We start from the raw sequence: 57671 nt of genomic DNA, 5'->3' as shown, positions 1-57671 counted from the left end.
CTGTTGATTTAGTGGTTTCAGAAGATACCCGTTTCGATGGTCAAATGCAGGCCACCTCAGTGACAACAGGTGAAGTGCAAACCTTTGACTGGCCGCTGACGTTAAAAACAGATGGCAGCATAGTGTCCCATCGCACGTTGGCATTAACGCCAGATACCTATGATTTCATTATCGCCATTGAACATGACGAGCAGCAATATGTGGCTAAAGCCTTAGGGGAAGTGATTGTTGAGGGCACAAGCCCTGAAGTAGAGCTGTTGTTTCAGCCGCACTTAGGCGAAACCTTAGTGATCTTAGAAGACATCGATGAGCTCGCGACCTTAAATTTTCAATTCTCACCCGATGAGTTAGCTTTATTGAGTCTGCCAAAACTGGGATTAATTATCGACGGTGGCGATGAGGTTATTTATGAGCTGGATCCCGAGTTTGGTTTGACCAATGTGACCTTGCCATTGGGGGATGGTAATTACGATATTTTAGTTAAACTCTATGATGATAACCGTCTTGTGGGCATGATGCGCACGGGGGAGATCAATATTGAGTTGACAGCAGGCGGTAATACTCCCATTGATATTATTCCGCTGAACGCCGATGTGGACTTTAGTTTTGCAAGCGATAACAGTTTAAGTGAAATTAACATTCAAGTACCAGAAGTGTTAGTCGAGCGTGTCTCCGGCGTTGATAACCTAGTCATGATCATGCGGCTCAGTGCTGGGAGTGGTGAAAATAGTATTAGCAGTGAAACCTTGCACGGTTTTGTGTTTGAAGATGATATTTACCAGCTAGGCGACGCACAATTGCCGCAGTTTGATACTCAAATCAATGAAGCAGGTGAACAAACCGCCATGGCTTATTTAAGCTTCTATGAAAAACGTGACGATAATACCTATGTTGATGCGCCGCTGGCGAGCTGCGCCTTTGAGGTGGAATTGGGTGAAAATCAAATTAAAGGCTGTGAGTTGAGTATTGATGTGTCTCATCAAATCAGCGGCAGCTTGCTATCCACCTTGATGCTGAGCGTTACCACAGATAACGATCCCGCCTTGGTCATTGGCACTGAGATCTATGTCGACAATACCCTTGTGGGCTTAACAGGCAGTGAATATCAAACCGCCTCCATCAAGTTGCACTTGCCCGCAGGTCAGCACAGTATTCGCGCGGAGAAGGGTGACTTAAGAGCCAGCTTTACGCAAGAGTACACGCCACTTTCTGTGGTAAATCACTTGTTGTATTTGCAAGAAGACATCCCCACTGAAATTGTGTTAGACGAAATTAATATTCTCGCCACTGGGGTCAAAACCTTTGCGCTGGACTGGAGTGACTCCAACAACTGGGCCAGCGAATATCAGGTCTGCCTCTATGATGCTAGCTTATCCCTCAGTGATTTTTGTCACCCATTGGGTGAGCCTGTCACTATCAGCGAGAACAGCGTCTATCTGGATGCGGCGCTACTTACCGATAACCCGCAATTTTTCATTCGTGCCACCAATGGTGAGCACCGAGTGGTCAGTAACATGGCTACGCCATCTCGTCTGCAATTGGACGCCGCTATTGGTTATTTTAAAGCCTCAAATACCGAAGCGCTTGACTGGTTTGGATCTTCAGTAGCCTTAAGTGGTGACGGTAAGTTGATGGCCGTGGGGGCGGGCGCTGAGGATTCTAATGCTACAGGCATCAATGGCGAACAGGCCAATAACAGCATGAGCAATGCTGGTACGGTGTACTTGTACCGCCGTGAAGGGGGAGTGTGGCAACAAACGGCTTATGTTAAGCCTTTGAGTATTGCTGCTTTTGACTTTTTCGGGGATGTAGTTGCGTTAAGCCAAGATGGTTTAACTTTAGCTGTAACAGCAGGCGGAGACGATTCTGTTGTGAGTGCTAGTGGTGCGGTATACGTGTTTCGCTATATAGATAATATTTGGATACAACAAGTGAAGCTAAAGGCCAGCAAACCAGATACGGGGGATTCCTTTGGGAGCTCTTTAGCTATTAGTGGAAACGGTAATACAATTGTTGTTGGTGCTCGTATGGAGGACTCGAGTGCCACCGGAGTCAATGGAGATGAGGCTAATAATAGCAGTGAGAGGAGTGGTGCAGTCTATGTCTTTATCTTTGCTGATGGCACCTGGTCGCAAACTGCTTACCTCAAGGCCTGCAATACGGATGAAAGGGATTATTTTGGTTCTTCAGTAGCGATGAGTGAGGATGCTAGCACTATCGTGGTCGGAGGCAGTTATGAGGATTCTTTGGCTACAGGCGTAGGTGGCGATCAAACCGATAATGCGGCTGAAAATAATGGTGCCGTGTATGTGTTTAGTCAAAGCGAAGGTACTTGGTCGCAACAAGCTTATATTAAAAGCACAGTAGTCGGTGAGCAGTTTGGGCGTCGACTTAGTCTGAGCGGTGATGGTGATCGCCTTGCGGTGAATAATACGACCAATACTTATATCTATAGCAGAGATGAGGACACTTGGGCGTTTGAGGGGGCATTAGATATCATGCACCCTAACAATCTTTGGGGTAGCGTTGCATTGACTGCCGATGGCCAATCACTCTTTAGAGTGGTTTCTACTAACGCGGCGGCCGAAGTTGGCGTGAGTGAAAACCTGCGTGGAGTGGAACACTATCAGTTCATCGATAACGTTTGGCAATTGTGTAAAATGGTTAAGCCTTCTAATAACACTGATAGTGGTTATTTTGGTCATGCGTTAGCCATTGATGCGTCGGGATCCATATTAGCTGTAGGTGATAGGGATGAAGATTCAGCAGCAAGAGGTATCCAAGGTGATCAAGCCGATAGTTCTGCAAGTAATTCGGGTGCCGTTTACATTTACTAATTGAGTTAATTAATGTTAGTTTTTTTGCGTATGGTCTCTAATGGCATTTCGCTGAAATAGAATCACATTAAACTGCTTGTCAAACCTCAGCGAGCTTTATTAAGCTCGCTTCTTCTGCTTTATCTTTTTATCTATCAAATTATTAAACAATATTGTTTGGCTCTTTTTACCCAAGCGTCCAACTTTCAAGAATAGGGTACTCGACGCCATTTTTGCCGAGAAAAGATTCAAATAGGTGCAATTGCTTCGGGCTGAGTGTGAGTGGCTGATGGCTAATATGGTGAATGAGTGCTTCCATTTCAGACTTTGCTTTACGGCATAAGGTGATATGGGGCGTATAAGTGTATTCACTTCGATGTAAGTTTAGGTTTTTTGCAATAAATTTAGTGTCTTTAGTTAATTGGAGTAAGCTTGCGTCATTCGCTATGCCTTTCAAACATATTATTTTGGGTTTTTCCCAATAGACGAGTTGATCCAATGTCACTTCGATTGTTCGTTTTTTAATAAGAGTGACTTGTTCATTGAGCTGGCTGAGTTGATCTGGGCCTATCTCCCCTAAAAAAGCTAAGGTCATGTGTAAATTATTTTTAGGGACTAATCTCACATTGTTTGGTAGCTGTCTTTGAACAAGTGATACTATTTGGGTTTGTTGTTCGGTTAACGAAAATCCAAGAAATACACGTTTATTTTGTGGGATCACTGATATTTCCTTAACTGTATTTAAAAGCTGAAGGTAGATTAAATCGTCGCCTCAAAGTGTTATGGCTTGGCTAGACGTTGTATTTGGCTTCCTCTAGGTAAAATAGACAGGGCTAAGGGAGCTTCTTTGAGTAAAGGCTGCCAGTTAGGCTCTTGAAAAATAGCTGTCGAAGAGCGAGGATCGAGCATAATAGCAGCAAGTGCGGCTTTCGGTTGATCCAGTGGGATCCAGATATCAGCTGTCGTAACGGGTATTTTTTGAATTTTACCCATGAGTGTTAAGCTGACAAAATCTCGAATACCGGGTTTATGTTTATTGGCGGTATTGATATTTTTTGCAAATAAGGACTCCAGTGTCAGTATTTGACTTTTTTCAATTAAATAATGTTTTATGTGGTGGTGGCTTAACCATTGTTTAAAGTGCAATTGATGTTTATTAATGACATACGCTTTGGGCAAAGGGATAGTCATTTCAGCGATAATAGCATCATTATTGGCAAATTCTTGTAGTATATTTTTTCCAGTGGCTATTTTAGTGAGCGGTATCTGAGTGACTGGCTGTTGTTTATTGGTATCAAAATGCACATTGAGTGCGATTTCTTTTTCATTTTCAGATCCTGATGACCAGTGCTCAGCTGCATTGTCTGTGACATTGAGAATAGTACTGGCATTGTTAGCCACTAAATTTAAAAAGGTTTCAGTGCTGAGTAATTGTTTGCGTACTCTTTCTTTAATATTTCTTGGGCTAGGATAGGTACCTTGTTTACTGTCTAGGCGATTTTCAAGTAATACAGATAAAATCCCTTGCATAGCAGCATAATTTCTTAGATTTGAAATCCCTAGACCTCCTCGACGTACGGCTTGTTTGAGTTGAGTAATTTCTCCTTGATAGCGTTTGGTTCTGAGGCCAGCTTGATTGACTGCTTTTATCAATGCTGGTAAGAAAATATTTTCGCTGTAGTCACGTAAAGCAAAATCAATATTAGGGTTATTGCCTATTTCAAATTGTGCTTCCACATCAGTCATATAGCCTTGTTCACCCGAAAGTATTCTTTTGTAAATACCTGATTCATGAATATCGAACAATACATTAGGCTGATATTCATTGAGCACATTGATGTACATTTGTGTTTCACTTGATTTTACGGCCGTATAGTCAATATTGAGGTTTTCATTTGCGGCATTAGAACGTGATTGTAAATCTCGTCCATCTGGATTTGCCATTACAATAATGAGTAAATCCATTGTATCTAAAAGCTTTTTATTTTGGCCAAATACAATGTCTTTAATCAGGATTTGCATGGCTTCTGCACCAGAAGGTTCATTACCATGCTGGGAGGCAACTAGCATGACGGTGAGTTTTTTAGGCGCAGAGAGCCCATCATTAAGAAATTTGGGATCTTTAGAAAGACGAATGGCATTGATGGGCCGTTTTCCTGCCGATAAGCCCAGTTGAACCATGGATGCTAAGTCACTTTTTTTAGTCACTTGCTTTAAATAAACATTAATTTCTGACGAGGTTGGCAGTGAAGATTGTGCACTGGCTTGAAAAGGAGTGGTGATTTCTGAAGTAGATTGAGCGGAAATATTGAAACTCACCATATAAAAAAAGCAACAAATAATACTATAGGCTTTCATAATATATCCATTAATTAAGGCTTAGGGCAAGTAGGTATATTATAGAAGGTATTAATGCTTTTTGATGACTTATCAAGATAGAGAGTTTCTTGATAAGTCATTTATCTCCTGGTGGGGGATCTCTTTATTTACATGTAAGGTTAAAAAGTATAATCAACTTTAACCCAAGTCGTACGACCTGGTTCATTTACTTGAAACATAGGTTCACTGCCTGGCGCATCATTACTGGCGCCTGAGCGACTAATATGCTCTGCATAAGTCGTATTAAATAGATTTTCAATACCGAGGCTGATGAGAATACCTAAGTCATGCTGCCAGCTAGCATTAAGTGCAAATGTATTAAAGGCACTGCTTTGACTTAAGTCTTGTCCGGCAATATTCCCTTCACCTAAGGTGATACGGTGTTGGGCTGCGACCACTCGCCAAAGTGTGCCAACCGTCCATGCTTGGTATTCATAATTAACTGAGAATCTAGCCTCTAATGGGGATATTTGCCCAAGGGGAGTATGCTCTGTTTCATTTTGCCCATGACTATAACTAATATTGCTTTGGCTTGACCAGTGCTCACTGATAGGGACATTCAGTTCAATTTCTCCTCCCCAAACCGTAGCATCAATATTATAGGCTGTTGTCTTTTCAGTATTTGTATTAATTAAAATATAGTCATCAATATGGCTATAGAAAAGGGATGTTGATAGGCCAATGTCACCTTGGTAAATCCAACCAATATCGAGCTGAGTATTTTTTTCAGGTCTCAAAGAGAAGGCTTCTTGAGTGAGATCATTGATTGATTTTTTTCTTAGCTCCCAATAATCGGGCATTCTCTGGGCATGACCTAGGCCGATATAATATTGACTTGCATTAACAGGCACTTCCAATCGAGTGAAACCACTCATGAGATCATCACGGCGTTGACCCGTTTGTGAGACAAATAGTTCAGTATTCCAATGATCAAATCTCATACCTGTGATGATCTGACCTATTGCAATAGCGTAGGTTAATTCACTGAAAAGTGCTTGATTTCGATATTTTAGGTTATCTCTAAAAGGTTTTGCCAGTAGATCATCAAGTCCATTGTCTTGGGTTTTATCGATGTAACGCCCTTTATGTTGACTTTGCATATAATCGACGCCCAAAATGAGAGAGGCATTGTGGCTAGGACTGAGTTCAAACCAGACATGCCCACCTGAGGTATTACGTCTGACATTCGCACCTGAATTCACACCCAGATCAAATTGATCCATGATGTGATTATTGTGATTACTGTATGCTTGAATTTCTATTTGATTTAAAAAGGTGAGATCAAAATCAAATTGGGCGAGTAAACTCACATTCTCATTTTTAATTTCACGGGCTTGATTGGAACGATCCGCATATTCTGCTTGGCCATTGGAGTAGCCATAAGCGAGTTCAATGACACTCTCATCTGTGGGAGTCCAACCTAGCGCAATATTGGCATTGTGGCGATCATAACGAGACTGTACTCTATTGCCGTTGCCATCTTTATAATTTCCACTGCTAGATTGATTGGCATCGATATCGATGTAACCTTCAGTTGAGCCTAGAGTTAACGCTCCCACATAATCTTGTCGGTCGAAATTGCCTTGAGTACTGCTGAGACGACCTTCAAAGTCTGTTTCGGTAAAACGGTGGCGATCTTTTTCAAATAGCACGGTCCCTGCTGATCCTACTGGACCATATTTTACCGTTTGCGGGCCTTTGATGACGGTAATGCTGGAATAGGTTTCTGGATAGATATAAGCAGTAGGGGGATCCATTCTGCCTCCGCAAGTCCCATACACATGTTGGCTATCATCAACAATACTGACACGAGAACCGCCCATTCCACGTAATGAAGGATCGCCACCTGCACCTCCTTTACGGCCAACGTTAAACCCTGTGATAGTTTTTAGGAAACCTGCGCCATCATATGCGGGAAGCGGTAGTCTTGGTTTCTTAGGATCGGTACTGATTTTGACGGGCTCAAGCATACGATCGCTGGTGATCACGATATGTTCATCACAATCCCCTTCAATATTGTTAAGGTTTTGAGTATGGGCCAAGGCCAAGTGTTGAGGCGTTAAATGAAGGATTAAAGTGATAGCGCCATAAAATGAAAAGTGTTGGAACGTCATGGTAACTCTATTTGATCATTGAGGCGGGCATTGTCAATAAACCTTTCGCGAGGTCAAATAGTAAATTATTGATTGCGACAATGGGTCACACATGATGTTGATTAGCGTCACATAATGACTTTAATCTTATAGTGTAATTAGTCTCATATCTTTCCTTTTTAGGGTGATAGTTAGGCCGAAGACAAATAGCAATAAATGACTTTCGTGAGTAAAAATTAATTAAGATAACACTAAATTAGTGTTATCGAATTGTTATCTGTATATAATAAAAATGTTCCTATGCTGATGCTATTCATCAGTCAATGGGTTGTAGCCTGATCTCAGTTTATGCATACCGCTGAATATCATTATTTTGCTTCTATCTGTGTTGAGACTTCGAGTTGTTGCCTGCTTCTGTGTACGAAATCCTACTTTGATATCGACAAAATTCGGCTGTGAGTATGAATGAATGTGACTGATATAAGTTAACTATTTATTTTAAAAGATTTATCAAATAACGCAGCAAGTTTAACTGGCACTGATTTTTTCGAGTTTAGGCAAAAGGATGTTTCATCAATAAAATTGAAAGGAAAATAACAATGAAGCGCGTTTTGACTACTTTATTATTGGGCTTTTCGGGAGCGTTATTAGCATCAAATAGTGATGCTGATGATTTATGGATAACAACGGATGCAGATACATTTAATGTGTTAAAGCAAGTGAATGCAAGTGTATCTGTGCCCAGTAGCCCAAATAATTTGCAACATAAAATGATAGCGAAAATTTCTGAAAAAGAAATCCTAACTTTAAGCACATTAATGCATGAGGAACATCATCGTTGTGGTGGCTTTACGGTGCATAAATCAGAGGCAGAAGCGTATGCGGTAAGTCAATTGCCAGTTCATTCCTTAGCGTTTAACCCACCGCCTATTAATCAGGCTGATAAAGTGAATGCAGCTTTACCATTACTGTCTACGGCCAGTTTGCTTGCCTCTATTAGTACACTTTCTGCGTTTGATAATCGTTATTATAATTCCACTCAAGGCGTTAGTGCAGCACAATGGATTGGTGATACTTGGAGCCAACTGAGTAGTACTGAGAGTTGGGCAAGCATGAGCTATTACCCTCATGCTTCATGGTCTCAAGACTCGGTGATATTAACTTTAACGGGGAGCGAACAGCCTGATGATATTATTGTTATTGGTGGGCATTTAGATTCTATCAGCAACTCGGGTTCAGGGAATAATATGCAGGCACCTGGTGCCGATGATAATGCCTCTGGTATTGCAACGATAACAGAAGTTATTCGAGTTTTTATGGCGCAAGGCATTCAGCCTAAAAGAACCATTAAGTTTATGGGGTATGCCGCTGAAGAGGTGGGATTGAGAGGCAGTGGAGAAATTGCCAGTCAAGCTTCTACGGATAATGACAATATTATTGCTGTGATGCAGCTTGATATGACTGGGTATATTGGTAGCACTGAAGATATTGTGTTTATGGATGATTACACTGATTCAGGACTTAATAGTTATTTAATGAGCTTAGTTGATACCTATTTACCTGGCGTCAACTATGGAACTGATAGTTGTGGGTATGGTTGTTCAGATCATGCTTCATGGCATAATTTAGGTTACCCAGCCAGCATGCCATTTGAAGCAAGAATGAGTCAGTATAATCGCTCTATTCATACCATCAATGATACTGAGGATAAACTCGATGCAACGGGTAACCATGAGCTTAACTTTGCAAAATTAGCCATGGCATTTGCTATTGAATTGGGCTTCAATACTGAGGTTGGTAATGATGATAGTATCCCTTTGGTCAATGATGTACCTGTGACCAATTTATCGGGGGCCAAAAGCAGCGAAGTGAATTATGTGTTATCTGTATCCGACCAAGCCAGCAGCGTCACTATCGCGACTTCAGGCGGAACTGGAGATGCAGATTTATATGTGAAGTTGGGTGCTAGGCCGACAACAGATGACTATGATTGTCGTCCCTATGTAGGAGGGAATATTGAGAGTTGTCAATTTACGCCGACAGCTGCGGGAGATTATTACGTGATGATCCGTGGTTATGCAAGTTATGCTGGGATGACATTATTGGGCTCTTTTTCTGAGGGGACTGGAGGAGGGGACAGTGGTAGCTGGCTTGACCAATCGGCAAATGCCGGGAATTGGCTTCAATATCAAATAACAGTGCCAGATGATGTGCAATCCTTGATTGTGTCAACAACTGGTGGCTCAGGTGATGCGGATCTTTATGTTAGACAAGCCGGAGAGCCGACGCAGTCTAGTTATGATTGTCGTCCATTTAAAAATGGTAATGAAGAAACCTGTACGATGGATACCCCAGTAGCTGGAACTTGGTATATTGGGGCCTATGCTTATAGCAGTTTTAGTAATTTAGAAGTGAGCTGGAAAGCCCAGTAAGCGAGTAGGTTAAAACCCACCATTTGGTGGGTTTTATGATCCAGGGGTGGAATTATTTATCTAGCCAATCATCACCATCACCTAAAGACAAGAGTGTTGCATTACCGCCAATAGCAGTAATATTGTTGGTGCGGGTTTTCTCTGTGATAAACTGAGTGAGATAGTGTGGCCCTCCTGCTTTTGGCCCTGTGCCTGATAGGCCTTGTCCGCCAAAGGGTTGCACCCCGACAACAGCACCAATTTGATTTCGATTAATATACACATTGCCGACATTGACACGAGCAGCAATGTTTAAGGCATGGCCTTCATTACGGCTGTGGACCCCAAGCGTTAGACCAAACCCCGTGCTGTTAATGTCATCAATGATGTCATTAAGTTTATTCGCAGAGTAGCGAATGACGTGTAATATAGGGCCAAAATGTTCTTTATTAAGGACTTTGATGGAATCTATTTCAACGGCTGTGGGTGAAACAAAGTATCCATTATCGCAAGCTTTTGGTAGAGAAACTGATCTTAATATCTGGCCTGTTTGCGTAATATGATCAATATGAGCCTTAAGGTTAGCCTGGGCGGTTGCATCAATCACAGGCCCGACATCGGTTTTTAGGAGACTCGGATCGCCAATACTGAGCTCATCCATGGCACCTTTCATGACATCGATAACGCGATCGGCGATATCTTCTTGTAAATATAATACTCTTAACGCTGAGCAGCGCTGTCCAGCACTGGTAAAGGCCGATGCAATGACATCATTAACCACTTGTTCTGGCTGTGAGGTTGAGTCGACGATCATGGCATTTTGACCGCCAGTTTCAGCAATGAGAGGAATGATAGCACCCTCACGGTGAGCCAGTGTGATGTTAATTTGTTTTGCTGTTTGGGTTGAGCCTGTAAAACAGACACCTGCAATGCGTTCATCGCTGGTAATTGCGGCGCCGACAGTAGAGCCAGTGCCGGGTAAAAACTGTAATACATCCGTTGGGATCCCTGCTTGATGTGCCAGCTCTACTGCACGATAGCCGATTAATGAGGTTTGCTCTGCAGGTTTGGCAATGACCGTATTGCCTGCTGCCAGTGCTGCTGTGATTTGGCCCAAGAAAATGGCTAAAGGAAAGTTCCAAGGACTAATGCAAACAAAGAGGCCACGACCATGGAGAAAAAGTTCATTTAGTTCCCCCGTGGGGCCATTTAGTTTTTGAGGGATTGCCATCATCTTGGTGGCTTGAATCGCATAATAGCGGCAAAAATCGACGGCTTCCCTGACTTCATCTATACCATCTTGAATGCTTTTCCCTGCTTCTCGCGTGCATAACGCAATGAGCTCGCATCGATTTTCTTCCAATAAATCGGCTAATTTATTGAGTGCATCAGCGCGCTGGGAAACGGGCGTTTTTGACCAGTGATGAAAAGATTTGCTGGCACTGTCGAGGGCATTCTCTATGGCCACGTCATTTGAAAAACAGACTTTTCCCACTGTTAACTGAGTATTAAAAGGGCTTGTGACTTCGATGCTGTCTCCTTTTATTACTTTGCCATTCACTAACGAGGCGCTTGACCACTTCGTGTGATTAAATTGATTGATAGCATTAAGGAAAGGAGTGGATTCAGACTCAATATTTAGGTTTAATCCTTTTGAGTTTTGGCGATTATCATCAAAAATATTCTTAGGCAATACAATGCTTTTGTTGGAAAAAGAAGCATGCTTTTTAAGATGAGTAATAGGGTGAGTAATTAATGAATCAATAGGGGTTTTAGGGTCAATGAGCTTATGTACGAAAGAGGTATTTGCTCCATTTTCTAATAAGCGACGCACTAAATAGGGCAATAAATCTTTGTGAGCGCCAACAGGCGCGTAAATTCTGACGCTGGTGGGGTGTTTTTCAGCTAAAAGAGTATCGTATAATTCTTCACCCATACCATGAAGGCGTTGGAACTCATATTGACGCGCACCTGCCATATGGATAATGCTGGCTACAGTTTGTGCATTATGGCTGGCAAATTGAGGATAAATTGCACCTTGGGTTGTATCGGAGAGCAAATATCGTGCGCAAGCAAGGTAAGATATATCTGTTCCGGCTTTACGCGTGAACAACGGGTAACCTGCTTCGCCTTTTTCTTGCGCCCATTTTAATTCGCTGTCCCAGTAAGCCCCTTTGACTAATCTCACTGGAATTTCATCACCTTGATCCTTTGCTAAGCGAGTTAGCCAACATAAAACGGGTAGAGCACGCTTAGAATAAGCTTGCACAACAATACCAAGTAATCCCCAGCCTTTGGCAGCCTTTGATTGGTAGAGCTGTTTGAATAACTTTAGTGATAACTCGAGCCGATCGGCTTCTTCAGCATCAATAGAAATGCCAATATTTAAGCTTCTAGCTTGGGTAATAAGTGCGATGACGGTATCACATAGCTCTGTTAGAACACGTTCTTCATTGGCGGCTTCATAGCGTGGATGAAGGGCTGATAATTTGATTGAAATAGTGGGTCTAGGTGCATCGCTTTCATTAAAACGTTTCGCTGCCAAGGCTTTGATAGCTTGGCTGTAATCTTGAAAATATTGCTTGGCATCATGTTGTGTTAATGCCGCTTCCCCTAACATGTCGTAACTGTGGGTATAGCCGAGTTTACGTTTCGCGTCACTGTTCTTTAATGCTTCTTTAATATTGCGACCCAATACAAATTGCTTGCCCATGATTTTCATGGCTGCAAGCATGGCTTGGCGGATCACAGGTTCGCCCATACGATTGACTAAGCGGTTAAGCAGGTGGCTAGGCTGGCCATCGGTATTCTTATCCAATTTGACTATCTTGCCTGTTAACATCAATCCCCACGTGGAGGCATTGACTAAAACAGAATCACTTTGGCGTAAATGTTCGTCCCATTGAGCCCCTGATAACTTATCTTGAATGAGCGCATCAGCAGTGGCACTGTCAGGTATTCTGAGTAAGGCCTCTGCCAAGCACATTAGTATAATGCCCTCTTGTGTGTCTAAGCTGTATTGCTGTAAAAAAGCATCAATACCGACTGTGAGTCCTTTCTTGTCGTATTGGCGAACTTGTTTGACTAAGGATTCTGCTCGGGAATGGATAGCGTGCAGAGTATCATCAGCATCGGGGACTAAAGCGATAAGTTCTGATACATAGGAGTCTTCGTCGACAATATAGTTATTACTGATAGCGTGAAAAAGTTGATCAAGTGTCGCTGAATCGTAGAAACCGTTGAGAAGCTGGCTGGCTTTAAACATAATGAAAAGTTCCATTTGTGTGCCCGTAGCCAGATAAAGCACCGCTTTTGTTGGGTTAGGGCTAATTTTTGTATTTTGTATACAATATATGATTATTTGAGCGAGAGTATAACGATAAATTATTGTGGGGAACAAGCGGTAATTTTGTTTTTTTTACTGGCATAAAAAAGCCAATGCATGTGCATTGACTTTTTTATGAATGAGCGGGGCTAAATTTTTTAAAATCTTGATTTAAAACTATTTTTGTTTTTTCGTCTCGGTCTTGGTAAATAGACAAGTACGATACCAACGAAAACACCAATACCAGCGATAATGCCGCCTTGCTGCCACATTTCAAAGCGCTCGTTTGCTTGAATATGATCAAGTTTGGCGTTAGCTTCATCTCTCTGATTGGTTGTTGTCTCAAGAATACCTTTTAATTTAGTAATTTGAGCTTTAGCATCACTTAATTCTTGAGTATTGCTGTCATTAGAACTTAATGATTGATCAAGTTTAACTTTTGTTTCTTCCAACTCTTTTTGAAGTTTAGGATATTTAAAGCGTAAACTTTCATCTTTTGTCAGTAATTTGGTTTCAACCCAACCTTCACGGCCTTTAGGATCAATAATTTTACTGTAGTCACCTTGTGTTTCGGATAGAAAAGTGACACTTTGACCAGCTTCAACACTGCCAAGTATGCGATATTGTGTTCCGGGTCCGCCTAGCAGGTAAAGATAAACATCATCAGAGATATAGCGAGTTTGATTGGCCGCCAGTAGGTTTGGGGAGAGTAACATTAACCCCACTAAAGTCAGGAGTCTTAACACTTCAGAATTCTCTTCAATTAAATATATGAGGACATGCTAGGGATTTAGTGGGCTGTTTGCAAGTGATACTGGTAATTGTTTGTGTGAAAAAAGAAGCCTGCTAACTAAGCAGGCTTCTATGCATCTAAGGTATTTCAATGATGTTATCTAGTTATCTCAAGACTTAACTAAAAACGCCTTTGATGGTAAAGAAGAAAATAATTGATAGACCAGCACCTGCAGGTAAGGTGATCACCCAAGATACGACGATATTACGGACGACACCAATATTGATTGCTGCGATACCACGGGCCATACCGACACCTAATACCGCACCAACCAGCGTTTGTGTGGTTGAAATAGGTAAGCCAGTACCTGAAGCAATAACAACGGTTGAAGCGGCAGCAAGCTCAGCTGCGAATCCACGGCTTGGTGTTAAGTGGGTAATGTTTGTACCAATGGTTTTCATCACACGTTTACCAAAAATGGCGAGACCCATGACGATCCCCACACCACCAAGCGGTAAAATCCACCACACAAGCGGCGATTTACTACCAATTTCGCCGCCACTTTGAACAACAGAGACAACCGCTGCTAGTGGACCAATGGCATTAGCGACATCATTTGAACCATGTGCAAAAGCCATACAACAAGCGGTAACAACCATTAAGATTGCGAATACTTTTTCAACATTCCCAAATTGCGTTTGACGATCGGCTTTCACATCCATTTTTAGGCGTTTAACGGCAATCATACCACCGATAACAACCAATGCAGATAAGCCTACAGCCATGGCATAGGCTTCGCCATTCGTAAAGTCTAAGCCTAAATGCTTTAAGCCTTTTTTGATGGTTACCAAAGACATAACAAAAGCCGCTAAGCCCATGTAATAAGGCACATAGCGTTTAGCGTTACTTAATGGATCGTCGGTATTGAAAATGAGCTTTTGAACACTTTGAAAAATAGCAAAGGCAATAAAACCTGAAATAGCTGGAGTGACAATCCAAGAGCCAACAATTCCCCCCACTTTGCCCCATTCTACAGCGTCAGGGCTAACGCCAACGGCGGCAAAACCGATAATGGCACCAATAATCGAGTGAGTTGTTGATACAGGCCAGCCTAGCGCAGAAGCCAATACTAACCAAATTCCCGCAGCCAATAAGGAGGCTATCATCCCATAGACAAGTAATTCTGGAGCATTAATGAAATATGCTGAATCAATAATCCCTTTACGTATCGTACTGGTGACTTCACCACCAGCGAGATAAGCTCCAGCAAATTCAAAAATCATTGCGATAATAATCGCTTGTTTAATGGTAATTGCTTTAGAGCCTACAGAAGTCCCCATTGCATTGGCGACGTCATTTGCGCCAATACCCCATGCCATTAAAAACCCAAATGTGGCCGCGATGGCAATTAGCCACGGGCCATTGGTGATTAATACATCAACCATGTCACTGCCTTAATAATCTTATTGTTAGACGCGAGCTAGCATAAGCTCTAAGCGAGAACCAACGCGTTCTGCGAGATCGGCTAAATCACCTACCCATTCGATGATCTTATATAAAAACATCACATCAATAGGATTCAATTCACTTTCAATTGCAAAAAGTTGACGACGAATATTAATTTGTAAACTATCCGTATCCTCTTCAATGCTATCAAGTTTGCTGATCATTTTTTCAACTAAAGTCACTTCACGGCCTCGAAAACCAGTTTCGAGTAAGTCGTCAAGTTCGTTAATGGCTTCTTTTGCCATACTCACTGCGTCTAAGCAACGAGTAAGATAGGTCAAGAAAGGAGTTTGGATCTCAGTAGGAACAAGGAGTTCGCGACCAATGACTCGGCCTGAGATATCTTTAGATTTATTCGCTATTTTATCTTGCTGGGTAAGCAGCTCCAGTAAATCAGTGCGTTCAACTGGCATAAATAAACCACCGGGCAGTTTCAAGCGGATCTCACGTTTAAGCGAGTCAGCATCTCTTTCTGCCTGGCTAATTTTTTTACGCAGCTTAACGGCACTATCCCAGTTTCCTGACATAGTGGCTTCGAAAAATGGGACAAGTAGGGATGAACAATCATATACTTTGTCGATATGCTCTTGTAGAGGCTTTATGGGCGATTTTGCAAACACGCCTAAAATAGAGTTGACTGGCATTGCCGTTTACCTATTTTTGGTTATTCCATTATTGGAAAAAGCGGGCGCATGTTAACTCAAGCGCCAACGTATTAAAACTGTGTTTTTGTATTAATGGACCAGTTTTTATTTTAACGAGTTACTTCATAACTGTAAATCGCATCCTACGGCGTTAATATTACAAAAATATTACACTAATGAATGCTTGATGACAGTTTGATTAAAATTTCATGATAAGGCGTGTGAAAAGTGATATGGCAATGGAAATAGAATTAAAGTTACTGTTTCAACAGCAGAACAAAAAAAACATTATAGACTTGTTTAATCATCTACCTCACTGTGAAGCTAAGCCTTTTGTGACATTGAAGAATCAATATTTCGACACGGCAGACTTACAATTGCGACGTTGGGATATGGGATTAAGAATAAGGCAGGTTGGTTTAAAAAGAGAACAAACAATTAAGACGGCTGGTACGGTTGTCGGCGGGGTACATAATCGACCCGAATTTAATATAAATATTGATCAAGATTTTCCTAATTTGGCTCTTTTTCCAAGTCATATATGGCCAAATAGCAATGAAGTTGAATGTGTAAATGATTCTCTACAATGTTTATTCAGTACTGATTTTCAAAGACAGTGCTGGCATATTCGCTGGAATAACAGTCTGATCGAGGTGGCTTTAGACGTGGGATCTATCTATGTCGATGCATTTAATGAGTTGATTTGTGAATTGGAACTTGAGTTGGTATCAGGTAGTAGTGAGAGTTTAATGACACTAGCTGAATACCTTCTGACTAAGATCCCAATGCGATTTGGACAATCCAGTAAAGCAAAGCGAGGTTATGCTTTAGCGGCGAAAGCTGGCATTATTCATCCTGAAAGTCGCCACCAATTGAGCGATATAGAAAAATTGGCGAACTTTAAAAAGCAAGTGAACATCATGATTAATCAGCAAGATCTGGCTTCTCATCCAGTGAGAGTCCATGAATGCTTGACGGTCGGATTAGCGAACTGGTTGGCGTTAGAAGAGGCTTTGTGTGAAGAAGAGATAACTGATGTTGTGAATCGATATCATCATTTTCAACAGCATTTAAAATTGCTACAAATTGTATTTTCTTATATCCAAGATCTTTCAGATAATGGCAAAGCGATGTTCAAGCAGTTAATACAAGCGATTGACCAAGTCTCATTTGATGATAAAAAGGGTGTTGAGCAACAGCCAAATGAGATGAACAACGTTATTATAAAGACTAAAATGGCGTCTCTGTTCTCTTACTCTGAATATGGTAATATCCAACTGATATTATTAAATAATATATTAAAAAATTAAGGCAGTTTATCGGATTGGTTTTGGCTGGGATCTCGTTGCTCAATAATGTCTTTGAGTGCACTAATTTCAGCCAGTAATTTATTTTGTGTTTCTTCAACTCTTAAGCAGTAATCTTCAAAATCATTCCGCATTTCATTGCCATAGGCTTCGAGTTGCTCATGATCGCCTGGGGCGATGAGTATGGATGCCATGTACCCAGAAATGACACCAAAAAAACTCACACCACAAATAATCACGAGAGCGCCAATCACATGCCCTAATGGTGTTATGGGATAATAATCACCATAACCGACAGTTGATATGGTAACAATGGCCCACCAAATGGCATCCTCAGCAGTAATGATATTGGCACCTGGTACACCATTTTCTACTATCAACATAAAGACGGAAGACAAGGTTAAAATGGTGACCATGGCAACCAACAAACCGGCTAGAGTCGTTTGGTTACGTTGAGTGACAAGGGGAACCAGTAAGGAACGAGTCATACGGATTAAGCGGATCACTCTGAGGATCTGGAAAAGTCTGGCAAAGCGAAAGGCTTCCACTGCGGGAATACTGGCAACGAGATCGATCCAATGGTGTTTTAGGTAATCTGTTTTGTTGTATGATTTAAAAAAACCATAAAAGAAGTGCGTTAAAAAAATAATGCAAATAGAGGTATCAATAATAAACAAAAGATAACGAGTTTCAGGATTGAGTTTGGCAAAAGCCAAGGTTAAAACAACAATAACAGAAAGTAATGATAACAACATCATTGCTAATAACATTGGAGTTAGCGTTTCTGTTTTGTGCAGTACTCGGCGTTCAGTTTCATCCATGCAGCAAGTCCATTTCAAATTTTGCAGGGTTTCAGTATAAGCTGCAAACTTAACGGATGTAAAACGTTTGAAAGCGGTTATTTATTTTTTAGAGATGCAGGGTTATTCATCATCAACAAACTTAACTAAGTCGTTGAGAACTTGTTTTTTTATTTCTAGTTGAGCATCAATGGGAAGCTGGTATTTTTCAGCAAGAAGTGCATAATCTTCACTGCTTAATGAAACCGTGAGTCTGGGGCGTTTAGGTCGTTTAGTGACACTGAGGCCTAAAATATCTCTAATTTGATCTGAGGGGCTAACGCCTGCATCAAGGGCGGCTTTGCGAATAGAGTATTGGAATTTTTCATCGAGATCGAAAGCCACTTGAGTTGCTTTTGCTGCTTTTTGGTTTTGTTGCCAGTGGGGCGGCAATGAAGGTTTACTCATGGCATTATCATCTTTTAGTATCAATAAAACCATCAAACCCGGTCAATTAAGCAACCAGGTTTGATAGAATAAGTTATAGCTCAGCTGGCCAATAATCTCGAATATCCGATAAGGGTCTATAAAGGGTGAGCATGACGTCGGTCACACCGCCTTCATAAACTTCTATATCAATCGCTTTGGTTTCATCATTACTCAGTAATTGATAAGACTCAAAGGCTTCGCCTCGTTCACCTTCTTCGTCTTGTGGCGGTTTTTGGCCACGGTAATCAAGCTTATGAAAATAACCGAGATCCGAGAAAGAGACCTGATGATAAGCATCTGCATACCAATTATCAAGTTGAATAGCTAATTCGCCCTGAGGGGATAAGGTCGTGAGTTGCGCTTTACCTGGATGTTCAAAAATATTGGCAAATTCATCAAGATCAAATAATTGCTCAACTTGCTCGCGAGTCACTTTTACCGATAAAGACAAATAAGTTTCATCGTCTTCATCTAATGATAGAAAAATCGCGTCGTTACTGTGTCCTTTTAGAACCCACTCAGAAAATTGCTTGCGTTCATATTCATAAGTATTCACTGTCTCGACCCTAAGCTGCTGCCCACGAAGCTGAGTGGGCAAAGCAAAGCTATCATCAAGGGAGATCATATCTCCCTTGTTCAGCTTGTTAGGATGATCGAGTTGACGTTTAGGTGCTTCTTTTTTGCCAAAGAGGCCACTTAGAAATCCCACGTCTGTCTCCTTTAGCCTTTACGAGCTTTAATACGATCGAGTACCGCATTTGCATTGGATTTTTGTTCACCAATTCCGGCTTCTGCTAACTTATCATTTAAGGCTTTATCATTGTTATCTTCTGCTAATGTTTCAGCGGCTTGTAAGCGATCATCAAAGCTTTGCTGACGGGCCTTAATACGTTCTAAGGAATCTTTAGCATTTAATAATTTTGAGTTGCTGCCTGCAAAAGAATCTGTGATTGTTGCCGTGGCTTTTTGAACGCTTTCAGTGGTTTTCACCATCGTTAACTGACGTTGATAATCAGCGACTTGACGCTCTGTCTTACGGACAAGCTCTTTCAAGCGAGTCGCATGAGCAGTGAAGCTTTCATTAGCAGACTGTTGTTCTGCAAGTTCTTGTTCAAGTCCAGCAATTTTTTCAGCAACTTCTAATGCTAAGCTTTCATTTCCTTTTTCAAGTGCTTGAGCGACATAACCTTCATGCTCGGCTACAGACCGTTTTAAGCGATCAACTTCACGGCTAGCTTGCATTTCTTTGGCCATGACTTCAGTGAGATCGCGTTTGGCTTTGGTCAGATGCTTTTCTGCGTCACGTATTTCTTGTTCAAAAATACGAGTTGAGTTTGCATCTACGATACTTTGTCCGACTTCAGTGGCACCGCCACGAAACGCAGTAAGAATTTTATTTAAAATGCCCATAATAGGCTCCTTTATTTCAAATAGTCGACCAATTCGTCGATGACTTCTAGGCAGTTATCAGACAATACTGATAACTCTTGTTCTACTTCTTGCATGCTTGATTGCACAGAAAGTGCACCATAAACAACATATTTATCATCAACTTTTGCAAATGATGACAAAGGCATGGGAATATTTAATTCCAACATGGTTTCAAACATCGCTAAACGTGTGTCCGGTTTGACTTCATCTTCTCCCCATAAATAACTAATGCAGAGAATTTGGTTATCCGTAACCGATACAAATATGGGTAACTCTTCGCGGTTGACTATGTTGACTTGCAACACATCCACTTCGCCATCAATAGGGTAACAATCGAATTTCAGACCCGTATGGCTACTATCACCTAATGCATTGAGATGATCCGCGATATTGTGTATATTCATGTTTGTCCTTATGACATATTATGTCTTAATTAAAGATTAGCACTGTGACATAATATGTCAAGCACTATCTCACTGTTAATATACTTAAACCAGCTTAAACTGATCTTTTTTATACCCTTTCAGGTTATCCCCCTTGGTCATTTAACCAAGCCTGCTGGTGGTATTGATATAACTGCATTGAGCCTAACATATTCGCTTTTATGTGATCTTTATTTTTATAAAACTGTGCCGGGAAAGCAAAAGCGCCGTGGATAAGGGCTGGAGTCAACCAAGGGTCGTCAACAGGCAGCTGTTGTAATTTTTGTAAGCGTTGTTGAGCATTTGCGCCCATGAGCGTGCCAATACTCCAGCCCCACTCGCCAAAACTGGGCACATTGTGATGGTATTGCTTAACGGTGAATCCCGCACTTTCTAATGTGTTACCAACAGAAATAAAGGCATTCGCGGCATGATAGGGCGAGGTTGATTGCACTGTGATAGCACCATCTCTGCTTAATAATTCTTTTAGTTTTCGATAAAAAACATCAGAGTAAAGCTTATTTAAGTCAGGGTGACTGGGATCGGGAAGATCCACAATAATGGCATCGAACATACTCCCTTTGGCCAGTAGCTTATCGACGGCATTATAAGCATCATCAAAAACCAAATTGACTCTTGGATCATTCAAGGCATTGCCGTTTAACGTTAACAATGCCTGTTGAAGCCGAGAAGGGATACTGGTGGCTGGATCTTTAAAAATATCAATTAACCCTTCATCGAGATCAACTAATGTTACGTGCTTAGGTTGCCATTTGAGCACTTGGTGTAAGCCTAAGCCATCTCCACCACCAATAATGAGAATATTATCGTGACGAGCGCTGGCTGCCAGTGTGGGGTGGACCAGAAAAGCATGGTAAATATGCTCATCACTACTGGAAAATTGTAATCTGCCATTAATATACATGGAATAAACAGGGGCAAGAGGTGCGGCTCTTAGGCGTTCAGTGAAAGTGAGTTGTTGAAAGCGAGTGGCTTTTGAGTAAATCACTTTATCTTTATAAAGTAAATTATTAAAGTCCTGCTCCCATTGAGGTCCATGTAAAGCCAATATAAGGAGTAGGCCACTGGCGAGGATATGCCCCACCAGCAATATTTTTGCATATTGAATTTTATGCCAAAATCGAGCGATAAAAACAAAACCGGCGAGTAAATTAAAGCTGGCTGTGAGTGCTGCGGCCAGTTGGATGTCAATGGCGAGCATCAAACCTACCCAAATCGCTGCGCCAATACCAGCCCCGATATAATCAGCGCCATAAATGGTGCCTGCATTATGCAGTAAGTGCTCATCGGATAATGCTTGGCGTACGCGGGCAATAAGTGGAATTTCCATGCCTATCATTAAGCCGAGTAATACGCCCCATACATAAGGTAAATACTGGCTGAGGTTTTGAAAAGTACCAATAAAGCCACCGTTTGGCAGTTGATCGGCAGGCAAGCCTAAGGTGTGGGCAATGATCTGAGGCAGTTGTTGGCTAAAACCAATAATTGATGCGGTGATCAAAATGGCCAGTGCGCCGCATAACGCCACAATGAGCTCTAACACAGCGAAGCCTGTAAATGCGCAGCGAATTTTACGTGCGGCGAATGCACCTATGCCCATGGAGACTATCATTAGGCCTATCATGGTATAAATGGCGGCTTCTAATGCGCCAAGGATCCTGCCAGCATAGTGAGAGAGTAGATATTCATAAATTAAGCCACATGCGGCGAGAACTGCCATGATGCCTAATAACAACACATCATCGAACCAAGCTAATTTTTGATTTTTTATCTGTGGGGTGTTTACATTGGCGTACATCAATTTATCCAATTATCGTCAAGGAAGATGATTCACTCAAGCTGTACAGATCAATAAAAGGGCAGTTTATACTGCCCCACAGGTGGTGTTTTAGGCCATTAATGCCATTAATATTAAGGCAATGGAAACACTGATTGCCATCTCGACAGCTGCAACACCAATATTTTTTTGTTTTTCAACTTCATCGGTGAGATTAATTCGTGCGAGGACCAACTTTTTCACCAGTGCCAGCAAGAGCGAAAGTGCAACCAGCATGATGACGGAGAAAATGAGCCAACCTAATAAATTATTCACGTAGGCTTGGGGATCATAATCGATAAAATGACTTGCCGCGCTGAAGCTAAATGCCATGGCTAACAAATATCCTGCATGGCGAACGGCAATGGCAATCTCGCCTTGTTCAAGCGCTGCTTGCATTGATGCATTTTGATTTCGTTTTGCGTAACGGTTTTCACGCCAGCGAGTTAATAGTACCAACATGAGTTGGGAAATGATAAAGGCACTAAAAATAGCAATAAAAGTATCTAAGGTTAAATCTTCCGCCCACATAAGGACAGAGCGAATAATGATAGCTGTGGCGATGACTGCGCTAGCATCAACAATTGAGACAGCGACATTTCCCTTAATGATAAGCGAGTTTTTACTGATTTCATTCAGTGCAATTTTATCATGTAACAATCGCCCCAATTTGATGAGAATAAGTCCAAATACCCCATAGGCTGTCATGCCAATGGCTTCAATTAAATAAGAACTAGCCGCTTCACCCGTTATGGCACCAGTCAGTACAATGCCTAATGCCATTACGCCACCAGCTGTACTGATCCCAAAGGCAAAATTATCTTTTTCTGCCAGTTCATGGTGACTGTTTACATTGATACTCCAGCCTTGTAAATAACGCATTAAGGTCAGTAGTATGACAGCAATGGTTAAATCAATGGCTAAAATAACGGCCAATTCTGGTGTTAAACCGTAGTCTTGAAAAAATGTCATATTAGTTCCTTAAATTATTTGCCCCGACGAACACTACGGGTTGTACGGCTACTAGAGTTACGAAAGCTACTGTCTTTTGAATAAGTTGAATTAAACTTACTGCTACTTTTTGTTTTGGAATAGCTGCTTTTAGTGCCGACCGAGCTGGCTTTGGGGCTGCTTGTACTTTGACGTGATAAACTGGCGCCCCCTGTTCGCGTTTTGGCATAGGGACTATCAAACTTGCGTCCTTGAGAATTAAACTGTTTCTTCGTTCGCTCATAAGTACTATTTTGTGCCGCTGCTTGCTTGGGGGAAGTATAACGAGAGCGACCGACATCATTGTAATAACTGTAGTTTCGGCCACTTGACCAACGATCATAATAAACCGGACCGCGAGTCAGATTAGAAAACATGGAATACATGCCATACCAAGCCCAAAACGACATGCCATTGGAGCCTGTTTGCCAGCTGCCATAACTTGGATTACCGACTAATTGATTGCCGTCACTGCCATCGGCGTTGTTGGCTAACTTTGATGCGGCTTGGCTAATGGAATTGACCCGTCCAAGTTCCCCATTAGACATATCGGCAACAACATTGACTGGATCGGAGAGCATATCGTTATATTGAGCAGGATCGGCCGCTTCATAAATATTTTTTACTTCAGCAAGCTGTTGATCCAAATCCACATAGTTAGCGGCCGTTTTCGATGCCACTAAACGGCGAGTGAGTGAGGTAAATAAAGGACCATTAGGTGTTGCATCCGTTGCAAGCTGAGCGAGTAGAGGAGCGAGATCGGGTTTTTGTTTGGCTAATATATTGGTATATTGGTTCAATAATGTGGCGTTTCGAATTTGGCCATCATTGAGCATACTTGCGAGAGTATCAAGCCGCTGTTGAGCTAAGGTTTGAAACTGGGTTATTTTTTCCGGTCTTTCATCACCACATCCTGTTAGCGATAACGCGAGTATGACGGTGAGAACACCTAGCAGCATTCTTGCCATGCTTTCTCCAAATTAATGATTATGGGTATTTTAATACAAAATACCGAATGTAAATTACAATAGGCCAAAATGATTGTGGTACAAAGAATAACAAGTGTTCAATAAAGGGCCAGCTCTTTTGGTTTATTCTTTTCTATGGCAACATAAATTCAATCGAGTGAGACGCTAATGCCAATATGACCGACGATAAAGTCAGTGAGTTATGCAAAATGAGTCGTTAACACGTTAGATTGAGGCACAGTTATACCATTGATGACATATTATGTCGATAGTCTACAGTACTAGGGCCTGTGTATCTTTGGTGAATATTTCTGCTGCAGTTTGTCGCTTCTTTATACAAGGCAGAGCTTCTGTGGTGTCGTTATTCTCCATAAATAAGCGATAATGCCGTAAAAGGAGCGACAAGCGCTGTCCGTAAGATTCGGCTAAACGTGTTTTACTCTTTGTTGAGAGGCATTCACTTAGAATGACTAGGCATCACACCTCTCGCCGCGATTAAAACACGTTTATCTGAACATAATTTAATCACGAAATATAAACAGGCCCTAGGGGTATTATGACCACGCTTGAACCAGGTAACAAGTTGTTCTCTCAACTTCTTTTACAAACCGCTGATGAAGCTTGGCAGCGATTATCGTCGTGTTGGCCAAATGTTGTTGCCGCATTAAATGATGCTGAGCGAGAAGAGCTGCATCGCGTGATGGGATTGAGTGATTTTATTGCAGAACAAATATGTCGCCATCCTGATTGGATAGCCGATTTATTGAATGATCAATTGCATACTTTAAATAGAGATAAGTTTGCAAATGAGTTGCAAGTATTATTGCAAAATGTAGAAGATGAAGAAGTATTGAAACGGATTTTAAGGCGTTACAGAAACAAGAAAATGTTGTGTATCGCTTGGCGAGATTTCTTAGGATATTGTGCGTTAGAAGAAGCGTTACTGGACTTATCGATGCTGGCAGAGGTGTTAGTTGTTACAGCAAGAGATTGGCTTCATCAAAAAATGTGTCAGCAATATGGTATTCCCTGTGATATCGAGGGACAGCCGCAATCTTTGTTGATTCTAGGCATGGGAAAGTTAGGCGGAAAAGAGCTTAATTTCTCCTCTGATATTGATTTGATTTTTACTTTTCCTGAACATGGTGCTACTCAAGGTGGACGGAGATCTCTTGAAAATCAGGAATTTTTCATTCGTTTAGGGCAAAGGCTCATTAAAGCCCTGCATCAAGTGACTAGCGATGGTTTTGTTTATCGTGTTGATTTACGACTAAGGCCTTACGGAGAGAGTGGCCCCTTAGTGGTGAGCTTTTCAGGTCTTGAGGATTATTATCAAGAGCAAGGCCGTGATTGGGAGCGCTATGCCATGGTCAAAGCACGCCCGCTTGGGGAAGAAAATGAGCATACCCGTGTATTAAAAAATATGCTAAGGCCTTTTGTTTATCGGCGTTATATTGATTTTTCTGCCATTGACGCGCTGCGCAGAATGAAGCAGCTGATCACTCAAGAAGTGCGCCGTCGTTCACTGGTTAACAATATAAAATTAGGAGCTGGTGGCATTCGAGAAGTTGAATTCGTCGTACAAAGCTTTCAATTAATCCGTGGTGGACGTGAGCCTAGTTTAAGGCAGCAAAGCCTTTTTGCAGCCATTGAAAATTTATATCAGCTAGGTGTATTAGAATACTTAGCTGTTGATGAACTTAAAAAAAGTTATGTGTTTTTGCGTCGAGTAGAGAATCTATTACAGGCGATTAATGATGAGCAAACTCAAACTTTGCCAGAAGATGAGCTAAATTGGCAACGTTTATGCTATGGCATGAACATTCAAACGCCTGAGCAATTGAAAGCGCAAATTGATGCAGCGATGAAAACGGTACACGAGCACTTCATTGAAACGATTGGCGGGGAAGATAAAGATGAAATAGATCAAAGCTGGACCCATCAGCTTTGGCATACCCAGACCGAAGAAGACATGCAAGCCTTGTTTGATGAGCAATATATTAATGATGGGCAATTTTGGCCAATATTAGAGCAGTGGCGAGATAATATTGCTAATCGTACTATTGGTCATCGTGGCCGTGAAACCCTTGATAAGTTAATGCCAAGGTTGTTTTCAGAACTGTTTACTCAGCCCAGCCCTTCAAGTGCATTAGCGGCAGTATCAAGCGTGTTAGATAAAATTTTAACACGGACCACTTATTTAGAACTGCTGTTTGAAAATCTGGGTGCTCGTCAACAATTAGTGAGATTGTGTTGTGCTAGCCCATGGATCACCGAGCAATTGGCCCATTTCCCGATGTTGTTGGATGAGTTAATTGATCCTGCTCAGCTATACCATACGACGTCTCTAAGTGATTATGCTAGCGAATTACGGCAATATTTACTTAGGGTGCCTGAAGATGATTTAGAGCAACAAATGGAAGCGTTAAGGCAGTTTAAGCTCACTCAACAATTGAAAGTGGCGGCGGCTGATGTCACAGGCATACTCCCAGTGATGGCAGTGAGCGATCATTTAACCTTATTAGCTGAGGCCATCACTGAACAAGTGGTAATTCAAGCATGGAGAGAGTTAAAAGGGCGTCATGGTACTCCTCCACATTTAGCACAAGGGGAAATGGGTTTTGCGATTGTCGGCTACGGTAAAGCGGGAGGCGTTGAGCTTGGTTATGGCTCCGATCTCGATTTGGTATTTTTACATAACTGCCCAGGACAAGCGCAAACGGATGGGAACAAGCCTATTGATGTCGGGCGCTTTTATCTTAAATTAGCACAGCGGATTTTGCATTTATTTTCAACCCGTACGTTATCGGGTGAGTTATATGAAGTGGATATGCGCTTAAGACCTTCTGGTGCGTCTGGTCTACTTGTGAGTGAAATCGACAGTTTTGGTGAATACCAAAAACACGAAGCGCATACTTGGGAGCATCAAGCATTGGTTAGAGCAAGGTGCTTATTTGGCGATAATGCTTTACTCAGTCGATTCAGTGAAATACGCAGTGAAGTGATCCGTTTGAAAAGAGATAAGCTACAGTTGGCGACTGATGTGAAAGTTATGCGTAAAAAGATGTGCGATCATTTGTTAAAAGTGCAGCCTGATACCTTTGATTTGAAGCAAAGTTGTGGTGGCATGGTAGACATTGAATTTATTGCTCAATACTTAGTGTTAGCGCATGCTAGCGAGCATAAAGAGTTGGCTGCTTGGTCAGACAATATTCGCATTTTTAGTGTGTTAGCCGATTTGGATTTGATTTGTATTAATCAAGCTGAATATTTAACTCAAGCATATTGTTTTTTAAGGGATGAAAACCATAGACTGACTTTACAAAGGTTACCAGGCTTATTACCGGCAGAGAAAGTGGAGCCCAGTGTGCATAATGTCAGGGTGATCTACCATGAAATGTTAGGGGAGTAGTGCCACTAGAGCGATGCATTTATTCTTTTTTCAACGCGACTAACACCAAGCCGCTGTGATTAATCAGTTTACGTGTCGTGAGCAGTAATGCGGTTGTCACAGACAGTATGATCATGACAAAAATGGCCATTAAGATCACCAGTTGATACTTAATGGCAATAATAGGATCGACTCCAGCCAGAATTTGCCCAGTCATCATGCCGGGTAAGGTGACCAATCCTGTGGTACTCATGGAGGCTAAACTGGGGGCTAACGATTGTTTGAGCGCCCCTTGAATAAAAGGAAAGGCCGCTTGCGCTGGGCTTGCACCTAATGCGAGTAACCCTTCATATTCCATTTCTCTGTCTTTAAATGCGGTAAAAAGCCGTTGTAGCGCCACAATATTGCCGCTTAAACTGTTGCCCAGTAGCATGCCTGCTAATGGAATTAAATATTGCGCACTGTAGAGCGGGGCGGGTGACAATAATCCGATGAGTATAATCAGTAATAAGGGGAGCAGCCCGACCAATAGTGCGGTCAGGATCGGTAAGAAAAGGGGTTTTTTGGGAAGGTGGCTTTTTCCTATGATAGAGCTGGTGCCAATTAATGCCATTAATAATAGCCAGAGTAAATTGACCCATAAGCTGTTAAGGATAAATAAATATTGCAAATAAAGTCCAACAAGGACCAATTGTATTGCCATTCTTAAGGATGAAATAATGATTTCTTGTGCTAAAGCAAGTTTAAGAAAGTAATTAATGCCCAAAGGGATCAGTAAAATAAAGCTGAATAGCGAGAGCTCAATCCAGCTGATCTCAATGATTGATTGCATAGCCAAGCCTTATAGTGAAATGAGTCTGTGTAAATGCATAGCTTTTTGAGTATATTTGAAGTATGACCCAATAAAATTGTTTTTCTTGCATTCTAGTTAAGGAGGCGCACACTAGCAAGGTATCGTTAATTTTGCTTTTCTCTATTGTTCTAAGCTAATGAGGAGCGCTATATGAAAAATGAAATCGATGTACATCAAGCCTTAGCTGTCGTAAATAAAATCACTCGAGATGGCGTGAAACAAGATGGGCGTTATCTTTATGAAGGCCTCACCGTTGAGCCTGATAGTGATGGTTATACTGTGGTGCTCACCGATGGACGTACCAGTTTAACCCTTTTTTTTCATAACAAGTATGAGTTTGACTACCCAGATAGCACAGCATTAGCCAGTTTTATGCATCGTTATTGGGCGATTTATAGTGCATAAAATAGTTGTTGGTCATAGGGATAATGAAAGGAAGGTTTTTGTTCCAAATATAAAAAGGCGGCTATATGTTACCAAAAAGGATTGTCGCATTGGGATCCAGTTCTATTTATGGTCGGGGCGATGACGAATACGGCGGTTTTATTCATAGACTACGTTTATGGTATGAAAGTTTAAATGCGAAACATTTTGTCTATTCATTAGGTGTTTTTGGTGAAGGGACAGAGGATTTAATTCATCGAGTGGCGACTGAATCTGCGCCAAGACGACCTGAGTTAATGGTTTTATATCCAGGGTTTAATGATATACGTCGTGAAGGAAGTGTTAATGCAAAGAATGTCATTTCTATTGATGACTTTGTATACTCAATGGAAAAGCTGATTGATACTGCACAATCCTTTTCACCTGTATTAATGTTAACAGGCGTTCCATTTATTGAAGAAAAAACAACGCCTTTTGGCCAATCAAATAGTTATTACTTACATTCAGATGCACAATATTATACTCAAGGGATCAGAGAAGTTTGTGCAAAGAAAAATGCGATGTTGTTGGATTATTTTACATTGTGTGCCAATGTTCCTTTAAAGGAATTATTAAGCTCTGATGGATTACATTGTCATGCCTTGGGTCATCAATGGCTGTTTGAGCAATTAAAAAAATGTATTTTAGAGCAATATACACCTTAGACTAGATGTAAATCAACAATCAACAATCAACAATCAACAATCAACAATCAACAATCAACAATCAAAAGATATCGAGCTGATTACTATGGTGTAACGACTTTACAGCAGCATTTTGGTTATTATGATCCGGCTTAAAAATTTATGTATCACTGTTAAACTTTCGAAGAGATAATCCTATTCATTTTAGAGGGTAGTATCTTGATGCTAAGCGCGGTTAATACCTATTAAGTGTTAATTCACAAAGATTCAGTTTCAGCCATTCATTCCTTAGCTATTTTTTATAACGCTGAACATGGTTCAGTTATTTATTTTGCTTATCATTCATATATTGCCATTTATTTTATATGGTTACTGACAGTTTTAATGTTAAATTAACCTTTATATTGATGATAGAGATCGAATAGCAGATTTTTGGCGTGTAGATTTTGGGTTATGGTGTCAAAAATTAATTATGGGTGTCTTTATTAGTTCTTTTATCCTTGAAAAATTGAATATAAATTCTAACGATTATTCATTTGATTGTGGAGGAACGAGCACAATTAATTCCACTACATATACTGATAAATGGAAGGGTTTGTATGTAGTGGTACAGTAAAAATGACTTATCGTTTTGCACATCTAATGTTTATAGTCGTATTAAGTTTGTGTGCTATTGGTGCGGGGAAAAACCCAGTGATGATCCCCGTTATGATTGTGGCTTTTCTTGCTCTTTCCATAATGCGGATGGTGCTGGTTAAATGCATCAAGTGTAAACAAGTGATAGGCGATAGCCGAAGTAAAACGACCTATGCTACTTTTTTCACTAATAAGTGCAAATCATGTATGCAGGCAGAAAAACACAATAAAGATTAACATGGCTTAGTGTTCACAATGAAGCGAGTACATTCAAGGGAATGTACCCGCTTAATCTTCAATTTTTATTCCCCTTTCCCGCTTTCCACTCTGTTCCTTTGCTTCTTGCCGCTAACGCTTTTTTACTCTTTTCTACTTTTCTCTACTCTTTTCTATTCTTTTTCCTTAGATAATCCGCTAACTCATGCAAATTGGCGAGCTGCTGGTGGGCGACTTGCCATTTGGAAAGGTGTTGTTGATCAAGGGCGGGAATGGCGATGGTTTGCATATTGGCGGCGCGGGCGGCAATGAGGCCGTTGAAGGAGTCTTCGATGGCCAAGCAATGATGGGGCGACACGCCTAATGCATCAGCACAGTTAAGATAGACTTCGGGATGCGGCTTACCATGAGCAAGGTGCTCTGCGGACTTTGTGGCTTCAAAATAGTGCTTGATATTCAGTTTATTGAGCACAGCGTCAATCATTGATGATGTCGATGAGGTGGCAAGGCCAATGTTTAAGCCTTGTGTTTTGCAGTAATCCAGTGCGGCAATGACGCCTGCCATGGGCTTGGCATCATGGGCGATGGCGGCAATGACTTGATTGACAATGCGCTGAGCAACGGCTTGATTGCTGTTTTCTCCTCTATGCTTTCTTTTCTCTTTTTCTTGATAATCAGCCCAAGGGTAGCGTTTATACCAATATTCGACGACTTGATCGATTCTCAGCCCTGTGGTTTGTAAGGTATCGTCATAATGAATGGGTAAACCCAGTGCTGTCATCGTCTCAAATTCCGCTTGTTGCCATAATGGTTCAGAGTCGATTAATACACCGTCCATGTCAAAAATAACGGCGTGAATGTCGGGAGTGGTCATGATTAACCCTAAGATGAAAAGAAGCTGACTGACATCATAGCGACGCTTGAATGATTTTTCATTAAGACTTTTCGATGACGTTTATAAGAATGGACTTATTTTATTCGATGGGCGTATTTTATTATAAATACAGCGCCATAAAATAGCGCTGTATTGACCAGTAAGCGTGAGCGAAAGGTTAAACCGCTTCACCGTTAACCGTTAACCCCACATCGATGTTGTTGCGTGTGGCATTGGAATAGGGGCAGATTTGGTGAGCGGTTTTAACTAGCTCTATTGCTTGTGCTTGAGGTAAGTCGAGTGTGGCCGCTAGGCTTGCCGTTAACGCAAATCCACCGCTATCACGGGCACCAATGCCAACATCAGCCGTAACCGGCGCGGTGGTTAATGAGACTTTAGCTTCTTTGGCCACATGTAAAATCGCATTTGAAAAACAGGCGGCGTAGCCCGCAGCGAATAGTTGCTCTGGATTATTTCCGGCTCCTGATCCGCCCATTTCTTTAGGGTAGCTTAACGATAAAGAGAGCTGGCCATCATTGGTATTGACTTCGCCATTACGGCCTGCTGATGCGGTTGCGCTAGTTTGGTATAAGGTTTTCATAATAATAGGGGGCCTTCATTGTTATCAATTTTTAGTGTGCTCAACAATTTGAACTAATATTTAAGTTGTGCACAATGTATGTTGTATTCACTATAGTCTTGCTAGTAAAGATTTGCAACTAGATTGTGTGCAATTTAAATTGCAAGTGATGATAAATAACACATATTAATGATGTGTGAAGTGTAATGCATTGTTTTATAATGGCTTTGTTTGGCGGTGTTATATGTTGATGCTACAAGGAATTTTACTGGGCAATAAGTAGTCATAGGGATCGCAGTCTGGATAATATGATTGGCGAGTGATAATCGCTGTGTTGATGTCGTTTTCAATGCGCAGTAATTGATTTTGGAACTGAACCAAAGGTCCATTCGTTTCAGTGACTTTTTTATCTTTAAACCAAGGTTTATAAGGAAAATGATTATCTTTATATTCACCTAGTTTTCGATAATGAATCGAGCCTAATAGGGTTAACATCATTTGTTGCTCAAGCGCGATAACAATAGGAGGCAAGGTTTTTAACCAAGCAGTTTCATCCTGGCTTGAAATAGGGCGTTTATCCCATAATGCCCCTGTCATTATCGGTGAAAATGACATTAAATTACGCTGAGGGAAGTTAATTGCAGCATGTTGAGCGCTAGTGGTAAAAATAATCATGGTGAGAACTTCTGCAAGGATATGCCGACTTGTTAGTGTGGGAATGTTGTGAATTTTGCCTAATGAACGCACTTCACTGTGCCAAGCTTGTATTTCAGGATCGCTAATGACTTGGCTGTCACTCTCATAATAAAGGTAAACATAATTTTCACTCCATTGCGCAATAGCATGCCAAATTTTGAGTCCATCATCACGATAGGGGAAATAAGGTAAGATTTGAGGATCAAAGACGCCACGGCGGCTTAATTCTGTGGGTAAATACGATCCTGAAAAATCAAAAGATAATCGGCTTTTAACGGCGGCTTGTTGTGAGGCCGTGATTTGTCCTGCAAAAATATTCGCAATGGGTCCATGGGCAGCGATTAAATCTGATTCGAGTCCTGAATTAATGAATAAGGTGCCTTCAAAATGAGGGAGCAACAAGCGATTAATAGGGTGAGTACAAGGCAATTGTCTGTGGGTGGCAATGGCAAAAGCTTCTGCAATAAGGTGTGTGCGTCCTAAATGAACGATGAGTTCATGATAGTTAGCATCTGCGTAATTCACGCTGTTTTTGGCATATTGCCAAGTGTAATCGGTTTCATTATGGCTGGGAGGGATAAAGAGTGGGCTGGTTGCAGGATTTTGTGAGAGTTGAATCGCAATGGGCAAAAAATGATGCTTGTTGGCGTTTAACATGAAGGCGGCAATAGGGACATTGAGGTTTTTTTTGCGATCTTGAAAAATGCCAGTTTGCTCCGAGAGGATGGAGAGTGGTTTGTAGTCACAAATAAAAATACGTTGCTCTTGCAGTGCTTTTTCAAGATTATCATTGCCAATAAACAAATGTTTAATCATGTCATTGGTGAGTGGAAAATGTGGAGGGAATTGCGTCACATTTTTAAGTAACATAGGATTGGGGCCGGCGAGTCTAAGATTGGCAAAGCTATGATCTTCTTTTATTTTACTTGCAATACGAGGTAATTTTAAGGTTTTAAATAGTGCTTGGTAGCTGTCGGTGGAGAGCCCTGATTGTGTGTTGGCTTTTTCCAATTGATGTAAAACCTGATTAATGTGTTTAATCGTCTTTTGTATTTCTGGCCAAGCAATACTTTCAACTTCATCCATCAAATTTTTTCTATCAAATTCAGTATGATGTATTAAATGCATGAAAGTATGCCACAGTGAATGATGGTGAGGTGCTTGGTGGAGTTTTAAATGCTCGACAATGGGCAGTATTCTCTGATGGCTTTTTTTTAATGGGGTAAAATCGACGTCAGACTGACGCCTGAGTTTAAAGTCATCCATTACGGCTAAAAAATTGGTCATGACTTCTGATAAAGTAATACAGATCAGACTTTTCCATTCTAGGGTTGGGAGTTCTTCATCATTAAGCTGGCTCACCAGTGGTACACCCATTAAATTGGCGGAATGCGTATTCCACTGATAGCGTTTTCTTTGCTGTTCTAGCAAGTTTTCGCGTTCGTGTTGCTGCGCCTTTGAGGCATTTTGGGGCAATATTGGGGAATGGCTGTCCATTGCGCTTGGTCTTTTTATTATCTACCTAGTCTCAAGTAAAGATCTAAACCTTAAGAAATACAAATTGGGTTGTCAGCCAACAGAGACCGGTTTTTGTATGATGAGTTGTGACGAGATCCTTGATAAGTCAGATAGTTAGCATATACCTTTAGTCCGTTTTTAAGACCGAAAGCAAGTCAAGTAATTTGACATCAAACTCATTTTTAACTGTTTTGCTAACCGCATGGCTAGTGTATTCAAAGATAAACTGTTTGGCTTGTAGTGCTTCTATGAGTGATTGGTAATGTTGCACAGACTTTGCTGCAAAGGTGAGAAAGTAATCGACCTCACCGAGTACAGCTTTAATTTCAATGACTTCAGGCATACTGAGTATAGTATTTAAAAAGCGGGTTCTTTCAGTGGGGAAAAAATCAATAAAGGCAAATTCAACAATAAAGTAGTTAATGTCTGCTAAGCGGTCGTAGTCGATTTGAGCGTGATAAGATTTAATAAACCCTTTATCTTCTAATTTTTTTTGTCTTTGAGAGCAAGGAGTGTCAGATAAGCCAACCGCATCGGCTAGCTTGACTTTCGTCATCCTGCCTTCTTGTTTTAATTCTGATAATATTTTCAGATCGTATCTATCTAGTTCAGTTTTCTTGGCCATAAGGCAATATGCGCTCTTTGTTTTATCTTCTAATGATTTGTTCTATTGACTTTTATCACTTAAAGCAAGGGAAATCCGCTTTATTTTTACAAAAATGTGCGGGAAAACCTAGAATATAAGTATCAGTTTGTGGATTTCATTACTTGTTCTCTTGCTAATATCTGTAGCTGTATTCGCCCCTTTGGGTGTTGACTAAAAGGAAATATGATTGTGCAATTACAAATGTATTCTGAAAAATGGGCGTTAGATACGCCATTTGTTATCTCTCGAGAAAGCACGAGTTGTCAGGAAGTTTTAGTTGTTGAAGCGACTGATGGGCAGTTCACAGGCTTTGGAGAGTCCTCTCCAACAGCACGTTATGGTGAGTCTGTTCAGTCTGTGATGGCACAATTTGGGACATTGCAAAAAAGGCTTCAAGATGATCCTACATTGATATTGACTCCCCAAAGCTTGCAAACCTTGTTAAGACCCGGTGCGGCGCGAAATGCTATTGATTGTGCTTTATGGGATCTACTCAGTAAGCAACAAAATAAGCCTGTTTGGCAACAGCTAGGTATGCAAGCACTGAAACCAGTTGATACGGTTTTTACCATTAGCTTAGATAGACCTCAAGACATGGCGTTTGCGGCTAAAAAGGTACAAGGTCATGCCGTACTTAAATTAAAGTTTGGCGGTACAGGGGATATTGAAAGAATAGCGGCTATTCGAGATGCGCTACCGGATCAACGGTTAATTATTGATGCTAATGAAGCGTGGAACCAAAGTGATTTGGAGCAGTTTCTTGATGTCATGCATCAACATAATGTTGAAATGGTTGAGCAGCCTTTACCAGCTGGTCAGGATGATATTTTATCAAGCATTGAACATCCGATGATGATATGTGCGGATGAGTCATGCCATACAAGCCGTGATCTTGATGCGTTAGTGGGTAAATATGACATGGTGAACATCAAGCTGGATAAAACCGGAGGGATCACCGAAGCGATGCAGTTATTGCAAAAAGCAAAACAAATGAATTTTGAAGTCATGGTGGGTTGCATGGTGGGCACATCACTTGCGATGGCACCGGGCTTACTTATTGCTCAGCAGACTAAATATGTTGATCTTGATGGCCCGTTACTCATGGGACGAGATCGTGACAATGCATTGAAATATGCCGAAGGTTTAGTGTATCCCAGTCAGCAAGGGTTATGGGGTTAATCTCGTTAATCACTATATGGCTTAGCATTTGAGGACAGCAGTATGAATATTAAGAAACCTTATTTACTTTTTTTAGGTGACAGTGAGTTCGCAAAAACAGCGCAAGGTATTTGTCATTGGCGTGGGCAAGATTGTGTTGCTCAATTTAGACTTGAGGGTTGCCAAGTAGACTTAGGCTTACCCGAAGTGTCTATGCAAGAAGCGGCGGAGCGTGGCGCTAAGACCTTAGTCATTGGTGTGGCCCCCCATGGTGGCCTATTGAAGGAAAGTTGGTTACCTCATCTAAAAGCTGCGTTAGAAGCGGGAATGGATATTGCTGCAGGTTTACATACTAAAATTGCAGATATTGATATGTTGCAGACGGCAGCCAATATTCACGGTCGGCAAATTTGGGATATTCGTCATCCAAAGGAAACGTTTGCAGTCGGAGATGGGGATAAACGAAGCGGCAAGCGTTTACTCGCGGTGGGAACTGATTGCAATGTGGGTAAAATGTTTACCACCTTAGCCATAGAGCAAGAAATGCATAAGCGAGGCATGGATGCAACATTTAGAGCCACAGGGCAAACAGGCATTTTTATTGCGGGTAAAGGGGCTGCTGTGGATGCGGTGATATCTGATTTTATTTCTGGTGCAGCTGAATCCTTATCACCTGATAATCATGAGCAACATTGGGATTTAATAGAAGGACAAGGGTCTTTACATAATCCCTCTTATGCTGGCGTCAGTTTAGGTCTACTCCATGGGAGTCAACCTGATGCTATCGTACTTTGTCACGATCCGCTCAGAAAGCATATTGTTGATTTAGAAAACTATCCTATTCCACCACTGCAAGATGCTATTGATACCGCTCTACGCGCGGCGCGTTTGACTAACCCAAATGTGCAATGTGTTGGTGTTTGCGTCAATACATCGAAAATGACAGAGGGGCAAGCCCAAGAGCTCATTACCAGCATTGGTTTAGAAGTAGGGTTACCTTGTGTGGATCCCATTCGCACTGGGGTGGGGGTGATCGTTGACAAACTGGCGACATTGTAGAGTTTAATCGCAATGATTTAATCAATTGGGTATAAATCAAGGGTAGGAGGACTTCTCTTACCCGCATCCGTTTCATTGATTGATCATTTTCCCTTCATTTTTTTGTCATTTCTCCCTTCTATTTTTGTGATGAATAACTAGCCATTTGAGCAAGTGTCTTTTCAAGCTGACTTTGTATAATCGAACTTGCTTAATCAGTATAAAGTAATTTAGTTGAGCCTGAAAAACGTAATGCCTCAAAGTTCAAATAATCATCTATCACTCTTTACTTAAGTGAAGAGTCAACAGGGAAGATAACCTTATGCGCCGCGTTTATTATTTTTACCAGATGTTGATATGTTTACTTTGTTTCGTCCCTCTATTGGCAGCCGCTGCTTCTGTGACGCGGGGACCTTATTTGCAAATGGCTAACTCAGATAGTGTAACCGTTCGTTGGCGTACTGACGTATCGACCAGCTCCGTTGTGCGGTATGGCACGAGTGTCGAGCAGTTAGATCAATCAGTTGTAATCGCTGGAAATCGAACAGAGCATGTAGTGCGTGTCACAGGATTGAGCGCTAAGAGTGTGTTTTATTATTCTGTGGGCACAGAAACTGAAACATTAGAGGGAGGTGAGAGTAGTTATCGGTTTATCACTTCGCCGACTATTGGGGACAGTATTGATACACGGGTTTGGTTGATTGGTGATGCTGGTACCGCCAATGCGAATGCAAAGGCAGTTTACAATGCTTATTTAAACTTTGAGGGCAGTGATGATACCGACTTGTGGATCATGCTAGGTGATAATGCCTATAACAGTGGTACTGATAGTGAATATCAAAAAGCGGTTTTTGACATTTACCCTGAATTGTTAAGGCGTTCCACATTATGGGCGACATTAGGCAATCATGATGGTTATTCAGCTGATTCTGATACTGAATCTGGTCCCTATTATGATATTTTTTCATTACCTCGCCAAGGTGAGGCTGGTGGGCTCGCATCAGGTACAGAAGCTTATTATTCATTTGATTACGGTAATATTCATTTTATTAATTTGGATTCTTATGAAACCGATCGCAGCGTAAATGGCGCGATGATGACTTGGCTTGCAGATGACCTCGCGGCGAATACGCAACAATGGACGATTGCTTTTTGGCATCATCCACCTTATAGCAAAGGCTCTCATGATTCCGATAATGAGTCTAGGCTGATTGATATGCGAGAAAAGGCTTTGCCTATTTTAGAGAGTTATGGTGTGGATCTTGTGTTTAGTGGTCACAGTCATTCCTATGAACGTTCGTATTTAATTGATGGACATTATGGTGATTCTGCCAGTTTTAATGCCAGTCATCAAATTAATGCTGGCAGTGGTCGAAGTGATGGCGATGGTGCCTATGAAAAAATTCAAGATGGGGCAAACTTAGGTGCGGTATATACAGTGGCAGGAAGCTCAGGAAAAATTTCTGGTGGGGATTTAGATCATCCGGCTATGTTTACCTCATTGAACCAATTAGGCTCTGTGGTGTTAGATGTCAAAGGGGATGAATTAACGGCTCGTTATTTAAATAACAGTGGCAGCGTGACTGATTATTATACATTGAGAAAAGGAGCCGATATTACTGCCCCAACGGTCACATCGGCGGAGGGGGTCGACGAGCACAGTGTCGAAGTCATATTCAGTGAACAAGTTGCGCAGCAAGGTGCTGAAAATATTGAAAACTATGATATTGATAACAATGTAACAATTACAAATGCTCAAAGGCAAGTTGCCAAAAACAGCGTGATATTAACCACATCGGCATTAAGTTATGACACCCTTTATCAGCTCACCATCAATAATGTTAGTGATATGAATGGTAATGAGATTGGGGTGAATACCCAGCAAAACTTCATCAGAAATAGGCTACAACAAATCACTTTGCAACAAGGGTTAGACGGTTATGAGGGCGTTCAGGACGCTTATATAGGCTCAGGTGTCAGTGGTGATAATTTTGGCTCAGAATCCATGTTACTTGCTGACGGCAGTGATGGCTTGAACGGAGAGCTTATTAGCTTATTAAAATGGGATCTCAGCAGTTTGCCTCATAACGCAGTGGTGACTGAAGTGCAGCTTGTTCTGAATTTATTTAATACCTCCGGTGGTCATTATGATGTTTGGCAAATGAAACAAGACTGGCAACAGACGAATGTGACTTGGGATAATGGGAAACCTAATGAGAATATGGGAGCGAATGTCGCTAGTTTCTCTGATGCGCCAGAAGGTGAGTTAGTATTGAATTTTAATCAAGCAGGCATTGATTTGGTTCAAGACTGGCTTGATGGTGAAGTCGTTAATCAAGGAGTGATGCTAAAAAGTGGCGGCAGTATTGATGGCATAGACTTACGTTCAAGTGAATATTCAACTCAGTCAAGTCGACCGATGCTAATCATCAATTATATTGAAAGTGAAACAGATAATCAAGCTCCACTTGCTGATTTTAACTATCAAATAAATCAATTAGAAGTCAATTTTATTGATGCTTCTTCTGACAGTGATGGCACTATTGCGTCTTGGCAGTGGGATTTCGGTGATGGCCAATCTGCCTATATCCAAACACCTTCTCATCAATATATTAGTCCACAAGTTTATACTGTGGCATTAACGGTGTTTGACGATAAAGGTGCCTCAAACAGTATCGCTAAAGATGTCATAGTGGAAGGCTCAGGGAGTATGGTTGCGGAATTACAAGATGGCTTATCAGGTTATAGTGGAACACAAGATACCTATGTTGCGTCTGGTCGTCCTAATGAAGGCTGGGGTAATGATGATGAAATTCTTGCAGATGGTGATGATGGCAGTAATGATGAGCTGGTTACATTATTGCAGTGGAATGTGTCATCGATCCCAAATACGGCGGTGGTCACTGGCGTATCGGTGATTTTGGATGTGTTTAATCGTAGCAGTGGTGCATACCAATTAAGTGGAATGGATCAAGTGTGGTCTGAAGAGGCGGCCACTTGGAATAATACGTCTCCGAATACCAATCGAGGCGATCTATTAGCCAGTTTCATACCTTCAAATACAGAGAGCTATGAAATACCACTCAATGGGGAGGGTGTGGCTTTGGTACAAGCTTGGGTACAAGGTAATCGCCCTAATAATGGCATCATGATTGAAAGTGCAGGAAGCAACAATGGTATCGATATTCGTTCAAGCGAATACACTAATTGGGCTCAAAGACCAAAATTGATTATTGAATACCATTACTAATAATGAATATCACATCAGCTTTGCACGGAGGCGTCATGGGTAAAGATTTAAGAAGGTTAATGTTGTTGGCGAGTTGTGGACTGGTTTTTTTGTACTGTAGCGCATTATTGGCTCATGGCACATCCAGTAGTCGATTAGAGCAGTTGCAACATGAATTGGCACATCATCCTAATGATGCCAGCTTATATATTGCAAGAGGGCGACTTTATCAAGAGCGGCATAATATGCACTTGGCGTTTGAGGACTATCAGCGTGCAGCAAAACTTAAACCTGATTGGCCTGCGACTGACTATTGGTTGGGATTGCTCTATTTAGAGCAAGAACAATATTCGCTAGCATTAGCCCAGTTAACGCGATATGTGGCTTTAACGGATGCGGTTAAAGGTTATGTTGGACTGGCAAAATTACATGCTAAGCAAAAGCATTTTAGGTTAAGTGTTAATGCTTGGAGTCAAGCCATATCTAAAGATGCTAATGCTTCGCCTGCGATGTATCATCAACGTGCTCAAGCTCTGATGAAAATGGAAACTTTGCCATATTCAAGTGTGCTATTAACTGAGATTGTGATGGGTCTTGAAGCTGGTATTATTCAACATGGACCTATTGCTAGCTATTTATCTTTGCTGGTCAACGTTTACGATAAAAATCAGCAATATTTTAAAGCGCTAAAAGCACTTGAGCGTTTACCATCAAATTTATTGATGAGTCCTCAATGGAAAGTTAAAAAAGCGCAATTATTATTGTTAACAGGAAATAAAGCGTTAGCGTCCCAAGTGTATAATGAAGCATTAATCGCATTTAATTCATTGCCCAGTTATAAACAAAAACTGACAATTAATCAATCAGTTAAAAGACAGGTAATACAAGGGTTGAAGACAATCCATTCTGATCTTTTTTGAAGTGAATACGCCAGTCAAAGTGGCTGGCGTGATTGAGTTTATCAGTTATAGCTTATTGGTTTTTGCCCTATAACGACAGGAACGTCAAATTGTTTGCCGTCTCTGATGATGGTCATTGTGACCGTTTGCCCTGGTGGGGTTTCAGCCACTCTGTCCATGAGCATCTCTACGCCAGGGATATTTTCACCTTTAAAGCGAGTGATCACATCTCTCGGTTGCAATCCTGCTTTTGCGGCGGGACCATTGGTGTCGATACCCGTTATCACTACCCCGGTTAAATTTGGTTTATTCAATAGTTGACTCATGACTGGCCCAACAGCTTCGCCACTTATTCCCAAAGCGCCTCGAATAACTCGACCACTTTTTATGAGTTTTCCCATAATACTGTGTGCTAATTTGATGGGAATGGCGAAATTAATGCCGTGTCCTCCCCCTTCGCCGCCCACTTGAAAGGCTGCGGTATTAATCCCAATGAGTCGACCTTGAGTATTGATTAAAGCTCCACCTGAGTTTCCAGCATTAATGGCAGCATCGGTTTGAAGGAAGTCTAAATAGCCTGAACTGAGCCCATTGCGCCCTGTTGCACTAATGATGCCTTGGGTAATGGTTTGCCCCAAGTTATACGGGTTACCAATGGCCAGTACCACATCACCCACTTGGGCAGGTTGATTTAAATTGAGCGGTGCAATGGGTAAATTATCACCTTCGATTTTTAATACCGATAAATCGGTTTCAGGATCTGAGCCGACCGTTTCAGAAATAAATTGGCGACCATCTTGAAGCGCGACAACAATTTCATCGGCTTTTTTGATGACATGGTAATTGGTGAGAATATAGCCTTCTTTACTCATGATCACACCGGCACCTAAGCCTTGTAATGATCCCGGTTTAAGTGGATTATCTTTATCAACCGTTAAGGTATAAATATTGACAACCGCTGGGGCTGCTCGTCTGACCGCAGCAGCAAACGACATTTCATGGCCTTCAGTGACTTCACTGCTAAAAAAGTTATGGCCGCTGCCCTCATCTGTGACAATGGGGACAATGAATAAAAAGATAGCAGCAATAATGAAACCGAAAATAACGGCTTTAGAAAGGTAAATGATGCTGTTTTTAATGGCCATGACAAACAAAATGAGTGAAAAGATGGCTAAGGTTAACATGTTTAAGACATTTGTTCGTCAACAAATTTGCTTATATTATATTAGAAACACCTAAGATAAATGGGCAAATACTGAAGTATTTGCCCATCGGTCATTTTTGATTTCCTGTTAACGTAAAATCAGATAAAGGTTAGTTTTTCCTCTTAAGATTTTTAATGCAACAGTGCCTTTGCGATCTTTTAGTTGTGCTTTAAGGGATTTAAGATCTTTGACAGGCGTACGATTCACTGCTGTGATCACATCCCCTTTGACCAGTCCACTTTGCGCCGCTGGAGAGCCAGAAGCGACATCGGTTATTTCGATACCTGTTTTACTGTTTTCCAGTGTTGCGCCAGTAAGCATTGGGTGGACAGACCCTGAGGCCATTTCTTCTGACTGTACAGATTCACCTAAGGTGGCAGTCACCGTTAGATTTTTCTCGTTACGAATGAGTCCTAAAGTGACCTTGGTTCCTGCACCTAAAGTGGCAATTTTAGCGCGAAGTTCTTGGAAGCTTTTTATTTTCTTACCATTCACGCTGGTGATAATATCACCAACTTTGATCCCCGCTTTCGCAGCAGCACTGTCTGGCATCACTTCATTCACAAAGCCGCCATGTTGTGTTTTAAGTCCAAAAGCTTTCGCTAAATCATTGGTTAAATCTTGGCCTGCAACACCGAGAACGCCGCGGCGTACCTCGCCATGATCAATAATTTGTTTCACTAGACTTTTGACCATGTTAGATGGAATGGCAAAACCAATCCCCACATTACCGCCTCCAGGCGCCACAATAGCAGTATTAATACCAATCAAATTACCATTGAGGTTGACTAAGGCTCCACCTGAATTACCACTGTTAATAGCGGCATCGGTTTGAATGAAGTTTTCTAGCATTTCAATGCCAAGGCCAGAGCGGCCGAGCGCACTAACAATGCCTGATGTGACGGTTTGTCCTAATCCAAAGGGGTTACCAATTGCGACAGCAAAGTCACCAACTCTGAGCTTATCGGAATCACTAAAAGACGCTGCGGTGAGTTTTTTGGCTTTGATTTGCAATAGGGCAATATCAGATTCGGGATCGGTACCAATTAATTTTGCTTCGACTTCTCGGCCATCGCTCAGGCCCACAAGGATATTGTCAGCGCCATCAATGACGTGGTTATTGGTGACCACATAACCTTTATCGGCATCAATAATCACCCCTGAACCTAGACCTTTAAAGGGTCTTTTTTGCACTTGCTCTTGGGGCATATTTGGGCCAAAGAAATAACGAAATGCATCGGGAATTTGTTGTTTTGATACTTGAGTGCCAGATACGGCAACCGATACCACAGCGGGCGTCACGGTCTCTAGCATGGGGGCGAGACTGGGCATGGGTTTGCTATCGACAGCCTGAGGGATCGCGGCTGTCGATATCGCAGGGGTCATAATTAATGTTGCACCCAGTATTGCGGCTGAAAATACAGATAATTTGGTTTTCATCTATGTATGGCTCCAGTTCTTGGCTCATGATAACAAGCATTTTTCATGAACATTAAGTACTCGTTAATGGTTTATCGAATGGGACTCAAGTAATGTAAATAAAGTTCAATATTGATTAATAAAGGTTAACCAAGTTTAGAATAAATTTTCTCATTTAGTCGATATAAAGGCCATTAGGAGGCTTGTTCTATTGTTCTATCGTTTTTTGTGAAAGTGGTCAAGTGCTTGTCATTATCTGGGGTAAGGACTTGGTTGGCTTCATTCCATTTTTGATTCATATTACTGAGTTGTTCGGTTAATATGCTGAGCTGTTTGTGTTGCTCATCCAGTGTATCAGCGACCTCTTGTTTATATTGGCTAAATTCCATTTTGGTTTGGTTTAAGGCATGATCACTTTGCCGAGAATACTTATTACGAATGAGAAAGGTCTTTCCTGCATAGCCGAGTATGAGGCCAAATATAAATCCACTTAGGGTTAACGCCCACTGCATCTTGTGTCCTTAAATTGAGTTTGATAGGGAATATGGCATCAAATATACCTTGTCCTTGTTTATCGTGATACCATTTCCGCGTATTTGTATTCAGTGGTTTTTAATGAATGAGCAAATTGATGGGTTTACTATCATTTGGTCCGAGTCTTTGTTAATAAAAAGAGAAGCAGTTCAGTGTCGCAATTAACCCCTTGGCAGCATTATCAACATGATTTAACCCGTGATGACTTTTCATACGATCCCACTCAAGAACAAGCCGTAAAGGCATTACAAACCGTATTTGATGACTTAATAGCGCTTGATAATAAGCCAACAAAACGGGCTAAGTTACGCTCGTTAATTCATCGCCGAGCAAAGGTAAAACCGGTGCAAGGTTTGTATTTGTGGGGAGGAGTGGGACGAGGTAAGACATACCTCATGGATACCTTCTATGACGCACTGCCTGGCACACAAAAATTACGTGCGCATTTTCATCGTTTTATGCATCAATTGCATTTAGATTTAGCTCAATGTCAAGGGCAACAAGATCCTCTTGTGGGTATCGCTAAGCGAATGGCTGAGCAATACAAGGTGATTTGTTTTGACGAATTTTTTGTTTCAGATATCACCGATGCCATGTTACTTGGCACCCTATTTGAAACCTTGTTTGCAGAAGGGGTGGCATTGGTTGCAACGTCAAATATTATTCCTGATGATTTGTATCGCAATGGATTGCAAAGAGCGCGATTTTTACCGGCCATTGCATTGATTAATCAGCATTGTCATGTCTTAAATGTGGACTCTGGTATTGATTATCGTCTTCGCACTCTAGAGCAGGCGGAAATTTATCACTTCCCATTAGATAAAGTGGCTGATGATAATTTACACAGTTATTTTGCTCAATTGGCCCCAGAGTCGGAAGTATCAACAGCCCCGATTGATATTGATGGCCGGGATATTGTTATTCGAAAACAAGCTCAAGGCGTATTACTTGTTGACTTTAGGGCCTTGTGTGATGGTCCCCGTAGTCAACGAGATTATATGGAGGTTGCCCGTTTATACCACAGTGTGTTACTCAGTGGTGTGGAAAAAATGGGTGAGAAGGAAACCGGTGATGATATTGCGAGGCGTTTTTTAGCCATGGTGGATGAGTTTTATGAGCGAAACGTAAAGTTGATTATTTCTGCTGATGTGGCGTTAGCCGAGATTTATTCTGATGGTTTGTTGGCATTTGAATTTAGGCGTTGTCGATCGCGCTTAACTGAAATGCAATCTCATGATTATTTAGCATTGGCGCATTTACCTTAAGCACAGCCATTTTTAGGGTGTGTTTTTATGGTGTTAGTATAGTGAGGTCAGGATAAATCGCAGTATTCAGTATTTATTAGTGAAAATAGCGCAGAAAGAAGGTGATTTTTGCTGCATATTTGTCTATAATCCGCGACCTGCCCTCGTTATTCCATCTTTAGGATGGAAGTTGTAAAGCCTGATTCTTTGCTCGAAGGGGCGGGGAATGGCACTATTTTGTGTTGTCTACACCATAGTAGATAGCATGTTGAGACAGAATTTTAACATTGGGTTTTTGTAAATGAAGACTTTTACTGCTAAGCCAGAAACTGTAACTCGTGACTGGTTCGTCGTTGACGCCGAAGGGAAAACTTTGGGTCGTATCGCTACTGAAATTGCTACACGTCTACGTGGTAAGCATAAACCAGAGTACACGCCTCATGTAGATACAGGTGACTACATCATCGTTATTAACGCTGAAAAAGTTGCTGTTACTGGCAATAAAGCCAAGGGTAAAGTGTACTATTCACACTCTGGCTTCATCGGTGGCATTAAGCAAATCACCTTTGAAAAGCTGCAAGATCATAAGCCTGAAATGATTATCGAGAAGGCAGTTAAGGGTATGTTACCTAAAGGTCCTTTGGGCCGTGCCATGTTCCGTAAACTAAAAGTTTATGCTGGTACTGAACATAACCACGCTGCACAACAACCTCAAGTTCTTGATATCTAAACGGGATTAAGCTAATGGCTGCAACTCAATATTACGGCACTGGCCGTCGCAAAACATCTACTGCTCGCGTATTCGCTAAAGTAGGTACGGGTAACATTATTGTTAACCAACAACCTCTTGATCAGTATTTTGGTCGTGAAACAGCTCGTATGGTTGTTCGTCAACCTCTAGAGTTAGTTGAAATGACTGATAAACTAGACATCTACGTAACTGTTAAGGGCGGTGGTAACACTGGTCAAGCAGGTGCAATCCGTCACGGTATCACTCGTGCACTGATGCAACTAGATGAAGCATTACGTCCTTCACTTCGTGCCGCTGGTTTCGTTACCCGTGACGCACGTAAAGTTGAGCGTAAGAAAGTGGGTCTACGTAAAGCACGTCGTAAACCACAATTCTCAAAACGTTAATTCGTTTTTGGGATCACAAAAAACCCAGCTTATGCTGGGTTTTTTATTGCCTGTAATTTATTGGTATGATTGACCATTCGTTTATAGGCCGAGTTGAATTTGTTTTTATGTAAAAAAGATGGATGATAAGGGTTATTAACTTTATTTTATTTTGAGAAGATATTATGAAATTTGAGTCTTTGATGTTAGCCGTTGCGCTTTTATTCATCATTGAGGGGGTAGGACCGCTATTATTTCCTCGGCGCTGGCAGGCCTATTTAAAAGAAATTTCGAATCAAAATCAGGCAGTTCTACGACGTATTGGGGGGGCTTTTGTCACCGCTGGGGTAATTTTATTGATTATTTTTTCATAAATTACTTGCCATTTTCCCCTAAAAATCTGTTAGAATCCTGCTTTAATCGCAACCTTGCAGCAAACAATGGGCAAAAACGTAGTTGTTCTCGGCACCCAATGGGGTGACGAAGGAAAGGGTAAGATAGTCGATCTTCTTACCGAACAGGCAAAATATGTCGTTCGTTATCAAGGTGGCCACAATGCGGGTCATACACTTGTTATCGATGGTGATAAAACCGTTCTTCATCTAATTCCGTCAGGCATCTTACGTGATGATGTTAAATGCATCATCGGTAACGGCGTGGTCTTGGCTCCAGATGCACTGATGTCTGAAATTAACATGCTTAAAGAGCGTGGCGTACCCGTAGAGGAACGTTTATTAATTTCAGAAGCATGTCCTCTTATTCTTCCCTTCCACTGTGCACTTGATGTGGCACGTGAAAAAGCGCGCGGAAATAAGGCAATTGGCACGACCGGTCGTGGCATTGGTCCTGCGTATGAAGATAAGATCTCTCGTCGTGGTCTCAGAGTAGGGGATCTGTTTAATCCAGAATTGTTTGCTGAAAAACTGAAAGAAGTGATGGCTTATCACAACTTTATGTTGACTGAGTATTATGGCGAAGACGCTGTTGATTTTGATAAGACATTAGCTGAGGCATTGGCGATTGCAGATTACTTGAAAAGTATGTGCGTCGATGTAACTGAGCTGCTCGATCAAACTCGTAAAGCAGGTCAAGCTATTTTGTTTGAAGGTGCACAGGGGACATTATTAGATATCGATCACGGTACCTATCCTTTTGTGACATCGTCAAATACCACTGCTGGTGGTGTAGCGACAGGGTCTGGTTTTGGGCCTCGTCATCTTGATTATGTGCTTGGGATCATGAAAGCGTATACCACTCGTGTGGGCGCTGGACCCTTCCCTACTGAGCTTGAGTGTGAAATTGGTGACTACTTAGGCACTAAAGGCCATGAATTTGGTGCAACCACAGGGCGTAAACGTCGTCCTGGTTGGCTAGATGTTGTTGCCATGAAGCGCGCGGTACAAATCAATAGTGTCAGCGGTTTTTGCTTAACTAAGCTTGATGTATTAGATGGCTTGGAAGAAGTGAAGATTTGTGTGGGTTACCAATACCCAGATGGCTCAATTGCGACCGTGACGCCAGCCGCAGCAGAAGGTTATGAGCAGGTGACACCTGTTTTAGAATCTATGCCAGGTTGGAGCGAAAATACAGCGGGTGCGACATCGATTGAGCAATTGCCTTCAGCGGCAATTAATTACATCAAGCGCATTGAAGCATTATTAGAAACGCCAATTGATATTATCTCAACAGGGCCAGACAGAAACGAGACCATGATTTTAGTGAATCCGTTCAGTTAACCTGTTGAATAAGTAAAAAGGCCGCGTTGAGCGGTCTTTTTATTTTGAGACTTCTGAACAATAGCGTCTTACTTTAAAGTGAAAAATAGATAAACGAACCATAGAAAAACCATAAGACAATCGAAGCAAATAAACGCTGTACATGCAAATATATCCTTTCTTTCGCTTATAGCTAAATCAATATAAAATGATAGCCTCAGAGTGAGCAGTTGAGCGACAATTTGAGGCGCATTATTGATGGAATGTAGGCACCTTTTGAGATAATGCAACAAAGAAGTGTCGCTAAACTGACTCTCCTAACAGGCTGGTTTAAAATTGATTTATGCGTTGTTGATTTGTCTTATCGTAGAATGACTATGCTTTCAACAATTCGCCTAGCCTAAATCAGTTTTAATTCCAGCTGAGTATGTCATTTTATATTGATTTAGCTATATATGCGTGCTCAATTATCTTAAGAAATATGCCTTAGCGCCGATGACATAAGGGGAATATAGTGTCATTGGGAGTTTTTATGCTAGGTTATGTGTTAGCCTTAATGGTGTTGTTGTGTCCAATACTGAGCAGTGCAACACCCATGGCGGTGGAAATTTACAGTCAAGAACGTTTATTGACTTTGATTCGAAGTCAGCAATACTTGCAGCAAGTCAAACGTGATAACTGCCAGTTAGTCAGAGATATTGAGGCGAGAGCCGAAGTATTAAAGCAGCCTCTATATCAATTTTTATGGGCAGAGATGCTGAATCAGGGTCAATGTGTTAAACCTGATCCTAAACGTGGAATGTCATTGCTGAGTCAGGCTGCTAATCAAGGTAGCAGTGAAGCAATGATGAAAATGGCAGATTATTATTACCGGGGTCAATTTGTGATCCAGGATAAAACCAGGGCAGTTAATTATGTGCTGTCAGCCGCAAGTCGCGGCAATGTATCGGCTCAAATGAGCCTAGTGCGTTTATACAATGAAGGTTTAGGCAGTCCTGTGGACTATGAACTTGCTTTTCATTGGTTATATAACGCTGTTTTTACTGATGAGGCTAAAAAAAATGAAGCCTCAATATTATTAAAGTTGCTTGAGAAGCGAATGCCGCCGAGTGTGGTGGCCAGTGCTAAGAAGCCAACTTGAATTTTATAATTAAGTGCTAGCCGATAGATAAGATTAAGGTTGGCACCACTATTTTGGATAATGAATGATCAAAGATCCGCATTTAAAGCGTGAGCAAGAAAAGTATGACAACCCTATCCCTAGCCGTGAGTTTATTTTAGATCACTTACGCGCACAAACATCACCTCAAAATCGCGAGCAAATTGGTTTAGCGCTAAATATTGAAAGTGAAGAGCAAGTTGAAGCGTTAAGACGTCGCTTGCGCGCGATGGAAAGAGACGGAGAGTTGGTGTTTACTCGAGGGAAATCCTATGGATTGCCAGAGAGAATGGATCTGTTAACGGGTACCGTTATTGGACATAGAGATGGATTTGGTTTTCTCAAGTTAGAAGAAGGAGGCGATGACCTCTATATTAATAGCCGTGATATGTTGATGTATTTTCACGGCGATAAAGTGTTAGCACAAAAGGCCGGTGTCGATCGTAAAGGGCGCCGTGATGCCCGTATCGTCAGATTAGTGCAGCAAAGAGAAGCGGCCTTAGTGGGCCGTTTTCACCTTGATGGCGGGATGGCATTTGTCATCGCCGATGATAAGCGCATCACTCAAGAGATCCTCATTGCTGAAGAAGACAGAAAAGGCGCGCGCCAAGGGGATGTGGTCGTTGTTGAGTTGACTCGCCGCCCCGGCCGTTATGTTAAAGCTGCGGGTCAAGTCACTGAGGTACTCGGCAAACAAATGGCGCCGGGTATGGAGATTGAAATTGCGCTGCGCAATTATGATTTACCTCATACTTGGTCCAGTGTCATTGAGAAAAAGTTACGTCGTATTCCCGATGAAGTGACCGAGGCTGATAAAGCGGGTCGAATTGATTTACGTCACTTACCCCTTGTCACCATTGATGGCGAAGATGCACGAGATTTTGATGATGCGGTCTATGCTGAAACCAAAAAAAGTGGTGGCTGGCGTTTATGGGTGGCGATTGCCGATGTGAGTCATTATGTGCGCACAGAATCGGCACTCGATAGCGAGGCACGCGCTCGAGGTAACTCAGTGTATTTCCCGTCGCAAGTGATCCCCATGCTGCCGGAGAAGCTATCTAATGGTTTATGCTCGCTTAAACCTAACGTCGATCGTTTGTGCATGGTGGCTGAAATGACCGTATCGGCAAAAGGGAAATTGTCGAGCTATAAATTTTATCCGGCGGTGATGCACTCTCACGCTAGATTGACTTATACCCAAGTGGCGGCAATGTTAGAAGGGGGAGAAATAGAGAGAAAGCATGAACAAGTGTTCCCTCATTTACAAACCTTGCAGTCACTCTATTTAACCTTAGACGGCACACGGGCTCAGCGCGGCGCGATTGCTTTTGAGACCACTGAGACGCAGTTTATTTTTAATGAACAGCGTAAAATTGATAAAATTGTGCCTAGCACGCGTAATCAAGCGCATAAAATCATCGAAGAATGCATGATTTTAGCCAATGTGGCTTCGGCGAAATTTGTGAAGAAACATAAAGGTGAAGTCCTGTATCGAGTGCATGATTCACCTTCAGAGCAAAAGCTGACGCAGTTTAAAGATTTCTTAGCCGAACGTGGACTGACCATGACGGGCGGATTAGAGCCAGAGCCTAGCGATTATCAAGCGATTATGGATCAAGTGGCTGATAGGCCTGATGCCGAGCTTATTCAAGTCATGTTACTGCGATCAATGCGCCAAGCGACGTATACCCCCGACAATGAAGGCCATTTTGGTTTAGCATTAGACGAGTATTCACACTTCACCTCGCCTATTCGTCGTTATCCAGATTTAGTATTACATCGAGTGATCCGCTATTTATTGGCTAAAAATGCCGGCGGTGGTAATGATAAATGGACCAGTGATGGCGGCTTTCATTACCAATTAGATGAACTAGATCAACTTGGAGTTGAGTGTTCAACCACAGAGCGACGAGCAGACGAAGCCACTCGTGATGTGAATGATTGGCTTAAATGTGAGTTCATGCAAGATCACGTGGGTGACACCTTTGATGCCGTGATTGCCTCAGTGACACATTTTGGTTTATTTGTGCGTTTAAATAGCCTGTTTATTGAGGGGTTAGTGCACATTTCAAGTTTGGGCAGTGATTATTATCAATATGATAATATGCGTCAGCGTTTAGTGGGTGAAGCCACTAAACAAGTGTATCAAATTGGCGATGCTGTGACGGTCAAAGTCGCCGCTGTAGATCTAGACGATCGTAAGATTGATCTGGTGATGGTGGGCGAAGATAAAGGTCGTCGCCGTAAGGTGAGTAAGCCGATGACCGCACGGGAACGGGTTAATCGAGAAGGGGCAAAATTGGCACAGGGCTCAAAGACAGGTAGCACCAGTAGAGGAAGACGCAAAGTCCAAACCGGCGAAGGCAACGTAGAGGGTGGCGATGTAAAATCGGAAAAGCCTAAGAGCCGAAGCCAGAAAGGCCGTCGTAAAACCAGTGCAAATAAAGGTGGCAGCGCTAAGGCTTCTACGAGTAAAGCGGGCACTAAAGCCTCTGTGAAAAAATCAAAAACGTCGGCCAAAAAAGCCAAGACGACTAAGCGTAAAGCGAGTAAGAAGTAAATGAAGAAACAAGATATCACGTTTGGTATTCACGCTGTGGGTGCCGTATTAGAGAATAGCCCTGAGCGGGTGATTGAAATGTGGGTTCTACAAGGGCGTGACGATAAACGTCTGGCGCCTTTGTTAACCAAAGCCGTAGAGTATGGCGTATCAATACAATATGCTTCGCGCAAAGCCTTGGATGACAAATCCAGTGGTGCTCAGCATCAAGGCGTCGTTGCAAAAGTGAAAGCGGCTAAAGTACTTAATGATAATGAATTGAGTGCATTGCTGGCCCAAGTAAAAGCGGATGATACTAAAACGCCTTTCTTTCTTATTTTAGATGGTGTGACCGATCCCCATAATTTAGGTGCTTGCTTGCGAAATGCCGATGCTGCGGGTGTGCAAGGTGTGATTGTCCCTAAAGATAACTCCGTTGGTTTAACGCCTGTGGTGAGTAAAGTGGCCTGCGGCGCCGCAGAAATCGTGCCGCTATTTCAGGTGACCAATTTAGCGCGCACCATGCGTTACTTGCAAGAGCAAGGTGTGTGGATAGTGGGTGCGGCCGGTGAAGCCGATTGTGAGTTATATCAAGCGGATTTAAAAGGCCCGATCGCCATTGCCATGGGCGCCGAAGGCAAAGGGTTACGCCGATTAAGCCGTGAAAGCTGTGATACCTTAGTGTCTATTCCTATGGTTGGCTCAGTGTCAAGTTTGAATGTATCGGTCGCAACCGGTATTTGCTTGTTTGAGGCTGTGCGCCAACGATTGTAGGCTTATTGCTCATTCGATAAGGTTTAATGAGTTTAACTAAACCGTTTTTTGTACTTGGTGGTTTGGTTTTTAGCATATCGCTACTATTCTTTTTGCGCAGCTTAGCTGCGTTGGGTGAGAAGTCATATGTTCTCACTTATGACGGTGGTTCTTGGTCATTAAGCTGCGCTTAATGAAAAATCGTGGATTCCCATCCACACTGGGCCAAAGGGGATCAACAGCAATCCCCCTTGGAACTCTGTGCCGTCCCTAGCGGAGCAAAGCGCTTTATTATTCAAAAAACAAGAATAGCTATCGCCTCATATTCACCGTCCGTGGTTCACCTAAGGCTATTTCGGCATCCATGCCTCAATTACGTTATTCTTGATTGAATTATCTCAGCAGCTCCGATGGGGGTCCTTAAAAGCAAAAGTCAAAGCAAGATGGTTTCTTCGAAGTGGGTTTTGATGGTTTTGGAGATGGATGACTGCAAGTTAAGTTCATTAGTATCTGATGGTAAACATATTGTTATTTATGTAAAAAAGTAAATCTGTTAGTCTGAGTTAATGAGCGTCTAGTTTCAAGGTGTTTTCGAGTTTCATGAGAGTAAAAAATTCTGCGATTATTTATACAGGCTATGATTATCAAACGCTGCAGGGAGTGAAGCTACTTGCGGAATGGCTTCATGGTCCCACTCAGTATGTCAGGGTGGCATTTGAAGCCGATATAGATAGTAATGAAACACCTGAAGGTATAGATGATGTTGTCTGTGAACGACCAAATGGCATTAAAGATTTTTGGCAAGTAAAATTTACCCCCTCCCCTGAGAAGGATGAAAACTGCCTTATGTGGGATTGGCTGTTAAAGATTTCAGGTAAAACAGCTAGATCTCGTTCCATTCTAAAAAAACTCTACGATGCTATTGTGGCTGTACCTGCTGAAAAGCTCGGGGATGTTGTTCTTCTAACCAACAAGCGGCCGGACAGGTCTATGGAATCCTGTCTACGTGGTTCGAAAGTAGACTTTAATCAGGTTGATGAAGATACACAGTGTGAGATTATTAGCCAATTAGGAAGCCATGAGGCTGCTACGTTTCTTTTTTCGAAGCTTGCTGTTCAACATAGTGATGGAGACTACCTTACGATAAAACGTAGTGTTCGAGCTGAGCTTCTAAAGTTTTCTGACGATACAGGTGTTGAACGGCTTGTAGCAAGAGCACGTGAATGGGCAATGTTTCAGAACAATCCACCAGAAAGTGGTTGGATTTATCTTCATCATGTTAGAGAAATCTTATCACCAAAAAGGCCGGAACCTATACCTGAAATATTCTCAGTACCTGAAGATTACTGCCTTCCTAACTCAGATTTTCACAGGGGTCTACTGACTAAACTTAACCATTCAAATGGTGAGGTTATTACTCTAACGGGTAAGCCTGGTGTTGGAAAAAGTACATATCTATCGTTTTTGTGCCAAGAGCTTGAAGATCTGGAAGTTCCGTTAATACGTCACCACTATTTCTTATCGTTGGGTGACACAACTGAAGACAGACTAAGCCCAAGAATTGTTGCTGAGTCCCTGTTGCATCAAATCAATAGCTTTCACAAAGAGTCAAATGCAAGCACATCCCTACCGGAAAACTTACGTGATGCACTGTTAACCTGCGCAAATTACTACAAAGGCAAGGGAAAACCTTTTGTTGTATTGATTGATGGACTGGATCATGTTTGGCGAGATAACGCTAAGAATAAAAAACCATTGGATGAAACCTTCAGGCAATTGCTCCCAGCAACAGACAACTTAGTGGTACTTGTCGGTACGCAACCAGTTGATGATGAATTGCTTCCTTACACATTGCTTACTCATTCTTCTAAGAATGAATGGTATTGGTTGCCTGAAATGTCTGGAAATTCGATATACGAGTTTTTAAAACTTCATATTGAATCTGGTCGGTTATTCTTAAACTGCCATGAGAATCATGTTGATGAAGAGATTAAGAAAAGTGCTAGCGCGTTATTAGATACTACAAATGGCTACCCTTTGCATGTAATTTATTCATCTGAGTATCTGTCTCATCATGGATTAGCACTTTTTCCCTGGCAAATTGAGAAGCTTCCTCCATGTTCCGATGGCAATATTACTACTTACTATTCTGAGCTTTGGCGTAACCTTAATTATAGACAAAAGGATGTTCTTCACCTATGCAGTGGTTTTCATTTTGCGTGGCCGAGACAGGCGATTGGTACAGTTGTAAAAGATAATCACGAATATGCACCGAGTGTAGATGCGGTTGCACATATGCTGTCAGAGGGAGCCTGTGGCGTAAGGCCTTTTCATGAAAGCCTAGTAGTATTTGTACGAAATCAGGAAGAGCATCAAGAGAGAATAAACGCATTGCTGCCATGTGTATGTGAATGGTTGAGTTTGAGTGCCCCGACACACCTCAAAGATAATTGGCTTTGGTCTAGTTTGGCTCGGGGGGGCGACTCTTCCGAGTTGCGACAGGGAGTTACTCGAGACTGGGTGCTTGATAAGCTTATTATTGGAATGCCTGCTAGATCATGCATTCGACTGTTAGCTGAAGCAGAAACCTATGCGATCCATAAGCTCGAGTATGCAGAGGCATATCGGCATAGAGCACTAAAAACCAGGCTTATCAATGGTCCTGAGTTCCAGACATGGGATTCTACTAACTTGGAAATGCTCTCTCTAATTGTCGCTGATGAGCCATCTCTGAATGAAATAGTCTCTGGACAAAACGAGTATTTACCAACCAAGTTATCCATATTGGCAATTGCATTATGGTATAGAGGGGCAGTTGATCAAGCAGAGCTATTATCGCAGAAGGCTATTGATCGATATCGAGCTAAAACCAAACTCTTGTCTTCACGACACTCTCAAGATAACGAAGCTGAAGCTGCTGCATTGATAAAAGCAGGAGTATTAACTGATAGCCTTAACTACGATGCAATTTTTGAAGGAGGAAACTTCTCTAATTGGCCCGACGGATATGTGGCTAGTTTTAGACTTGCATGCTGCACAAAAAAAGAGCTTAGTCTGCTCTTCAGGGCTTGGCAGTGTTTACCTCGTGATTCAAATCATATTGGTCAAATTGAACTTGATGCAATTAGATTAAGCATTGTCGAGGGTGCAGATATTGCCTGTAGGCCAGAATATAGCTTTTTTTCCTCGCAACAGTTATCTCAGTTTTTAGATATATTCTCTAAGAAAAGATTCGCCAGTATTGAAACTCACCATTTTGATGACCAGTCGTCGACAGCCTTCAAAGTTGAACAGACGAGCAGTTATCATAGTTGGTTTTTTTCTTCACTTTGTATCAGATTAAATGCGGAAGGCGACTACTCTTGGTTACCAGTAAGTGCAATATCAGATCGAGCGGATGTGTCAGCTCATTATGATTTACTCAATGAGCTTACAGATAGGATCGCAAATGAACTTTTAGCAGGAAACACATTAAACTTTAACGTAGTTTGTGCGATGTTTCGGTTGAGGCCAATATTAGATGAGGTTCAATGGGAGACACGGAGAGCCGATATAGCTTTAAAGCGCGATTGGATTGAAATTGCAGCCGATTGTCACCTGATAACAACCAAATCTGAAGTTTCGCGTGATGAACTAAAGCAAACTGTTGACTCTGGTGTGTTCAGAGTTGACTGGCTACGGCTATGGTATAAGGAGGTAGGTCTCAAGCTGTTAGACGATGATGCAGCGGAACTGCTTATTGAGCTCGAAGAGGATCGGCAGTTAAATGAGCTAGAAGAAACAATTGAGAATTCTAATGCTTACCTCGAACTCGCTCAAATAGCATTTCAACACGATAAATTATCCCTTTTTGAAAAATGTTTGAGAAAAACATGGGATTTCGTACTCGGTTATGGGCATCACAAAGACCCCACCATTTTTAATATTTTGAAGGCGGTGGAATACCTTTCTGAAGCTGAACCAGGTTCAGCTCTGGAAATATTAGAGCGAATATCACCGATAGTTTTCAATATATCTGAGTTTACCGATGGGGATGAAACTAGGCATTCTAAGCATTCCATATCTTCGCTATTGGCAAGATTAAACCCACAGACAGCGGCTTCAGTTTATGAGCAGGAGCTCAGCGATGGCGAATGGTATTATGCTGAAGAGACAATTCTAAGATTGCTTGAAAGGTGTGACTTTTCTTCGCCCATTACTAAACATTTATATCTGACAGGATTGCACTCAAGCTGTTACCAAATTCTTAGAGAAAAGATTGAACAAGGAAATCCACAGGCCATTCATATCACTGATGAAATAGATAGTCTGCTTGGTATTAAAGTTCAAAATATGGCTGAAGATAAGCATTCATCAACTGATGAACTTGATGAAAAAATTTCGTTGCAGCCATCGGATTATCCGCCTGAAAAATTCGAAGAGCTGACAGCAGCGCTCAAAGGAAAATACAGCATCAGTGAATTTTGGAAGACTTGGTACAAATATTGGTGTGCCCAGGGTAAGGAACGTGAATTGTTGCAACAGTTGATTCCACAAATATATACATTTATTGATCGTTTTGGTAACAAACGATACTTATTAGATCTTCTTTTTTTCAGTGTTAAAAAGTTAAATGGTAAAGCGAAAGCCTTTGATATTTTAGTTGCAGCTCACAAGGCGATGGGAGGTTGGTCTGATTGGTATGAACGTTCAGAAAACAGCATCAGTCGGCTTAAGGTAGTTGCAGAGCAATACCCTAAAAAAATTGATGAATTCATAAAGCTAACAACATCGCAGCAGGATAGCTGGACAGATAAGTTTGGCAGTCTAATTATTCCAAATGATAAGTTAGTATTTTTGCTTTCTCATAGTGGAAGGAAAGATGAGGCGCTTAAGCTAACGTTAGCGATGGTTGAAAGCCTGGAGGATAGCGTTCGCAATCTTCAACTGATAAAACCAGTCTGGGATTGGCGTCAAGATGACTCTCTCGAAGAAGCATTGGTCAAGTCGTTAATTTCAAGGCTTAAGCTCCCAATACCTTCTGTTAAGCTGTGGGCAATAGACCAGCTTTCACTGC

At 41.7% G+C, this 57671-nt stretch carries 42 protein-coding genes (2 of these 42 cut by a window edge); 19 read left to right on the top strand and 23 right to left on the bottom strand.

What is annotated here, in order from left to right:
• Nucleotides 1-2837, top strand: the 3' portion of a protein-coding gene (locus Q0976_RS16185; RefSeq protein WP_299494903.1) for an FG-GAP repeat protein. It extends 340 nt beyond the left edge of the window; the window shows 2837 of its 3177 coding nt (coding positions 341-3177); its start codon lies beyond the left edge, outside the window; the stop codon is at nucleotides 2835-2837.
• 166 nt (nucleotides 2838-3003) lie between these two features.
• Here Q0976_RS16185 and thpR read toward each other — a convergent pair whose 3' ends face one another.
• The 3 genes from thpR to Q0976_RS16170 all read right to left on the bottom strand — a co-directional run bounded on the left by thpR (nucleotide 3004) and on the right by Q0976_RS16170 (nucleotide 7309).
• Nucleotides 3004-3537 (bottom strand): RNA 2',3'-cyclic phosphodiesterase, encoded by a 534-nt coding sequence (gene thpR / locus Q0976_RS16180; protein WP_299494902.1) that lies wholly within the window; start codon nucleotides 3535-3537, stop codon nucleotides 3004-3006.
• A gap of 59 nt (nucleotides 3538-3596) precedes the next feature.
• Nucleotides 3597-5174 carry a M14 family zinc carboxypeptidase gene (locus Q0976_RS16175; RefSeq protein WP_299494901.1) on the bottom strand — a complete coding sequence of 526 codons (1578 nt, stop codon included), beginning with the start codon at nucleotides 5172-5174 and terminating at the stop codon, nucleotides 3597-3599.
• A gap of 140 nt (nucleotides 5175-5314) precedes the next feature.
• Nucleotides 5315-7309, bottom strand: a complete 1995-nt coding sequence (locus Q0976_RS16170) for a TonB-dependent copper receptor (protein ID WP_299494900.1) — start codon at nucleotides 7307-7309, stop codon at nucleotides 5315-5317.
• 578 nt (nucleotides 7310-7887) lie between these two features.
• Here Q0976_RS16170 and Q0976_RS16165 point away from each other — a divergent pair.
• Nucleotides 7888-9720 carry a M20/M25/M40 family metallo-hydrolase gene (locus tag Q0976_RS16165; RefSeq protein WP_299494899.1) on the top strand — a complete coding sequence of 611 codons (1833 nt, stop codon included), beginning with the start codon at nucleotides 7888-7890 and terminating at the stop codon, nucleotides 9718-9720.
• 52 nt (nucleotides 9721-9772) lie between these two features.
• Here the strand turns inward: Q0976_RS16165 and putA are convergent, their stop codons facing one another.
• The 4 genes from putA to Q0976_RS16145 all read right to left on the bottom strand — a co-directional run bounded on the left by putA (nucleotide 9773) and on the right by Q0976_RS16145 (nucleotide 15907).
• On the bottom strand, nucleotides 9773-12979 hold the full coding sequence (gene putA / locus Q0976_RS16160) for a bifunctional proline dehydrogenase/L-glutamate gamma-semialdehyde dehydrogenase PutA (RefSeq protein ID WP_299494898.1): 3207 nt from the start codon (nucleotides 12977-12979) through the stop codon (nucleotides 9773-9775).
• Nucleotides 12980-13182: 203 nt separating this feature from the next.
• Nucleotides 13183-13770 carry a TIGR04211 family SH3 domain-containing protein gene (locus tag Q0976_RS16155; RefSeq protein WP_299494897.1) on the bottom strand — a complete coding sequence of 196 codons (588 nt, stop codon included), beginning with the start codon at nucleotides 13768-13770 and terminating at the stop codon, nucleotides 13183-13185.
• A gap of 163 nt (nucleotides 13771-13933) precedes the next feature.
• Nucleotides 13934-15202 carry an inorganic phosphate transporter gene (locus tag Q0976_RS16150; protein WP_299494896.1) on the bottom strand — a complete coding sequence of 423 codons (1269 nt, stop codon included), beginning with the start codon at nucleotides 15200-15202 and terminating at the stop codon, nucleotides 13934-13936.
• Between the two features lie 24 nt (nucleotides 15203-15226).
• Complete coding sequence (locus Q0976_RS16145) at nucleotides 15227-15907, bottom strand: TIGR00153 family protein (RefSeq protein ID WP_299494895.1); 681 nt, start codon at nucleotides 15905-15907, stop codon at nucleotides 15227-15229.
• Nucleotides 15908-16146: 239 nt separating this feature from the next.
• On the opposite strand from Q0976_RS16145, the gene Q0976_RS16140 reads away from it, so the two are divergent.
• Nucleotides 16147-17217, top strand: a complete 1071-nt coding sequence (locus Q0976_RS16140; RefSeq protein ID WP_299494894.1) for a CYTH domain-containing protein — start codon at nucleotides 16147-16149, stop codon at nucleotides 17215-17217.
• On the opposite strand, the gene Q0976_RS16135 is transcribed toward Q0976_RS16140, so the two are convergent.
• From Q0976_RS16135 to Q0976_RS16100, 8 genes are all read right to left on the bottom strand, one after another.
• The gene (locus tag Q0976_RS16135) at nucleotides 17214-18035 is read right to left on the bottom strand and encodes a potassium channel family protein (RefSeq protein ID WP_299494893.1); all 822 of its coding nucleotides are present in this window, start codon (nucleotides 18033-18035) and stop codon (nucleotides 17214-17216) included. The genes Q0976_RS16140 and Q0976_RS16135 overlap by 4 nt on opposite strands.
• 102 nt (nucleotides 18036-18137) lie before the next feature.
• Entirely contained in the window at nucleotides 18138-18461 is a 324-nt protein-coding gene (locus tag Q0976_RS16130) for a hypothetical protein (RefSeq protein ID WP_299494892.1), read from the bottom strand.
• A 73-nt stretch (nucleotides 18462-18534) separates the two neighbouring features.
• Nucleotides 18535-19191 carry a hypothetical protein gene (locus Q0976_RS16125; protein ID WP_299494891.1) on the bottom strand — a complete coding sequence of 219 codons (657 nt, stop codon included), beginning with the start codon at nucleotides 19189-19191 and terminating at the stop codon, nucleotides 18535-18537.
• Nucleotides 19192-19202: 11 nt separating this feature from the next.
• Nucleotides 19203-19892, bottom strand: coding sequence for a PspA/IM30 family protein (locus tag Q0976_RS16120; protein WP_299494890.1), 690 nt, complete (start codon nucleotides 19890-19892; stop codon nucleotides 19203-19205).
• An 11-nt stretch (nucleotides 19893-19903) separates the two neighbouring features.
• Complete coding sequence (locus Q0976_RS16115) at nucleotides 19904-20317, bottom strand: DUF2170 family protein (RefSeq protein ID WP_299494889.1); 414 nt, start codon at nucleotides 20315-20317, stop codon at nucleotides 19904-19906.
• Nucleotides 20318-20441: 124 nt separating this feature from the next.
• A complete protein-coding gene (locus Q0976_RS16110; RefSeq protein WP_299494888.1) occupies nucleotides 20442-22154 on the bottom strand; it encodes a polyamine aminopropyltransferase in 1713 nt (570 codons plus the stop codon).
• Nucleotides 22155-22244: 90 nt separating this feature from the next.
• Complete coding sequence (locus Q0976_RS16105; protein WP_299494887.1) at nucleotides 22245-23144, bottom strand: DUF350 domain-containing protein; 900 nt, start codon at nucleotides 23142-23144, stop codon at nucleotides 22245-22247.
• Nucleotides 23145-23158: 14 nt separating this feature from the next.
• Nucleotides 23159-24130, bottom strand: a complete 972-nt coding sequence (locus tag Q0976_RS16100; protein WP_299494886.1) for a hypothetical protein — start codon at nucleotides 24128-24130, stop codon at nucleotides 23159-23161.
• 556 nt (nucleotides 24131-24686) lie between these two features.
• On the opposite strand from Q0976_RS16100, the gene glnE reads away from it, so the two are divergent.
• Entirely contained in the window at nucleotides 24687-27542 is a 2856-nt protein-coding gene (glnE, locus tag Q0976_RS16095) for a bifunctional [glutamate--ammonia ligase]-adenylyl-L-tyrosine phosphorylase/[glutamate--ammonia-ligase] adenylyltransferase (protein WP_299494885.1), read from the top strand.
• A 19-nt stretch (nucleotides 27543-27561) separates the two neighbouring features.
• On the opposite strand, the gene Q0976_RS16090 is transcribed toward glnE, so the two are convergent.
• Nucleotides 27562-28353, bottom strand: coding sequence for an ABC transporter permease (locus Q0976_RS16090; RefSeq protein WP_299494884.1), 792 nt, complete (start codon nucleotides 28351-28353; stop codon nucleotides 27562-27564).
• A gap of 171 nt (nucleotides 28354-28524) precedes the next feature.
• On the opposite strand from Q0976_RS16090, the gene Q0976_RS16085 reads away from it, so the two are divergent.
• On the top strand, nucleotides 28525-28779 hold the full coding sequence (locus Q0976_RS16085) for a DUF3081 family protein (protein WP_299494883.1): 255 nt from the start codon (nucleotides 28525-28527) through the stop codon (nucleotides 28777-28779).
• Nucleotides 28780-28844: 65 nt separating this feature from the next.
• Nucleotides 28845-29462: a GDSL-type esterase/lipase family protein gene (locus Q0976_RS16080; protein ID WP_299494882.1), complete on the top strand. Its 618-nt coding sequence runs from the start codon at nucleotides 28845-28847 to the stop codon at nucleotides 29460-29462.
• A 994-nt stretch (nucleotides 29463-30456) separates the two neighbouring features.
• Here the strand turns inward: Q0976_RS16080 and hxpB are convergent.
• The 4 genes from hxpB to Q0976_RS16060 form a co-directional block, all read right to left on the bottom strand.
• Nucleotides 30457-31167, bottom strand: coding sequence for a hexitol phosphatase HxpB (gene hxpB / locus Q0976_RS16075; protein WP_299494881.1), 711 nt, complete (start codon nucleotides 31165-31167; stop codon nucleotides 30457-30459).
• 178 nt (nucleotides 31168-31345) lie between these two features.
• Entirely contained in the window at nucleotides 31346-31768 is a 423-nt protein-coding gene (locus Q0976_RS16070; protein ID WP_299494880.1) for an organic hydroperoxide resistance protein, read from the bottom strand.
• A gap of 219 nt (nucleotides 31769-31987) precedes the next feature.
• Nucleotides 31988-33940 (bottom strand): lipoxygenase family protein, encoded by a 1953-nt coding sequence (locus tag Q0976_RS16065; RefSeq protein ID WP_299494879.1) that lies wholly within the window; start codon nucleotides 33938-33940, stop codon nucleotides 31988-31990.
• A gap of 148 nt (nucleotides 33941-34088) precedes the next feature.
• Nucleotides 34089-34586 (bottom strand): Lrp/AsnC family transcriptional regulator, encoded by a 498-nt coding sequence (locus Q0976_RS16060; protein WP_299494878.1) that lies wholly within the window; start codon nucleotides 34584-34586, stop codon nucleotides 34089-34091.
• A gap of 210 nt (nucleotides 34587-34796) precedes the next feature.
• On the opposite strand from Q0976_RS16060, the gene dgcA reads away from it, so the two are divergent.
• The 4 genes from dgcA to Q0976_RS16040 all read left to right on the top strand — a co-directional run bounded on the left by dgcA (nucleotide 34797) and on the right by Q0976_RS16040 (nucleotide 40952).
• A complete protein-coding gene (gene dgcA, locus Q0976_RS16055; RefSeq protein WP_299494877.1) occupies nucleotides 34797-35786 on the top strand; it encodes an N-acetyl-D-Glu racemase DgcA in 990 nt (329 codons plus the stop codon).
• A gap of 42 nt (nucleotides 35787-35828) precedes the next feature.
• Entirely contained in the window at nucleotides 35829-36824 is a 996-nt protein-coding gene (gene dgcN, locus Q0976_RS16050; RefSeq protein WP_299494876.1) for an N-acetyltransferase DgcN, read from the top strand.
• Nucleotides 36825-37125: 301 nt separating this feature from the next.
• The gene (locus Q0976_RS16045) at nucleotides 37126-40053 is read left to right on the top strand and encodes a DNRLRE domain-containing protein (RefSeq protein WP_299494875.1); all 2928 of its coding nucleotides are present in this window, start codon (nucleotides 37126-37128) and stop codon (nucleotides 40051-40053) included.
• A gap of 35 nt (nucleotides 40054-40088) precedes the next feature.
• A complete protein-coding gene (locus tag Q0976_RS16040) occupies nucleotides 40089-40952 on the top strand; it encodes a hypothetical protein (RefSeq protein WP_299494874.1) in 864 nt (287 codons plus the stop codon).
• 41 nt (nucleotides 40953-40993) lie between these two features.
• Here Q0976_RS16040 and degS read toward each other — a convergent pair whose 3' ends face one another.
• From degS to Q0976_RS16025, 3 genes are all read right to left on the bottom strand, one after another.
• Nucleotides 40994-42076, bottom strand: coding sequence for an outer membrane-stress sensor serine endopeptidase DegS (gene degS, locus Q0976_RS16035; protein ID WP_299494911.1), 1083 nt, complete (start codon nucleotides 42074-42076; stop codon nucleotides 40994-40996).
• Between the two features lie 147 nt (nucleotides 42077-42223).
• Nucleotides 42224-43576 carry a DegQ family serine endoprotease gene (locus tag Q0976_RS16030; protein WP_299494873.1) on the bottom strand — a complete coding sequence of 451 codons (1353 nt, stop codon included), beginning with the start codon at nucleotides 43574-43576 and terminating at the stop codon, nucleotides 42224-42226.
• Nucleotides 43577-43749: 173 nt separating this feature from the next.
• The gene (locus tag Q0976_RS16025; protein ID WP_299494872.1) at nucleotides 43750-44067 is read right to left on the bottom strand and encodes a DUF1043 family protein; all 318 of its coding nucleotides are present in this window, start codon (nucleotides 44065-44067) and stop codon (nucleotides 43750-43752) included.
• Nucleotides 44068-44241: 174 nt separating this feature from the next.
• On the opposite strand from Q0976_RS16025, the gene zapE reads away from it, so the two are divergent.
• The 9 genes from zapE to Q0976_RS15980 form a co-directional block, all read left to right on the top strand.
• Nucleotides 44242-45354 (top strand): cell division protein ZapE, encoded by a 1113-nt coding sequence (gene zapE / locus Q0976_RS16020; protein WP_299494871.1) that lies wholly within the window; start codon nucleotides 44242-44244, stop codon nucleotides 45352-45354.
• 280 nt (nucleotides 45355-45634) lie between these two features.
• Entirely contained in the window at nucleotides 45635-46063 is a 429-nt protein-coding gene (gene rplM / locus Q0976_RS16015) for a 50S ribosomal protein L13 (RefSeq protein ID WP_298772814.1), read from the top strand.
• 14 nt (nucleotides 46064-46077) lie between these two features.
• Nucleotides 46078-46470, top strand: coding sequence for a 30S ribosomal protein S9 (gene rpsI, locus Q0976_RS16010; RefSeq protein WP_298772815.1), 393 nt, complete (start codon nucleotides 46078-46080; stop codon nucleotides 46468-46470).
• 164 nt (nucleotides 46471-46634) lie between these two features.
• Nucleotides 46635-46823 (top strand): DUF2065 domain-containing protein, encoded by a 189-nt coding sequence (locus Q0976_RS16005; protein WP_299494870.1) that lies wholly within the window; start codon nucleotides 46635-46637, stop codon nucleotides 46821-46823.
• 66 nt (nucleotides 46824-46889) lie between these two features.
• A complete protein-coding gene (locus Q0976_RS16000) occupies nucleotides 46890-48185 on the top strand; it encodes an adenylosuccinate synthase (RefSeq protein WP_299494869.1) in 1296 nt (431 codons plus the stop codon).
• 535 nt (nucleotides 48186-48720) lie between these two features.
• Nucleotides 48721-49305: a tetratricopeptide repeat protein gene (locus Q0976_RS15995; RefSeq protein WP_299494910.1), complete on the top strand. Its 585-nt coding sequence runs from the start codon at nucleotides 48721-48723 to the stop codon at nucleotides 49303-49305.
• A 64-nt stretch (nucleotides 49306-49369) separates the two neighbouring features.
• A complete protein-coding gene (gene rnr / locus Q0976_RS15990; protein ID WP_299494868.1) occupies nucleotides 49370-51883 on the top strand; it encodes a ribonuclease R in 2514 nt (837 codons plus the stop codon).
• Nucleotides 51884-52636: a 23S rRNA (guanosine(2251)-2'-O)-methyltransferase RlmB gene (rlmB, locus tag Q0976_RS15985; protein WP_299494867.1), complete on the top strand. Its 753-nt coding sequence runs from the start codon at nucleotides 51884-51886 to the stop codon at nucleotides 52634-52636.
• Between the two features lie 579 nt (nucleotides 52637-53215).
• Nucleotides 53216-57671, top strand: partial view of an ATP-binding protein gene (locus tag Q0976_RS15980; RefSeq protein ID WP_299494866.1) — the 5' portion only. The gene runs 1316 nt beyond the window's last position; only the first 4456 of its 5772 coding nucleotides appear in the window; it begins with the start codon at nucleotides 53216-53218; the stop codon falls past the right edge of the window.

The sequence above is a fragment of the uncultured Shewanella sp. genome, from assembly GCF_947501665.1.
Lineage (GTDB): Bacteria > Pseudomonadota > Gammaproteobacteria > Enterobacterales > Shewanellaceae > Shewanella.
The sequence above is the reverse complement of the archived record's forward strand: the minus strand, read 5'-3'. Positions and strand labels throughout refer to the sequence as shown.

Bases quoted from the DNA above. Each gene is read 5' to 3' on its own strand.
- Q0976_RS16175 (WP_299494901.1), bottom strand. From the start codon at position 5,174: ATGAAAGCCTATAGTATTATTTGTTGCTTTTTTTATATGGTGAGTTTC.
- Q0976_RS16170 (WP_299494900.1), bottom strand. From the start codon at position 7,309: ATGACGTTCCAACACTTTTCATTTTATGGCGCTATCACTTTAATCCTT.
- Q0976_RS16165 (WP_299494899.1), top strand. From the start codon at position 7,888: ATGAAGCGCGTTTTGACTACTTTATTATTGGGCTTTTCGGGAGCGTTA.
- putA (WP_299494898.1), bottom strand. From the start codon at position 12,979: ATGGAACTTTTCATTATGTTTAAAGCCAGCCAGCTTCTCAACGGTTTC.
- Q0976_RS16150 (WP_299494896.1), bottom strand. From the start codon at position 15,202: ATGGTTGATGTATTAATCACCAATGGCCCGTGGCTAATTGCCATCGCG.
- Q0976_RS16145 (WP_299494895.1), bottom strand. From the start codon at position 15,907: ATGCCAGTCAACTCTATTTTAGGCGTGTTTGCAAAATCGCCCATAAAG.
- Q0976_RS16140 (WP_299494894.1), top strand. From the start codon at position 16,147: ATGGAAATAGAATTAAAGTTACTGTTTCAACAGCAGAACAAAAAAAAC.
- Q0976_RS16135 (WP_299494893.1), bottom strand. From the start codon at position 18,035: ATGGATGAAACTGAACGCCGAGTACTGCACAAAACAGAAACGCTAACT.
- Q0976_RS16130 (WP_299494892.1), bottom strand. From the start codon at position 18,461: ATGAGTAAACCTTCATTGCCGCCCCACTGGCAACAAAACCAAAAAGCA.
- Q0976_RS16120 (WP_299494890.1), bottom strand. From the start codon at position 19,892: ATGGGCATTTTAAATAAAATTCTTACTGCGTTTCGTGGCGGTGCCACT.
- Q0976_RS16115 (WP_299494889.1), bottom strand. From the start codon at position 20,317: ATGAATATACACAATATCGCGGATCATCTCAATGCATTAGGTGATAGT.
- Q0976_RS16110 (WP_299494888.1), bottom strand. From the start codon at position 22,154: ATGTACGCCAATGTAAACACCCCACAGATAAAAAATCAAAAATTAGCT.
- Q0976_RS16105 (WP_299494887.1), bottom strand. From the start codon at position 23,144: ATGACATTTTTTCAAGACTACGGTTTAACACCAGAATTGGCCGTTATT.
- Q0976_RS16100 (WP_299494886.1), bottom strand. From the start codon at position 24,130: ATGGCAAGAATGCTGCTAGGTGTTCTCACCGTCATACTCGCGTTATCG.
- glnE (WP_299494885.1), top strand. From the start codon at position 24,687: ATGACCACGCTTGAACCAGGTAACAAGTTGTTCTCTCAACTTCTTTTA.
- Q0976_RS16090 (WP_299494884.1), bottom strand. From the start codon at position 28,353: ATGCAATCAATCATTGAGATCAGCTGGATTGAGCTCTCGCTATTCAGC.
- Q0976_RS16085 (WP_299494883.1), top strand. From the start codon at position 28,525: ATGAAAAATGAAATCGATGTACATCAAGCCTTAGCTGTCGTAAATAAA.
- Q0976_RS16080 (WP_299494882.1), top strand. From the start codon at position 28,845: ATGTTACCAAAAAGGATTGTCGCATTGGGATCCAGTTCTATTTATGGT.
- hxpB (WP_299494881.1), bottom strand. From the start codon at position 31,167: ATGACCACTCCCGACATTCACGCCGTTATTTTTGACATGGACGGTGTA.
- Q0976_RS16070 (WP_299494880.1), bottom strand. From the start codon at position 31,768: ATGAAAACCTTATACCAAACTAGCGCAACCGCATCAGCAGGCCGTAAT.
- Q0976_RS16065 (WP_299494879.1), bottom strand. From the start codon at position 33,940: ATGGACAGCCATTCCCCAATATTGCCCCAAAATGCCTCAAAGGCGCAG.
- Q0976_RS16060 (WP_299494878.1), bottom strand. From the start codon at position 34,586: ATGGCCAAGAAAACTGAACTAGATAGATACGATCTGAAAATATTATCA.
- dgcN (WP_299494876.1), top strand. From the start codon at position 35,829: ATGAATATTAAGAAACCTTATTTACTTTTTTTAGGTGACAGTGAGTTC.
- Q0976_RS16045 (WP_299494875.1), top strand. From the start codon at position 37,126: ATGCGCCGCGTTTATTATTTTTACCAGATGTTGATATGTTTACTTTGT.
- Q0976_RS16040 (WP_299494874.1), top strand. From the start codon at position 40,089: ATGGGTAAAGATTTAAGAAGGTTAATGTTGTTGGCGAGTTGTGGACTG.
- degS (WP_299494911.1), bottom strand. From the start codon at position 42,076: ATGGCCATTAAAAACAGCATCATTTACCTTTCTAAAGCCGTTATTTTC.
- Q0976_RS16030 (WP_299494873.1), bottom strand. From the start codon at position 43,576: ATGAAAACCAAATTATCTGTATTTTCAGCCGCAATACTGGGTGCAACA.
- Q0976_RS16025 (WP_299494872.1), bottom strand. From the start codon at position 44,067: ATGCAGTGGGCGTTAACCCTAAGTGGATTTATATTTGGCCTCATACTC.
- rplM (WP_298772814.1), top strand. From the start codon at position 45,635: ATGAAGACTTTTACTGCTAAGCCAGAAACTGTAACTCGTGACTGGTTC.
- rpsI (WP_298772815.1), top strand. From the start codon at position 46,078: ATGGCTGCAACTCAATATTACGGCACTGGCCGTCGCAAAACATCTACT.
- Q0976_RS16005 (WP_299494870.1), top strand. From the start codon at position 46,635: ATGAAATTTGAGTCTTTGATGTTAGCCGTTGCGCTTTTATTCATCATT.
- Q0976_RS16000 (WP_299494869.1), top strand. From the start codon at position 46,890: ATGGGCAAAAACGTAGTTGTTCTCGGCACCCAATGGGGTGACGAAGGA.
- Q0976_RS15995 (WP_299494910.1), top strand. From the start codon at position 48,721: ATGGTGTTGTTGTGTCCAATACTGAGCAGTGCAACACCCATGGCGGTG.
- rnr (WP_299494868.1), top strand. From the start codon at position 49,370: ATGATCAAAGATCCGCATTTAAAGCGTGAGCAAGAAAAGTATGACAAC.
- rlmB (WP_299494867.1), top strand. From the start codon at position 51,884: ATGAAGAAACAAGATATCACGTTTGGTATTCACGCTGTGGGTGCCGTA.